Source organism: Occallatibacter savannae (assembly GCF_003131205.1).
Taxonomy (GTDB): Bacteria; Acidobacteriota; Terriglobia; order Terriglobales; family Acidobacteriaceae; genus Telmatobacter; species Telmatobacter savannae.
The window spans coordinates 173,014-230,684 of sequence record NZ_QFFY01000007.1 but is presented as its reverse complement, the minus strand read 5'-3'; the positions used below and the strand labels follow the sequence as shown (position 1 = coordinate 230,684).

40 protein-coding genes (1 of these 40 running past the window's edge) are annotated in these 57,671 nt (G+C 58.7%); 30 read left to right on the top strand and 10 right to left on the bottom strand.

All coding sequences use genetic code 11. The features are described 5' to 3' along the window. Window positions 1–89: 89 nt before the first annotated feature. Both DHV10_RS23480 and pdxH read right to left on the bottom strand, forming a co-directional pair. Window positions 90–2,096, bottom strand: a complete 2,007-nt coding sequence (locus DHV10_RS23480; RefSeq protein WP_239462007.1) for a beta-galactosidase — start codon at window positions 2,094–2,096, stop codon at window positions 90–92. A gap of 299 nt (window positions 2,097–2,395) precedes the next feature. Next, the gene (pdxH, locus tag DHV10_RS23475) at window positions 2,396–3,067 is read right to left on the bottom strand and encodes a pyridoxamine 5'-phosphate oxidase (RefSeq protein ID WP_109488853.1); all 672 of its coding nucleotides are present in this window, start codon (window positions 3,065–3,067) and stop codon (window positions 2,396–2,398) included. A gap of 310 nt (window positions 3,068–3,377) precedes the next feature. Here pdxH and DHV10_RS23470 point away from each other — a divergent pair, with 310 nt between their 5' ends. Both DHV10_RS23470 and DHV10_RS23465 read left to right on the top strand, forming a co-directional pair. Continuing rightward, entirely contained in the window at window positions 3,378–4,835 is a 1,458-nt protein-coding gene (locus DHV10_RS23470) for a serine/threonine protein kinase (RefSeq protein WP_109488852.1), read from the top strand. Continuing rightward, window positions 4,825–6,237 (top strand): tetratricopeptide repeat protein, encoded by a 1,413-nt coding sequence (locus tag DHV10_RS23465; RefSeq protein WP_109488851.1) that lies wholly within the window; start codon window positions 4,825–4,827, stop codon window positions 6,235–6,237. The genes DHV10_RS23470 and DHV10_RS23465 overlap by 11 nt, the downstream gene beginning before the upstream one ends. 27 nt (window positions 6,238–6,264) lie before the next feature. Here the strand turns inward: DHV10_RS23465 and DHV10_RS23460 are convergent, their stop codons facing one another. Further along, window positions 6,265–6,837 (bottom strand): sigma-70 family RNA polymerase sigma factor, encoded by a 573-nt coding sequence (locus DHV10_RS23460; protein WP_204101513.1) that lies wholly within the window; start codon window positions 6,835–6,837, stop codon window positions 6,265–6,267. A 247-nt stretch (window positions 6,838–7,084) separates the two neighbouring features. On the opposite strand from DHV10_RS23460, the gene DHV10_RS23455 reads away from it, so the two are divergent. The 4 genes from DHV10_RS23455 to DHV10_RS23440 all read left to right on the top strand — a co-directional run bounded on the left by DHV10_RS23455 (window position 7,085) and on the right by DHV10_RS23440 (window position 12,806). Then, entirely contained in the window at window positions 7,085–8,731 is a 1,647-nt protein-coding gene (locus DHV10_RS23455) for a hypothetical protein (RefSeq protein ID WP_109488849.1), read from the top strand. Between the two features lie 33 nt (window positions 8,732–8,764). Next, window positions 8,765–10,420: a hypothetical protein gene (locus tag DHV10_RS23450; RefSeq protein WP_109488848.1), complete on the top strand. Its 1,656-nt coding sequence runs from the start codon at window positions 8,765–8,767 to the stop codon at window positions 10,418–10,420. A gap of 1 nt (window position 10,421) precedes the next feature. Then, on the top strand, window positions 10,422–11,291 hold the full coding sequence (locus tag DHV10_RS23445; protein ID WP_162601830.1) for a hypothetical protein: 870 nt from the start codon (window positions 10,422–10,424) through the stop codon (window positions 11,289–11,291). A gap of 138 nt (window positions 11,292–11,429) precedes the next feature. Further along, on the top strand, window positions 11,430–12,806 hold the full coding sequence (locus tag DHV10_RS23440) for a hypothetical protein (RefSeq protein WP_162601829.1): 1,377 nt from the start codon (window positions 11,430–11,432) through the stop codon (window positions 12,804–12,806). Window positions 12,807–12,977: 171 nt separating this feature from the next. Here DHV10_RS23440 and DHV10_RS23435 read toward each other — a convergent pair whose 3' ends face one another. Next, complete coding sequence (locus DHV10_RS23435) at window positions 12,978–16,535, bottom strand: TonB-dependent receptor (protein WP_162601828.1); 3,558 nt, start codon at window positions 16,533–16,535, stop codon at window positions 12,978–12,980. Window positions 16,536–16,914: 379 nt separating this feature from the next. Continuing rightward, window positions 16,915–17,682, bottom strand: a complete 768-nt coding sequence (locus tag DHV10_RS23430; protein WP_109488844.1) for a LytR/AlgR family response regulator transcription factor — start codon at window positions 17,680–17,682, stop codon at window positions 16,915–16,917. A gap of 680 nt (window positions 17,683–18,362) precedes the next feature. On the opposite strand from DHV10_RS23430, the gene DHV10_RS23425 reads away from it, so the two are divergent. The 3 genes from DHV10_RS23425 to DHV10_RS23415 all read left to right on the top strand — a co-directional run bounded on the left by DHV10_RS23425 (window position 18,363) and on the right by DHV10_RS23415 (window position 21,038). Further along, the gene (locus DHV10_RS23425; RefSeq protein ID WP_109488843.1) at window positions 18,363–19,520 is read left to right on the top strand and encodes a tetratricopeptide repeat protein; all 1,158 of its coding nucleotides are present in this window, start codon (window positions 18,363–18,365) and stop codon (window positions 19,518–19,520) included. Window positions 19,521–19,972: 452 nt separating this feature from the next. Beyond that, window positions 19,973–20,374, top strand: coding sequence for an SRPBCC domain-containing protein (locus tag DHV10_RS23420; RefSeq protein WP_162601827.1), 402 nt, complete (start codon window positions 19,973–19,975; stop codon window positions 20,372–20,374). Window positions 20,375–20,537: 163 nt separating this feature from the next. After that, window positions 20,538–21,038 carry a DUF1003 domain-containing protein gene (locus DHV10_RS23415; protein ID WP_109488841.1) on the top strand — a complete coding sequence of 167 codons (501 nt, stop codon included), beginning with the start codon at window positions 20,538–20,540 and terminating at the stop codon, window positions 21,036–21,038. Between the two features lie 24 nt (window positions 21,039–21,062). On the opposite strand, the gene DHV10_RS23410 is transcribed toward DHV10_RS23415, so the two are convergent. After that, window positions 21,063–22,106 carry a GGDEF domain-containing response regulator gene (locus DHV10_RS23410; RefSeq protein ID WP_162601826.1) on the bottom strand — a complete coding sequence of 348 codons (1,044 nt, stop codon included), beginning with the start codon at window positions 22,104–22,106 and terminating at the stop codon, window positions 21,063–21,065. Window positions 22,107–22,338: 232 nt separating this feature from the next. On the opposite strand from DHV10_RS23410, the gene DHV10_RS23405 reads away from it, so the two are divergent. Both DHV10_RS23405 and DHV10_RS23400 read left to right on the top strand, forming a co-directional pair. Further along, window positions 22,339–23,742 carry an APC family permease gene (locus tag DHV10_RS23405; RefSeq protein WP_109488839.1) on the top strand — a complete coding sequence of 468 codons (1,404 nt, stop codon included), beginning with the start codon at window positions 22,339–22,341 and terminating at the stop codon, window positions 23,740–23,742. A 287-nt stretch (window positions 23,743–24,029) separates the two neighbouring features. Next, window positions 24,030–28,019, top strand: a complete 3,990-nt coding sequence (locus DHV10_RS23400) for a carboxypeptidase-like regulatory domain-containing protein (protein WP_109488838.1) — start codon at window positions 24,030–24,032, stop codon at window positions 28,017–28,019. A 108-nt stretch (window positions 28,020–28,127) separates the two neighbouring features. Here the strand turns inward: DHV10_RS23400 and DHV10_RS23395 are convergent, their stop codons facing one another. Continuing rightward, a complete protein-coding gene (locus DHV10_RS23395; RefSeq protein WP_109488837.1) occupies window positions 28,128–31,940 on the bottom strand; it encodes an outer membrane beta-barrel protein in 3,813 nt (1,270 codons plus the stop codon). 567 nt (window positions 31,941–32,507) lie between these two features. Here DHV10_RS23395 and DHV10_RS23390 point away from each other — a divergent pair. From DHV10_RS23390 to DHV10_RS23360, 7 genes are all read left to right on the top strand, one after another. Continuing rightward, on the top strand, window positions 32,508–33,131 hold the full coding sequence (locus DHV10_RS23390; RefSeq protein ID WP_239462002.1) for a cupin: 624 nt from the start codon (window positions 32,508–32,510) through the stop codon (window positions 33,129–33,131). Window positions 33,132–33,161: 30 nt separating this feature from the next. Continuing rightward, complete coding sequence (locus tag DHV10_RS23385) at window positions 33,162–34,880, top strand: lipase maturation factor family protein (RefSeq protein ID WP_109488836.1); 1,719 nt, start codon at window positions 33,162–33,164, stop codon at window positions 34,878–34,880. Window positions 34,881–34,936: 56 nt separating this feature from the next. After that, the gene (locus DHV10_RS23380; RefSeq protein ID WP_109488835.1) at window positions 34,937–36,361 is read left to right on the top strand and encodes a phytoene desaturase family protein; all 1,425 of its coding nucleotides are present in this window, start codon (window positions 34,937–34,939) and stop codon (window positions 36,359–36,361) included. 107 nt (window positions 36,362–36,468) lie between these two features. Next, entirely contained in the window at window positions 36,469–36,891 is a 423-nt protein-coding gene (locus DHV10_RS23375; protein ID WP_109488834.1) for an ArsR/SmtB family transcription factor, read from the top strand. A gap of 88 nt (window positions 36,892–36,979) precedes the next feature. Then, the gene (locus tag DHV10_RS23370) at window positions 36,980–37,540 is read left to right on the top strand and encodes an SRPBCC family protein (RefSeq protein WP_204101512.1); all 561 of its coding nucleotides are present in this window, start codon (window positions 36,980–36,982) and stop codon (window positions 37,538–37,540) included. 49 nt (window positions 37,541–37,589) lie between these two features. Further along, window positions 37,590–38,045, top strand: a complete 456-nt coding sequence (locus DHV10_RS23365; protein ID WP_109488832.1) for a DoxX family protein — start codon at window positions 37,590–37,592, stop codon at window positions 38,043–38,045. A 14-nt stretch (window positions 38,046–38,059) separates the two neighbouring features. After that, a complete protein-coding gene (locus tag DHV10_RS23360; RefSeq protein ID WP_109488831.1) occupies window positions 38,060–38,491 on the top strand; it encodes a DUF1801 domain-containing protein in 432 nt (143 codons plus the stop codon). 144 nt (window positions 38,492–38,635) lie between these two features. Here DHV10_RS23360 and DHV10_RS23355 read toward each other — a convergent pair whose 3' ends face one another. Beyond that, window positions 38,636–39,334 carry an alpha-ketoglutarate-dependent dioxygenase AlkB gene (locus DHV10_RS23355; protein WP_109488906.1) on the bottom strand — a complete coding sequence of 233 codons (699 nt, stop codon included), beginning with the start codon at window positions 39,332–39,334 and terminating at the stop codon, window positions 38,636–38,638. Between the two features lie 1,006 nt (window positions 39,335–40,340). Here DHV10_RS23355 and DHV10_RS23350 point away from each other — a divergent pair. The 3 genes from DHV10_RS23350 to DHV10_RS27605 all read left to right on the top strand — a co-directional run bounded on the left by DHV10_RS23350 (window position 40,341) and on the right by DHV10_RS27605 (window position 41,881). Beyond that, a complete protein-coding gene (locus tag DHV10_RS23350) occupies window positions 40,341–40,730 on the top strand; it encodes a response regulator (RefSeq protein WP_109488830.1) in 390 nt (129 codons plus the stop codon). Window positions 40,731–41,094: 364 nt separating this feature from the next. Further along, complete coding sequence (locus DHV10_RS23345) at window positions 41,095–41,487, top strand: hypothetical protein (protein ID WP_109488829.1); 393 nt, start codon at window positions 41,095–41,097, stop codon at window positions 41,485–41,487. A 247-nt stretch (window positions 41,488–41,734) separates the two neighbouring features. Continuing rightward, a complete protein-coding gene (locus tag DHV10_RS27605) occupies window positions 41,735–41,881 on the top strand; it encodes a hypothetical protein (RefSeq protein WP_204101511.1) in 147 nt (48 codons plus the stop codon). 6 nt (window positions 41,882–41,887) lie between these two features. Here DHV10_RS27605 and DHV10_RS23335 read toward each other — a convergent pair whose 3' ends face one another. Beyond that, complete coding sequence (locus tag DHV10_RS23335) at window positions 41,888–42,538, bottom strand: phosphoribosyltransferase (protein WP_109488827.1); 651 nt, start codon at window positions 42,536–42,538, stop codon at window positions 41,888–41,890. 556 nt (window positions 42,539–43,094) lie between these two features. On the opposite strand from DHV10_RS23335, the gene DHV10_RS23330 reads away from it, so the two are divergent. From DHV10_RS23330 to DHV10_RS23320, 3 genes are all read left to right on the top strand, one after another. Continuing rightward, on the top strand, window positions 43,095–44,201 hold the full coding sequence (locus DHV10_RS23330; RefSeq protein ID WP_109488826.1) for a carboxylate-amine ligase: 1,107 nt from the start codon (window positions 43,095–43,097) through the stop codon (window positions 44,199–44,201). Window positions 44,202–44,333: 132 nt separating this feature from the next. Beyond that, window positions 44,334–45,716 carry a UDP-N-acetylmuramate--L-alanine ligase gene (gene murC / locus DHV10_RS23325; RefSeq protein ID WP_109488825.1) on the top strand — a complete coding sequence of 461 codons (1,383 nt, stop codon included), beginning with the start codon at window positions 44,334–44,336 and terminating at the stop codon, window positions 45,714–45,716. A 439-nt stretch (window positions 45,717–46,155) separates the two neighbouring features. Beyond that, window positions 46,156–47,592 (top strand): glycoside hydrolase family 30 protein, encoded by a 1,437-nt coding sequence (locus tag DHV10_RS23320; RefSeq protein WP_109488824.1) that lies wholly within the window; start codon window positions 46,156–46,158, stop codon window positions 47,590–47,592. Window positions 47,593–47,945: 353 nt separating this feature from the next. Here DHV10_RS23320 and DHV10_RS23315 read toward each other — a convergent pair whose 3' ends face one another. After that, window positions 47,946–48,956 (bottom strand): cyanophycinase, encoded by a 1,011-nt coding sequence (locus DHV10_RS23315; protein WP_109488823.1) that lies wholly within the window; start codon window positions 48,954–48,956, stop codon window positions 47,946–47,948. Between the two features lie 133 nt (window positions 48,957–49,089). Between DHV10_RS23315 and DHV10_RS23310 the strand changes: the two genes are divergently transcribed. The 6 genes from DHV10_RS23310 to DHV10_RS23285 all read left to right on the top strand — a co-directional run. Next, window positions 49,090–50,397, top strand: coding sequence for a cell division protein FtsQ/DivIB (locus DHV10_RS23310; protein ID WP_162601825.1), 1,308 nt, complete (start codon window positions 49,090–49,092; stop codon window positions 50,395–50,397). Window positions 50,398–50,405: 8 nt separating this feature from the next. Then, window positions 50,406–51,614 (top strand): cell division protein FtsA, encoded by a 1,209-nt coding sequence (ftsA, locus tag DHV10_RS23305; protein ID WP_109488905.1) that lies wholly within the window; start codon window positions 50,406–50,408, stop codon window positions 51,612–51,614. A 45-nt stretch (window positions 51,615–51,659) separates the two neighbouring features. After that, window positions 51,660–53,042: a cell division protein FtsZ gene (gene ftsZ / locus DHV10_RS23300; protein ID WP_239462001.1), complete on the top strand. Its 1,383-nt coding sequence runs from the start codon at window positions 51,660–51,662 to the stop codon at window positions 53,040–53,042. 299 nt (window positions 53,043–53,341) lie between these two features. Next, window positions 53,342–54,556: a penicillin-binding transpeptidase domain-containing protein gene (locus DHV10_RS23295; RefSeq protein ID WP_109488821.1), complete on the top strand. Its 1,215-nt coding sequence runs from the start codon at window positions 53,342–53,344 to the stop codon at window positions 54,554–54,556. Window positions 54,557–54,808: 252 nt separating this feature from the next. After that, complete coding sequence (locus tag DHV10_RS23290) at window positions 54,809–56,689, top strand: winged helix-turn-helix domain-containing protein (protein WP_109488820.1); 1,881 nt, start codon at window positions 54,809–54,811, stop codon at window positions 56,687–56,689. Window positions 56,690–57,503: 814 nt separating this feature from the next. Then, on the top strand, window positions 57,504–57,671 hold the beginning of the coding sequence (locus DHV10_RS23285; RefSeq protein WP_162601824.1) for an SDR family oxidoreductase. It continues 642 nt past the right edge of the window; only the first 168 of its 810 coding nucleotides appear in the window; it begins with the start codon at window positions 57,504–57,506; its stop codon lies off the right edge, out of view.

Sequence of the window (57,671 nt, the reverse complement as noted above, 5' to 3'; positions counted from 1 at the left end):
GTGCTGAATTGAAGGTTAATGGAAGGAAGCTTCCTGCTCCGGGTCGGAGGAGGAATGACGTGAGGTTCCTCGTATTAGGGCGAGGCACTTCACTCGATCAGATCGGCTGCAAGTGGGGCGAGAGTTACGGCTCCGGTGTAGACCTGACCGGTCAGGAGGCTTCGTTTGCCTGCGTGGATGGGGACCTTCTTCTGTTCCTGGGTAGTGTTGACATATAACGTGCGGCCCTCGACCACTCTGGCGTAAACGCCGTCGGGTGTGGGAGGGCCGACTTGAATTCCAACAAGCTGAAGAAGGTAAGAGGAAACAGGACCCATTGCGGATGGGTTCGACTCTGTTGCGAGATACAGTGCTTTGCCTTTGCCGAAGGTATTCACAGTCAGGGCTGGCGGATGATCCGCGACTTTGCTGAAGCGGGCGAGGACTTGCGCGGTTGAGGGCTCGAGTACTTCGTATCGATGCACATCGGTCTCGATCGACTTGCCGCCAAGCTCGAACGACAGTGCTGCTGAGTCGTAAAATGCGTTGGTTTTGAATCCAAAGACATCACTGAGTCGACCAGGGAGCGGAGTGTCGAACCATTGACCGTGCTCGTCGACTTTGGCGGAGAGGGCCGTCATCAGCACTGTGCCACCGTCCCGAACGAAGTTTCGAATTGCATCCGCGCTGGACTGATCCATGACGTAGTCGGCTGGTACGACCACCAGCTTGTAAGGCGAGAGGTCGTCATGTCCGACGTTGATGATGGCGGTGTCGAGGTTGGAGCGGAAGAAAGGCTCGAACGCGGCCTGCACCTGATCTGTGTAGGAGGGCTTGAAGTATTGCAGCGTTGTGTTAGAAGGACCGTTTGGATGGGAGTCGATGAAGGAGTCGAAGGAGTATGCAATCGCGACGGAAGGGTGCGTATATCTGGGGAATCCGAATTTCGAGAGCAGCTTAAATTCTGAAGCGATGCGTCCAAACTCGTCGACCTTCCAAGAAGGAGTTCCGTCGTGGTCCACGAGCCCGAATAGGGCCTGCTCTTCGCCGCCGAGATGGCTGTTGAATGTCCAGGCAATAATTCCTTGAGCACCCATCATCAGTCCGAGATAGGCGTACATGCGACTTCGGCCGGGTGTACCGTAGTAGCCTCCTCCGCCGGCGGTAAACTCGTTGAACCATATGGGAGTCTCGAGGGCTCCTTTGGTCATCAGCGCGCCGAACGATCCGCTGATCGGGTCGCCGGGATAGAAGCCTTCGGCGCCATAGGAAACGTAGCCCTTGTAGGTCGAGAGGTAGTCGAAGCCACGCCGTCCCGCTGTGTCCCATAGATTGGAGATCGATGGAACCTCAGGCATGTTTCGCTGCCGGATCGCATCGAGTTCCTTGAGGCGTTCGACCGTTACGTCGGACCAGTAGCGGTGCAGATCTAGATAGCGCTCTGATGGGCCAGGCCCGTCAGCCAAGGGCAGATCAACATCGTCGAAGCTGTTGAGTCGACGCGACCATCTTTGTGTAGCCCACGCTTTGTTCAATTCAGCGATGGTGCCGTACTTCTTCTTGAGCCAAGCGATGAAACGCTGCCGATCGGCTTCAGAGTACGACATGAAACCGTTGCCGATTTCGTTGTCGTATCCGATGGCAATCACTGCAGGATGATGGGCGTAATGGCTGGTGAGCGCCTCTGCCATGATGCCGACCTCGCGGACGTAGTCCGGGTCGCTGATGTTGTCCATGTAGCGCTCGGCGGGAGGAAGGCGCGTGCCGTTCTGCGCCACGATGTCGACGCCCGGATGGGCTCGATGCAGCCAAATCGGCGCCGGCAGCCCGGGTATATCCAGGATGACGCGAATGCCTGCGGCGTGCATCTTGTCCATGATGGTGTCGAAGCGATCGAAGGTGAACTTGCCTTGCTCGGGCTCGAAGGAGTCCCAGGACAAGTCACCGATGCGGACGACGTTGAAGCCCGCACGATGCATGACCTGAATGTCGCGGTCAACCTCTTCGGGAGAGCGATCCACGGGTTGATAGCAGGTTCCGACAAAAAGCTGGCCTGGCCCGGGCCAGTTCGGGTGGGCGGAAGGGGCTTGCGCCTTGGCCTGACCCAAGGCGAGCATCACGCATGATGAGATCACGAGCGGAGGAAGACAAGCCTTGCAAAGGATATTCAGGCGAGAGGTACTGACACGTTTTCTCATCATGGCGTTCCATGGTCGATTGCGAGTGAGCTGTGCAATCCGGTTTGAGTTGATCTTCGCTTTGAGTCTACTCTGAACGGGAGCGTGGCCCCTCGAGTCGGCTGGGAAGAGGTGGAGGTTCAGCCGAGTTCTTGATTTGCCTGACGGTCAGGCGCTTTGAGTTGGTGAGCTCTGGTTACGCTGTGTCTTCGGAGCTTCGAGATAGGGGCTTGACTCGCCTATGGATAGAGGCGAACCTGCTGCCATACCGAAGCTGTCAGCGTAAAAAGAAAACGGTCATGGAGCCGGTCCTCGCCGCTGATCCAGAATTCGATTCGCACTGGATCGACGCGGAAACCGCGCCAGTATGATGGCCGAGGAACTTCAGCGTGGTTAGCCGCGGCGAACGAGCGTACACGCTGTTCAAGTTCCGCCCGGCTGGGGAGAACGCGGCTCTGATTCGAGACGGCTGCGCCGATCTGGCTCCGTCGTGAACGGCTGTGAAAGTATTCGTCAACTACTGGGGAAGGAAGCTCATAGACTTTGCCTTCTACACGTACCTGCCTGCGCAGCGACTTCCAGTGGAAGCCGAGGGCGCACTGGGGATTTGCCAGAAGCTCGCGTCCTTTTTGACTCTCAATATTCGTGAAGAAGCAGAAGCGGTCCATCCGGACACGCTTGACAAGGACCATGCGCACGCTGGGCACGGCGTCAGACGAGGCGGTTGCGAGCGCTGCAGCATTTGGGTCATTCAGCTCGGATCTGTTTGCTTCCGTGAGCCATTCGTCGAAGAGTTCCAGAGGATCTCGGACGCCTATTTCATGATTATTGTCTTCGGGCAAGATGAGCTTTCCTTTGCGATGTGAGTTGATTGCGGCGTGCCTTCCATCGAAACGTATTTGAACGGGCATCTTTGGTCAATTCGAACTTTGATGGCCTGAATAGTGCAGAAGAGGCTCACACCGTCAGGAGCGACGCGCTGGGTTGCAAAACCGAGGACGGGCCGCTTTGGTCGCGTTCTCAGCGTGGACAATTTGACTGGCTCGTGGTGACGCGATATGCTCGACGCACTTTCCGCACTCGATTCCTCTTTTGTCCGTCCTGCTCAAGTGTGTGCGCTGTCTTGAGAAGCTGCTGGGAACAAAGGTTAGTTGGGGATCGAGACTGCTCCGGCATGCCGGAATCGTCCGTCTGCCTCACTCTCAGCCCGTGGTGAACGTTATGACTCCAGAGCGTTGGAATCAGGTCAAGACGGTGCTGGCCGCGGTGCTGGAGCTCGCTCCGGAGGATCGCGGCAAGTATCTCTCGGTGGCTTGTGCAGATGATGCGGAGCTGCGGCGCCAGGTTGAAGGGTTCCTGGATGATGAGCAACAGATAAGCACAGGGTTTCTCGAAAGGGAAGCTCTGGTGGATGCTGCGGCCGACTTTGCCGAGCGGGAAACCAGCTTCTGGATCGGGCGGCGGGTCGGACGCTACCAGATTGTCGAGTCCATTGGCGCCGGGGGAATGGGGGAAGTTTACCGGGCAGTTCGCGCTGATGATCAGTATCGGCAAGAGATTGCGCTGAAGATGGTGCGTGCCGGATCGGATTCAGCACTGGTGGTCAAGCGTTTCAGAAACGAGCGGCAGATCCTGGCTGGGCTGGAGCATCCGAACATCGCACGGCTGCTCGACGGTGGGACGACCGAGACGGGCACTGCGTACTTGGTGATGGAATTGATCCGCGGACGATTGATCACCGATTACTGCCGGCAGCAGGCACTTGGAGTGCCGGAGCGGCTGAATCTCTTTGTCATGGTTTGTTCGGCCGTTCAATACGCTCATCAACACCTGGTGATTCATCGCGACATTAAGCCCGGCAATATTCTGGTGACTTCGGATGGGATACCGAAGCTGCTTGATTTTGGGATTGCCAAGATTTTGAGTCCGGAGGATCAGGACACGCAGGACGCGACAAACACGCTGTTTCGGGCGCTCACGATGCGCTACGCAAGTCCGGAGCAAATCAAGGGCGAGCCGATTACAACGGCTACAGACGTCTATTCTCTCGGGGTTGTGCTTTACGAGTTGCTCACGGGGGAGAGCCCATACGGGAACAATACGAATGCTGGAGAGCAATCCATCAAAGCGATTCTGCACTCTGACCCGCCAAAGCCGAGCACAGTGATACGTGCTGTCCGGAGGGAATCAGAGACGTCGTCCGGAAAGAATCGGCACGGCCGATATTTGAACCGGTCCAGCCAGATTTCGGCGGACCTCGACAATATCGTGATGATGTCCCTGCGAAAGGAGCCGCAGCGGCGTTACGGATCGGTGGAGCAATTTGCGGAGGACATTCGCCGGAGCCTGCATGATCTGCCCGTTGTGGCAAGGAAGGACACGGCTCGATACCGGGCTTCGAAATTCATCGTGCGGCATAAGCCCGGCGTAATCGCGGCCACCCTTGTATCGCTGATGATGATTGCCGGTATCGCTATCACCGCGCAAGAAGCGCGGATAGCCCGGAGGCGGTTCAACGACGTGCGCTCGCTTGCCAACTCCTTGATTTTCGATATTCACGATTCCATTCGCGATCTGCCGGGGTCCACACCTGCGCGAAGGTTGATCGTCGAACGGGCACTTCAATATCTAAACCAGTTGGTCGAGCGAGTCGGCCGGAGATGCCAGCTTGCAGCGTGAACTTGCCGCAGCATACGAGCGCGTCGGATCTGTACAGGGAGACTATCTGGAAAACAATCTTGGTGACGGCCAAGCGACGCTCTCGAGTTATCGAAAGGCACTCGAGTTGCGGAAGCAGGTGCAGTCTTCGTCCAAAGACTGGAACGACCGTCTCTCGCTGGCGCAGAGCTATCGCCTGGTGGCGCATCAGCTGTGGGCAAACGGCGATCCTCGCGGTGCTCGCGAGCCAATCGGAAGGGCTATTGAGATTTCTGAGGCGCTCAACCGGTCCAATCCTCGCACTCCGAAGATCGTTGCTGAACTGGCGTTCGAGTACGAAGTGTCGGGACGGATTGGGTATCCGGGCGATCCCAATGTGAACGAGAAGATGATTCGGGATTATCGCAGGGCACTGGCCGTGGATCAGATCGCTCTGGAGATGAATCCTAAGGATGTTCATACGCTGCATGGATACTCAATGGATCTGAGCGACATCGGGAACATGCTCGAGGCTGTGGATCCGGCCGAGGCTCTGAAGGATTACCAGGAGGGACTGGAGATCAATAAGAAGCTTACGCAGCTCTCGACGGACGTCAGATTCAAACGGAGTGTCGCGGTGGCTTACGGCAATATCGCGAGCGTGTACGACGATATCGGTGACTATGCACATGCAGTGGAGAACAATGCGCGAGATCTTGCGCTGTATAAGGAGCTAGTCAGTTCGGATCCGCAGAATGCCTTGCTCAAGCAGGGTCTTGCGATCGCGTATATGAATACTGCTGGATCCTTGTCCAGAGCCGGGCAAATTTCCCAGGCCCTGGATGACTCGAAGGCGGGATTAGGGATCATGCAGAATCTTGCAGGCTCGGCGTCGGACAACGCTTTCCAGAAGGGGATATTGGCAGCAATGCACGTGGTGCGCGGAACGATTCTAACCGCGGCCGGACAGCCAGAGGCCGCAACCTCCGTGATCGAGCGAGGCAAATCGATCTACGAAACGCTCGCAGCATCGGGCGGAGCGAGTGCCTCGAATATAGCCGCATGTGACGTCAAGTTGGGTGAAGCAGCGCTGCCCGCAAAGAACTATGCGAGCGCAGAAGGGCATTTCAAAGCGGCACTTGCCATTGTGAAACCGCTGACTTTGCGAGAGCCTGCAGAACTCGATGGTCTTTACACCCAGGCGGACGCATTCTCGGGCCTTGGGGATGTCAGTTCTGCGAGGGCAAGAGGCGCGGGCGTGGCGAGGAGCGAAAGAAGTTCAGCATGGAATGAAGCGAGAGCGTCCTATGCTGCAAGTCTCGACGCCTGGCGAAGAATCTCGCACCCGAATCACACGGCTCCGAGCAGCTTCCAGGTCGGAGATCCTTCCGTGGTGAAGAAGAAACTCAAGATCGCAGAGGCAGCAGCGTCCGAAGTGCAATAGAGCGGCTAAAGTCAGGCGCTGTCTGATTCAGCTTCCGGTGTTCATGGCGCGATGAAGCCAGAGGCGGGCCGTGGCCCATTCTCGTTTCGTTGTTGCGGGCGAGATTTTTTCGACTTCGGCAGTTTCATCGATTGACAGGCCGCCGAAGAAGCGCAGTTCGACAATCCGGCACTGGCGCGGATCAAGCTTCGCCAATCGTTCCATGGCATCATCGAGAGCCATGAGATCGAGATTGGGTGCCGTGCTTGAAGCGGGCAAGTCGTCAGCGGCAACGGTGATTGGGTTTGAGCCTCGCTTAAGTGCGGCGTGCTTGCGCGCGTGATCGACCAGGATCTGGCGCATCATCCTAGCGGCCAGCGCAAAGAAATGGGCTCGATTTTGCCACTCGACTGGCTGGTTCTTTGCGAGGCGCAGGTACGCCTCATGCACGAGGGCGGTGGGCTGCAAAGTGTGACCTGCAGACTGGCTCGAGAGGGATCGTCTGGCAATCCTTCGCAACTCCTCATAGACAAGCGGGATCAAGGCTTCTTGGGCATCAGCGTCTCCCTTGCTCCAGCGTGCGAGCAGTTCGGTGACTGGCTGGGGCGGAATCGCTGCCACGAAACTCCCTGTGGATGAAGAGGTTGAGTGCATCTTAGCTGCCCTGAAATCGGGAAGTCAACGTTGCCGGGTGAGGCGGTTAGCAGCGGTTGAGGGAAGAGACGTGCAATTTGCTGAGCCGGTTTTCTGACGGTCTACGTTTCCTAGATTAGAAACCGTTCGCGCAGGCAGTGGGTAGCAGCCGCTCCCCCTTTCACACCGATACCCTGCAATTCGTATGCCTGGCAGCCGAACGACGGAGGTAACCATGGACATCGGTTCATTGCGTCTCTTCTGCCAGGTCTCCTTGCTGTCTTCGATTCCGTTGATCATGCCGGCGCAGGATCTGCACTTCAAAAAGAGCATTTCCATCAACGGCAACACACTGTCTACCTCGGAGACCTGGGTCAGCGGCAAGCGCGAACGTACCGTGACTGCTTCGCCAGCCGGCGACGTTATTACGCTGCACCAGTGCGACCTGAAGCGAACCATCAGCGTGAACGATGCCGCGCAGTCGTATTTCATCCAGAGGGATCCAGAGGATGAGGCTGCGATGCGGGCGGCAGCGCTGGTCACGGGGCAGCCTGCGCCAGGAGCCGGCGGCGCGATTACGCAGACAGTAACGGTGACGGATACTGGCGAGCGGAAGCAGATGTCGGGTTATGCAGCGCGCCACCTCAAGACGAGAGTTATCGTCGAGCCGTCAGCAGATGCATGCACCAAGACGAAACAAGACCTGGAGATTGACGGTTGGTACGCCGACTTATCGAAGGAACCCTTGAGTTGCTCGCAGGGCTCTCCGCCAATCAGACAGGGCGCGGGCTGTAACGATCGCGTCATCGTGCACCGAAAGGGAACCGGCAAGCCCGGATATCCATTGCACGAGACGATCACCATGCGCAACGACGGTGATGAAGCTGCTACGAACATCGAAGTGGTCACCTCAGAGATCTCGAAGCAAGCCTCGAAACCCGAGCTGTTTGATGTTCCGTCGGGATATAAGGAGGTGCATTCCGAAGGCGAAATCTACACAGCAGTTCTGCCGCAGGCGGGCCCGGTGACGACCGCGCAAGCCTCTGCTCCGGTATCCCCTTCGGTCGATAACGCCATGGTTCCACAAGGTTCGGTAGCGCAGGGTGCGGCCGCGGCTATGACCGGTGGGATGGCGGGGAAGGGCGGAATGCCATCTGCGATGTCGATGCTGCAGATGATGGGCGGCAAGTTCGGAGGCCTTCCGCAGCAAGTTCCTCAGCAGAACATGACGGCTGGAACACCGATGCCCATTCCCCAGGCGCTCGGACCAAAGGCGCCGGGTAGAATCCGCATTGGCGTAGCCCCTGCGCAGGCGCAACTAGGCCAGGGAAACAACTCGCAACAGGAATACGGAACGCCCGTACGCAACGCGATCATCTTGATGATGAGCGGCCCGGCGATCGAGATCGCCGCGATCGATGCGCGTATTCCGATCCAAATGCAGGCCGAGGCACAACAAAAGCAATGCGACTACCTGCTGCTCTCGAGTGTGACGGTGAAGCGCAATGCATCCACTGGCTTTGGAAAGTTGATGAAGGCAGGAAGCATGGCTTCCAACTTTACGCCGATCGGGATGATGGCGCACACAATGAGCAGCGTGAACGGAGCTATGGCCGCGGCGCAAACCGCCGGTGCGGTGATGCAGCAAACCGCGGCGATAAGCGCGCAGCAGCAGGCGATGAACCAGCTTTCCGGGTTCAACGGGCAGATCAAGTCGAAGGATGAGGTGACAGTGGAGTATCAGCTCCTTCCCACTGGGCAGGTCCAGCCTAAGCTCGATACGACACTGAAAGGCAAGTCTAAGACAGACGGAGAGGATGTACTGACTCCGCTCATCCAGCAGGCAGCAACCACGGTGTTGACCGAGGTGAGCAAGAAGTAGCGAGCACAAACGGGCTGGAGCGAGGACGTCTCGATGCATGGATCAAGCAAGACACTCCGCAGGTTTGCGATCGGCGCTTTTTGTTTCGCCTGGGTTGGGGCAATCTGTTGCGCTGCACAGAGCCCGATCGCAATACCGGGGCCGGGAGACGGCTATGAGATCAGCAAGAGCGACAGCAGTCAAGCGGCCCCGTCCGGGTACGAGGGGCGGACCGACACGGCGGTGGAAACTGCGGTCGGGAACACAGCGGCAACCGCGGGCAAGCGGATCGTCACGAAGTTCACGCTAGGAAACCAGATAAGAACATGCCCACACGCCGATGGAAGCACGGAGGGAGAAGGGGTGTTCTCGATGTCAGTCGACTACACCAATGCTCAGGAAAGTGGCACCACCTCGATGCACATCGAGATGGGCACCAGAGGACAATACAAGGGACAGGTCGGTGATGATGCTCTGCTGCATGGGCCAGTCGACGGGCAGTTCGATTACACATACACGCAAACGGGCAAATTCCGCGACAAGAGTGGGGCGATCACCAATTCACCACCGAGTAACATCGAGCAGCATATCGCGATACCAATCGTGGTCATGCCGAATATGAATGCTCCGAGCTTCGGGGCATTTTCCGGTGGCGATCCCACGGTGGGGCATTATTCGGACGCGTTCAGCTCAGGTATGGCGCTCGCTTACTGGGCGGGAGTGTACTTCTCAATCGCACAGATGAAGTGGTACGGCGGGGAAACCGGCCCAGGGGGTCAAGCGGTTCGAGCCGGGCAGTGTGTGGTGGTTGCATTCGATCCACCGAGCTTTACGCTGCAGCCGCCACTGGGAGCGACCGCAGATGTAAAGGCGGTGGTAAAGACCAAGGGCGGTGAGATCGTAAATGCCCGCGTCATCGAAGCAAATGCTTTTAACGGGAGCGGGATAACTCCGACGCAAGGGGCGACCAGCACATCGTCGCCGTTGAAGTTCGTATATACGGCTCCGAAGCAGAAGGTTGCACGCGCGGGGTTTTCACTGGGCGCTCTTTCCAGAGCCGGGGCTGCCGTGGGGGAGTGGCATACGGGGCTTGGCACTGACTGGAGCGGACAGATCACCTACGAGATGAGTTTTACAGGCGATGATGGCGGGTCGCCCGGTATTCAGGAATGGTCTTATTCCTCGCATGTCAGCGTGACCGTTACGGTGGAGAATGGCGTGGCCTCATATCGAGGCCACGTGGACAACAAGGGCCACCTGAAGAGTTGGCAGCCAGTGGCGAAATCGAGCCCGAGGATCGACTATAGCGACGACAGTGAGGAGATTGGGGATGGAGAGTTTCCAGCCTCCCTTTCTGTTCAGATCAACGAAGAACGAGGTACCTACGGAATATCCGTTGGGCCATCGACGACTGCTGATGGAAGACCGAAGGCGCCTTGGGGACCTATCGGGAAGTCGCACACGATTTCATGCCAGCGTGTGTACGGATGCAAGACCTACGATCGCGATCTTGGAATGCCCACGATTGGTTTGAGCGGTCCTCTGTCCGGAAACTTGCAGGATCCTAATCATATCCAAGCCTCATATACGTATCAGAAAACAGAACAGGGCCGCTCGCACAAAGGTGTGCATGTCGAGACCACAACGGTTAACCTGGCCCGCTCCGGAACGACGAACCGATCCGGCAGTTCAAAAAAGGGAGGTCTCTAGCGTGAGAGTTCGAAGGAATATTTGTCGCGCATGGTGGTTGCTCTTCGTCGCAGCGCTGGTGCTGCCGACGTGCGCTCAGGAGATTGCCTCGGTCCACAAGAGGTTCACGAACGAAGACGTAATCAGCCTCGTGCGCATGAACCTCGCCGAGGACGTTATCGTCTCGAAGATCCGCGCAATCAGCGAGGCCGATCCATCCTCGGTTCGGTTCGACACCAGCGTTGAGGGTTTGAAAGCTCTTAAAGACGGGAACGTTCCGGACCCCGTGATTCGCGTGATGATCAATCCGACGCCCGCGCAAGCGACCGTGATTACGCAGGCGACGGCGATGACGATCGATCCCAATCTGCCTCCGCCGGAAGTCGGCGTGTACTGGAAGGACCAGAGCCGCTTCGTTCTGATCGAGGGGCAGATGCTGGCCAATGCCAAAGTCGGAGGCAAGGCAGGCAGCATGTTCAGCTATGGATTTCGCGGAATGCACTGGGACGCAACGCTGAAAGGCCCGAATTCCAATCACATTATTCGCGATCGCCGGCCAGTGTTTTACTTCTACGTTCCAGACGGTTCCAGTTCCTCCGATTACGTGCTGTTGAAGCTCAACAAGAAGGGCGATCGCCGGGAGTTCCAGGTGGGGACGATGGCAGGGAAGTTCGGTGGCGGAAAGGCCGGCCTGAAGACGGATAAGGAGATTCCATTTGAAGCGGAGCACGTGGGAATCAGGACTTACAAGGTAACTCTGCAGCAGGATCTGAGCCCAGGTGAATTTGCCTTTTTCATGGCAACAGGGCAGCAGTTGAATGGGACGGACAACAGAAGCGGCACGGGTGGCGCGGCTACAGGGCGAATCTACGATTTTCGATTGCCGGAGTAATCAGGATGAAAGAGGCGCAGCCGCAGCACAGGGAATGAGAGGCGGGAGGTGGGAATCATGTTGTCGGTCCAAAAAAGAAAGCGCGATCGTAACGGCCGCTCGCCTGCCTCTAAAGGCTTACGGATAGCGGTCCTCTCGTTGACTGTTGGAATTGGCTTCGTATCATGCTCGCAAGCGCAGACAGCGGACGCACTATGGTTCGGCGAGGTGCAGTGCACCCTTTCCATGCAGATGCCGGGCTACACGCACCAGGAGACGCAGACGTGGCGGCTGACGGGCGAAGCACCCAAGATGTCTGGCAGCATCGCCGTCTACCCCGCAACGTGGATCGTTACCTCAAGTGGCTCGGGTCAGCGCACGGTGAATGCCCAGTTCACAGCGTCTGATTGGAAGTCGAACGCGACGCCTCTCAGTGCTCCTCTTGCCATGTTCGTTCGCGTGAACGGCGCGCTTGTGATCAAGTCGTACCACTCGCAATTGTCGGCGGCAAAGGCCGTGACGATCACTCGCCAGGTGTCGCTGCCCGGTGCAACGCCAGCGCAATCGAGTACACAATCCGCAGTAGGCGAATGGACGATGCCAGCGATCGAGGTTGCAGCCCCTGGCGGGAACATTGCGGGCACGGGAACCACAGCGATAGGGGGAAGCTCGATCCCCGAGCGACCGGGAGGTTCTCCCCAGACTGCAAACTGTACCTGGCACTTTACGAGGGCAACGAGCGGAACACCGCCCACAGTCACGCTCCCGGTCGCCTCACCAACACACCTGACCCTGAGTAGCTCTTCTTCCTCGACGAGTCCACAGGGATCATCAACCTCAGGAACTGCTAATTCGTCGAGTGCAACCGGTTCTCAAACCACTACTCCAGTTACCAACGGCGCGTTGCAGATGACAGCACCTACGATCGTGCCTTCGGCAGGTGCACTCACGATCTCGTGGGCGGCCCCAGCAAACAATGGCGGCGATGCAGTGGACTCGTATGATCTTGAAGTGAATCTAACGGCGCCGAGCGGAACGGCGACTACCACATCCACAATCGCGGCTCCGAACACTACTTACCGGCTGCAAGCCAGAGCGTGCCCAGATACACCGGCAGCCTGCCAAGCGCCTAACTTTGACACTTATCGATTTCGCATACGCGCGCACAACAGCTCCGGGTATGGAGCGTACACCGATTACACCGGATCTGTTCGGCCGATGCTCTCTTACATGCAGGACGTATACCCGATCTTCACCAGGCTTCAATGTGCTGCGTGCCATAGTCGGCAGAACGGAGGGAACGTCCATCTCTACCTGGACGATCCACCTTCGGTGACCTACCAAAGCGTCAAGGGGCTGGGGAACATTGTGAATGCGGTGCAACCAGCCAACAGCTATCTACTGACCTATCCCTCGCATATTTTGAACACTCACTGCGGCAGCAATCCGCCGTTCGCCAGCCCCAATCCTCCGGCGGGAGCAACACCGGAATACTGGGTGATCTTACAGTGGATTCGGGACGGGGCTCCTTTCTGAACAGGCGAGCGCTCGAGTTTAACCAGGTGCGAGGTGGCCCGGGAAGTGGGGACCCCAGCAGGGAAGACTGCGGCCGCGTGATGCGCTGTTCCAGCAGGAGTGGGTGCGTATAACAAGGAAGCGGCGCAAATCGAGGGGATTTGCGCCGCCGGGATCCGGTCTGCAACGGATCTAGAAGTAAATCTTGCCGGAGAGCTGGGTGGCACGCCCGGGTTGAGGATCGCCCGAAGAGACACCGAAGTTTGCCGGCTGTATCACGTTCTGAATAGTTCCAAATGTTTGCTTGTCGTTGAAGTTTCCGTCAGGCTCAGCAAAGTTGGCGTGATTGAAGACGTTGTAGGACTCGAGGCGGACCTGCAGATACACTCGTCCGTCCTTCACCAGCGGAATGTCTTTGTAGACCTGGAGATTGGTGTAGTTATAGCCGGGACCATTGAAGAAGTTCCGACCCACGTTTCCGAACGTCCCGACCGGCTCGGGCGAAAAGTTTGACGTGTCAAAGTACTGGTGATTCGTGGCTGCGTTGCGCGGATCCATTTTCTTCAGGTGGAAGTTGCTGAGGTTTGGTGTGTCACCACAGCCGTAGTAGGTGTAAGCATCGCACCAACCGGACCGGTAGGAGCCGGATTGGGAGATGGTGACAGGGAAGCCGGTCTGCAGTGCAGTGGTTCCGGCAATATGCCACTTGCCCAAGAGTTCATTCACGATGAATTTGTCGCGCATGGATGCGAGGACTGGGATCTCGTAGGTGTAGAGGGCGACGAAACGGTGACGAGCGTCGTAGTCGGAGTTGCCGTAGTTCAAGTGCTCAAAACCCGGTACGAAGTTAACACCGCGGCCGTTGAGCGAGCCGATACCGTTCGGCGTCCCGTTGCCATACGACGACTCGTAACCCGAAGAGTTGTCGAGAGCGTGCGAATAGGTGTAGGCAAGGGTGAAGTAAAGCCCATGCGAGACCTGCTGCTGCAAGCTTGCCTGAAGAGAGTGGTAGCTTGATGCGCCCGTTGACCCTTGCTGTGCGACGCTCAGATACCACGGAAAGCCACTTGGGGTGACTGCCGGCTGGGCGGTGTATTGAGGGTAGAACAGATGAAGCTGGGCGATGACCGATCTGCAGGCCGCATCCGCAATACATGCGGCGTGGCCCAGGGGAGTGATCGGGTCGCCCTCGTAAGTGCGGGCCAGCTTGCGGCCGAGCGAGCCGACGTATCCGACTTGCGCAACCATCTTGCTGCCGATTGCTCGCTGGACGTTCAAGTTGAAGTTGTACGAGTAGGAGGGCAGGTAGTTCTTCCCCGGCTGGCTGAGGTCTAGCGCGAAGTAGTTGTCAGCCCAATCGAGCGAAGCTCCGGGCCCGGGCCGCTGATACGGGAAGGGGTTCGTGATCGATGCACCGGGTCTGCCGGCGATGTCGGTAAAAGGATCGGCAAGGGAAGGGCTTCCTCCCACGTCTGCAGCGCCGCGCGATGAAAAGAGGAACGGCGGAGAAGAGAGGTTTTGAAGAGCTTCTTCTTCCTGGTCCCGGTTGAAATACATACCGAATCCAGCGCGGATGGCGAGCGCGTGGCCGCCGGAGTTGCCGACGAGCGTGGAGGGGCCGGCGCCTGGAGACCAAACGAAGCCGAGGCGAGGGCCGAAGTGATTCCATTTCACAGTGGCAGAGCCGTAATTCGTGCAGCCTGGATCTCCGGGGTAGAGAAGCCCCGGAGGGCCTCCCGGGAAGACTTTGGATTCCGCGTTGGAGTTCTGCCAGCAGGTGATCGCGATTCCGCCGAACTGGTGATTGGCCCAAGGGGTTTCCGCATCCCAGGAGATTCCGTAATTCATGTTGAAGTCAGGAGTCATCTTCCAGCTGTCCTGGGCGAAGGCATAATACTCGCGTGATGTAGCCGCAATTTGACTGCCGGAGGTCTGAGTGTACGTTCCGGGGATGCCGACGGCGAAGTCTATAGCCGGATCGCCCGAGGAGAATGGTCCACTCGCGTCGATGTTGAAGATTCCGTCGTTGTCGGCGTTGTAGGGGTTGTCGACACCAAACTGTTCAAAGGTTCCACCGAACTTCATGCTGTGGTTTCCGTGGACAAGAGTGAACACATCCTGACCGAGGAGATTGGAATCGAGCCTCGGTTGAGGACCCTCATAGCTGAAGCCGAGGTTGAAATAGCCCAGCACTGCGATTACGGGCAGGCCCGCACCGGCCGACTGCGGCGTGATATTGAAACCGGCAGAACTGGGCTGCATAATCTGCGCGGGCTCAACGGCAGCATAGTTGAAGCGGAAGTAGCCGCCGCGGAGTTCGTTGATCATGTGCGGGTTGAAGATGTGCGTGTAGTCAGCGTTGAAGATTTTGAAGTGCTCCGCATTTGTCATTGCGAATCCCGGAAGCGTTGAACCGCCAAAGGGCAGGTCGCTTGAAAACGGGGTTGACTGGAAGAGCACCGAGGACCACAGAGAGTCGTTCGCGGTGAGGTGATAGTCGAGGCGGATAATTCCCTGATCACTCTTCGTGCTGCCGCCATTGGCGAAGCTGTACAACGTGCCAGAGTTTGGCGCAGGAACATACTTTGTGAAGAGGGAACTTGCGATTGAATTCCATGACGAGGTCGGGACATTCGCCGTCGAAAGACCCGGGCACGCATTCCACGGAGTTCCGGCAGCGCAGCCGGCGAGCGCAAACGGCATCGGGTTGCCCGAGAGCCCGTTCAGTCCGGCACCGGTGCTCTGTGCATTGGGAAGGTCTGTAATGGAGTTGATATCAGCGCTAAAATCTCCAGCGCGCTGAGCATTCGAAAACACTGGGGTCTGAGCGGTTACAGCAAGTCCGCTCTTTGCTCCCTGGTAGGCAGTGAAGAAGAATAGCTTGTTCCTGAAGATCGGCCCGCCGAGTGTTCCGCCATAAACGTGCTGGTGAATGGGCGGCTTTGAGCCTACAGGATCGAAGTAGCTGCGCGTGTTGAGGAAAGTGTCGCGGTAGAACTCGAAGCCGTTCCCGTGAAAGGAATTGGTGCCGGTCTTGAGAGCCTGATTTACGATCGCACCGGAGTTGCGGCTGTATTCGGGGTTGATGGTGCTTGTGACGATCGCCAACTCGCCGACCGCATCAGGATTCACCGCAAGCCCCTCGGTCTGAATGGCAGAGTCGTTGACGTCCGCGCCGTCGAGCAGATAGCTATTCTGCTCGATCTGCGCTCCGTTAGCGGAGAAACCGCCGAAGCGATCGGCCGCTTCAACGACGCCGGGGGCCGATTTCTGAAGCGTCGTAGCATCCCGGCCAAGCAGCGGCATCTGTGTGATGGTGTCGGAGAGGATGTCCGTTTTGAGCTGGGTCTCGGCGGTGTCGACCTGTGCACTTGCAACGCTCACCTCAACGGTTTGAGCAGTTGATCCGACGGTGAGTCTTGCCGGTACTTCGCGGTCGTCGTTCACGCTCAAGCGGATCTCTTTTGCGACGTAGCTGGAGAAGCCTGGAGCTTCGACCGTGACGGTATAGGGGCCGCCGATTTGAAGCTGGTTGAATTTGAAATAGCCGCTGCTATCGGTTTTGGTTCTGCTGCTGATGCCGGTGCTGGTGTTGAGCGCAGTGATCTCGGCATCTGGAATGACGGCGCCAGCCGGGTCCACGACGGTCCCGTGCATGGCAGCGGTCGTTACCTGCGCAAACAAAGTGGGGGCGATGAGTGCGAGTGCCACGCACAGAAACAGCGCGGCCCTGATGGCTCGGAACTTCATGTGGACCTCCTCGAATATGTACAGTTGCATCGAGTCGCAGCCGTACAAGAAAGCGAAACCTGCTAACGATGGTGCGCGTGCATCTACTTGCGGGGAAGCCTCTGCTGCACCAAGTCATCCGATTTGACCACGCATCCAATTGTTCGGTTTCTGGATTGTGACGAAGGCGAAGTTTCGCAGGATGAAATGCGCGACTGCTTGGAGCAGCAGCCATCTACGCTCGATCGCTAAGCGGGAGTCTTGAGTTTGAGATTGGGAGGCAGGGCGAGCTCGAACCTGAGTGATTCGGCAAGGCCAAGCGCCGTGCCTGAACGAAAGGCACGGTATCCCGCATAGGTGTGTAGCGCCGGGCAAGGGCGGCGGGTAGATTGTCCGTGAGCTACGACGAGTAGCTGCGACTCAGCAATTCGCCAATGCGGGCGCGATAACTGCGGCTCATCGCGAGTTTCTGGCCGTTGGTGAGGTGGACCATGAAGTCGCCGCGAGACTCACTGCGCACCTCTTTGACATAGCGAAGATTCACGATCGCAGAACGATGGACTCGAAGGAACAGGTTGGGATCTAGTCGCTGTTCAAGAGAAGTCATGGTTTCACGCAGAAGGTGTGTTTCCGTGCCGGTGCAGATGCGAACGTAGTTTTCTTCCGCACTGATCCAGCGAATGTCTGCGACGGGTAAGAATAGAATCCGACCGCGCGATTTGAAAACGATGCGAGCTGTGTAGGTACCGACTTGGCCGTCTTTGCCATCGACACGATCAGGCTGATGGTCTGAGAGCTTGATCTCGTCGCGGGCCCGCTCGACTGCGGCATGAAGCCGCTCTGCAGTGAACGGCTTGAGCAGGTAGTCGGTCGCATTCAATTCGAATGCGCGCAGGGCGTACTGATCATAGGCGGTGGTGAGAATGACGCGAGGTAGTTTCACCGCGTCGCGCATAGACAGGTCTGCGATCACGTCGAGCCCATCCATGCCTGGCATGCGCACGTCCAGGAAGAGAAGCTGGGGAGAGGCTTCCTGGACCAACTCGTATACTTCCCGCGCTGAAGAAGCTTCACCGGCAATATCGATGTCAGCTTCGGCGCGAAGCAGTTGACGGAGCTTCTGGCGGGCGAGCAGTTCGTCATCGGCGATAACAGTCAGAATAGCCATCTATTCCTCGCAACGTTCGTCCCTGAGACTTTCCGGAAGGGAAGGTGGTGCTGGTTATCAGGCACGTTTAGGGTAATTGTTCGAGAGATTCGTTTGACTGATTTGGCAGGAGTTATCGCTGGGCAGGAGTTCGGCGCACAAAGAAGCGATGTCCGGTTTCGTACTGGCTTGTTCGAATCTGAACAGTTTCATCGATCGGCTGTTGCTCCGCGTGGATCTTGTTTGACTACCGCCAAGCACGAGATCCGAGCAATTGCACCGGCCCCGGATCTTACTGCATGTCATGACGACGCGGAAGGCCGCAGCGCGGGTTCAGAAGGGTTTTCGTTTTGTGACGAAGCGGCTTCTGATCGGGACGAGAGGGATAGTCGCGCGGACCGCTTTCTGCGGAACGGGATAAGAGGCGTGACGCCCGGTGAGGAGAAATCGAGCTGAGAGAAGCCGTGAGTGTCCTGTGGCCGGGATTGTTGGATCGTGCACTTCAATCGTGTCGGCAAAACGCAAACGGCGGGATCTTCCGTTTGGTTCGCCGACGGCAGAAGAATTGCTTTGACGTAAATGGGGCTGCGAAGCTGCGCTCCCGTGACCTAAAAGTGCAGGCTCCGAGCAATCTTCCCGTGCGCAGAGCGCTGCTGTCAGCCTGAGCAGTGCGTAACAAGTTGTCCCGAGATGGAGGTCTTATGAAGCGTGTTCCTATCGATTGCAGAGTCGCACGCGTGCTTGCCTCTGCCGCCACGATGATATGCCTAGGTCTGAATACGACAGCCTACGCGGCACCGGCCGAGCCCGACATTCCGAACATTCAGGCGAATGCGGAGAGGGGCTCGGTTCAGAAAGAGATTGAGCTTGCGGACGCGTATTTCGCGGGAAAGGGTGTGGTGCGAGATGAGAAGCAGGCTGCCTATTGGTACGAGAAAGCAGCAAACTCCGGAGACCCAAATGCCCAATTGCAGATCGGATTTTTCTACGAAGCGGGAATCGGCGTTGTGCGAGATTCCAGCCGCGCCACAGCCTGGTTTCAGCGAGCGGCAGCTGGAGGTTCAGTTCAAGCTAAAGTCAATCTTGGTGTTGCCTATATCTGGGGCGCGGGTGTGCGCAAGGATCCAGTACTGGGCGTGCAATTCCTCCGTGCGGCTGCTGAGCAGGGAAGCGGCCCTGGCGCTTACTACCTGGCTGATTCCTATTATCTCGGGGTCGGTGTAGAGAAGAATCTGGACCAGGCGAAGCATTGGCTCGAGGTTGCTGCCAAGCGACATGACCCGCATGGTGAACTGGGACTTGCCCTGGTGCTGCTGCAGAGGCCCGATCACCGAGATGACGATCGCGCCTTCAGACTGCTGCGCGACGCGTCGAAGAGCGGGTATGTGGCGGCAGAACACGAATTGGGATTGCGCCTTGCGAGAAGGCCCGGGTTTGCGTCAAGACCTGAAGAGGCACTTGAGTTCTTACGCAAGGCTTCGTTAGAGGGTTTCTGGAAGTCGACTGTGGTTCTTGCCGCGCTCTATCGCGATGGTAAGGGAGTAGCGAAGGATCCTGAGACTGCTTATGTCGATTTTCGGGTCGCTGCACTGCAGGGCGGTGAGGCGGCAGAGAAGATGGTGCGGGCGGATCTGCTTTCATTGGGATCCAGTCTCGGCTCTCCTCGCGTGAAGGAACTTGACGATCGAGCCAATGACTGGGTCGCTCACCATGGACGCGGGCTTGAGTTCGCTCCATTCCTCAATGGCGGCAAACAAAGTAGCCTTGCCCTCGCCTATCCCGAGAATGGCGCCCACGCCGGTAGGTTATTTCCATTGTCAGAATCTGATGCGAAGCCAGGAGAGGTCTTCGAACCGTAGCAGATCGGCGAAGGTGTTTGCGGGCCTCTGAATGAACAGGCAAATGACGTGGGTGAACACGCAATGGAATTTGGAGATCCGGGATTGGTTGGAGGCTAGTCACAGAGTGATCAAATCTTGCTCGTCACCGAATACGTTCGTTTCGTGTCATGGGCGTTGCGTGTTGTCACTTGACCCGGAAATCTGAAGTTTCTGAGCGTCAAATTTAGAGAGCCGGATTCAACTTACCTTCCCCGGGCGTCCCATCGCGGCGAGAAGAGTGCAATGAGGCTGCGGCTTGTGGCGCAATGTCGCAAGTCACCACGCAGGCCGGCAAGGAAGGTCGTACCGGCTGGAGACTCGCAACAGCAGAACCAGAGGTCAAAGAGATGAGCACCAGCAACCTTGTTGCCCGATATGAACGACTACCTCTTCACAGGCTGAATTCCGCAAAGGTAGAGGGTAGGACCGTCGTGACAGTCGAGGAAAGTGTGAATGCCGATCGAGACAGGATCTTCCAGGTTCTCACGGTAGCGGAATACATTGACGCGTGGTTCAGTGCGCCTGGCTCGGCTGCGGGCAGCACAGAGATAACCGCCGGGCCGGATTGCTTTCTCGTGAAATACCTGCTGCTCAACGGCCTGGAGGAACGTTTTGTCGGCTCGTACAAGATCGTGAGGAGAAGCAAAATCTACTTCACCTGGAGCCGAGATGGGTTCGGAAATCCATCATCCTCGCTCGTCAAGATCAGGCTTGTAGGCGATTTTGGCCGCACGACGGTTCACTTGATGCATCTCGGGCTACCAAGATCGGAGCAATCTCACTACAAGCTGCTCTGGGAGGCCTCGCTTCGGCGCCTTGCCAGCCTGTTCTAGTCTGGGCGCCGGTTCGGAGGCGGCTCGTTCAGCGAAGCACGGCGACAAGGTTGCTCGAAGGCCCTAAAAGCGATAACAGAGTCAGAGGTGAGCGGAGGTTAGGCCGCGGAGACATCAGGGCGAAGGCGTGGGCGGGATGCAGCATTTCAACATCTAAGCTGAAATGCCCAAGGAATTCGTTCAGGAGCATGTCGACCTTATTGCCAGGCACGAGCAGGAGTTCCTTGACCGTAGAACCACGGGGGAGCGGCTCGGCGATCTAATTGCGGGAACTGCGGGTAGTTTGACCTTCGTTGTGGCGCATCTGGCGGTGTTCGCGCTGTGGATCGCGGTAAATGTCGTGCACGGCATCAGGCATTTCGATCCGCCGCCGTTTTCATTGCTTTCAACGATCGTCGCCCTGGAGGCGATTCTGCTGGCGAGCTTCATCCTGATGCGACAAGCGAGGATCGGACGCAGATCAGAGGAGCGCGAGCACCTGATACTGCAGATCTTGCTGCTGACTGAAAAGGAACTGACGGCGGCGCTGGAGTTGAACAGGGAGATCGCGCGGCAGGTGGGACTGGCGTCAGCGGCGGACCGTCCTCAAGTGGAAGAGCTAAGTCAGCAGACGCCAATTGACGATGTCGCCCAAACGATTCGGGAGAAACTCGCGGGGGAGTGAAGCAGGAGACAAGGATCTGGAGGCTTACTTCACGATGCAGGCTGCAGGCGTGTGTGCTTCACAGTCTCCACATCGTGTTTTCATCAGCTCCGGAGGTACCGATCCCTCACTCCAGCGGTTGGTGCAGTAAACGGTGCAATTGCGGCCGGCAGATTTAGCTCTATAGAGAGCGACGTCCGCGATTGCGACCAGATCCTGGAGTCCTATCCTGCGGTCGGCGATGGATGCTGCACCGATACTCAGGGTAACCGGGATCTGGATGCCCTGGGCGGAGACGGGTTCCTGGCTGATTGCCAAGCGGATCATTTCGGCTCTCTTACCTATGGCGGCGCTAGGACACCCAGGAAGGGCAATGCAGAACTCCTCCCCTCCATAGCGGCCGATGAAGTCGTACGAGCGCAGAGATCTCGATAAGCGCCGAGCAATCTCTTTCAGAACCAGATCTCCGACGAGGTGCCCATGCGCGTCGTTGATGCTCTTGAAGTGATCAAGGTCCAGGAAGAGAAGCCCGAGATCTGACTTCTGCCGGGCGCAGCGGTCCAACTCGCGCGCGAGCAAGTCAAGAAAAGCAGGGCGGCTCCATACATCAGTAAGCCAGTCTCGCGTGGCCAGAATACGAAACTGATCGCGGTCTTCGATCAGCTTGTCCTGCAGGGCGAGAATCCTGCTCGCGACGGTGAGGCGAGCTTCAAGGTCGACCTCTGCAAAGGGCTTTGCAAGGTAATCGTCGGCTCCGGCCTCAAGTGCGCACGCAACGTCCTCGCGCGACTGGCGTCCGGCGATCATGATCACGTAGGTGTAATAGGATGCGGCCTGCGCTCTTAATCGTCGACAGAGCTCGATCCCATCGAGTCCGGGAACTGCCCAATCCAGAAGAATCAGCTTGGGCGGTCTATCCCCGGTCATGGCCGACCACGCCTGGTTCCCGTCGTCAGTGGCCAGCACTTCGTATCCAAGATGCTTAAGCCAGTGCTGCAGGATGAGGCGCGCCGCACGATCGTCTTCAACGATCAGCGCGAAGTTTGTAGCGCTCTTTGCCTGGACGTCTGTCGGTGGGCCGTCTTGCACCGGGAAGGTCCCTCTTTCAGCCCGGATCCCGCGGTCGCTTAGCAATCGTCCGAGAGTGAGAGGACCCGACTGCCACTCAGGATACATCCGCGAATTCACCAAGGGCCTAGGAGCCTGCGTTAATGGATTAGGTTCCTCGCAGGCAGAGCAGTGAGCACTCGGCAAAGTTGACGCGGGTTGCAAATCAACGCAAGATGAGATCATCTTCGAAAACTCAGGAGTGTGCCGCGGATTGGATCGAAATCATTCCAGCGTTGCAGTCGAAGTCTCTGCAGGAGAGCAGGCTGCACAAAGGAGCGGTCTTCATGCGGGTGTGCTCGGTCCGTTTGAGACACTGGCGCAGTCGGTGTCAGCGATGGCGCCGTCGACGTCGCCATCGCTCACCATTCCGATTGTGTTCGCACTGGCGGGCGACGCGACCTGGCTTGTGTATCTGATGGCAACTTGCGCAACACTGATCATCGGGTTTTGCGTGAGCCGGTTCGCGCGGCAGTCGGCCTCGCCGGGATCGCTTTACACCTATACGGCAGACACGCTGCCGCGGGTTTTTGGAGCCACGGCGGGATGGGGCCTGCTGCTGGCGTACATCGCAACGGGAGTGTCAGTGGCAGGCGGCGCGCTCTACTACACCAACCTGCTCGCGCTCGAATTTTTGCATGTCAGTCCATCGGCGCTGATTGCTTTGCTTGTGGTGTGCGGTGCGGGAGGGTACGTCGCCTGGCGTGACGTGAAGCTCTCAGCCGAGCTGATGCTGTGGATAGAGATCTGTTCGTTGAGCCTGATAGTCGTAGTTCTGGCTGTGATGCTGGTGCGAAACGGGCTTCATTTGGATATCGGTCAGTTCCGCCTGAAACGCGTTTCAGTGTCGGCGCTTGGACCGGCTCTTGTGCTTTCGATGTTCAGCTTCGTGGGATTTGAGAGCGCGACTACGTTGGGAGCGGAGGCGCGCAATCCGCTGCAGACAATTCCGCGCGCGGTGATCCAGTGCGCTCTGATTGCGGGAGTGTTCTTTGTGCTCTGCTCGTACTCTGAGGTGCTGGGGTTTCGGGGTACGTCGAGCAATCTGAGCGATACGAATAGCCCTCTCCACCTGCTGGCGGCGAAGGCCGGCATCTCGCCGCTGGGTTCTGGAATCGATTTCGGAGCGTATATCAGCATGATTGCGTGCGTGCTCGCCTGCGTTACAGCGGCATCGCGCGTGCTGATGCGGATGTCTGAGGATGGTCTTGTGTCCGGCGCATTCAAGAGGACAGGGCGGCACGGCACACCGACGGCTGCCATCTGTCTTTGCACGGGACTTGTGTTTGCTGCAGCGGCGGGGATGGCAGGAGGAAGAATCAGCGGATCGGAAATTTACGACCTGGCGGGCTCGCTGGCCGTATTCGGATTTCTCACTGCTTATGCGCTGGTATGCATTGCATTGCCGTTTGCGCGACGCGCGCGCGGGGAGCATTCAACTGTTGTAGCGGGAGTGAGTGTGCTGGCTGTGGCGGTGATAGCACTGATTGCGATTCTTGATCTGCGGTCTACGGCGGATCTGGCCCACGCACGGCTGCCCTGGATATTCGCGGGCTATATTGTGGTGGGGTTGGGCTGGTACGGGTTCAGCAGAACGCGCCCGACGCCGGTTCGGTGACGGCTGCACGGAGCAGGATTGAGGATGCATTCGCGGCGGAGTCATTTGTGGCAAGAGCTGTGGAAAAGCAGGCGATTTCAACGGTCTGTGGGGAATCGCGGGCCAGAATCCTTACAGCATACTTATGACTCGATTGCTAGGCTGGCCTCACGCAGGAAAAACAAACGCGTCATCCTGAATCAAGTGTCTTCATAGCTTCTTTTCAGTTTGAATTGGCTCGCTGATGCGGCGCGCTCTGCGTTCCCGTCGCCGGGCTTGAATTGACTACTTTCTCGAGGCCACAATCAATGCATTCCAAACGCAGCAGCGCTGGGTTGTCCTTTTTCGTTTCTGTATTCTCGGCCGTCCTTCTGCTCAGCGGGCTTTCGGCAATGGCGCAGCAGACTCTCGGCGGAATCACCGGGGAAGTTACGGATGCATCGGGGGGCGTGATCCCGAACGTCATGGTGACCGCTGTGGATGAGCAGACCTCTTTGACACGAACCGCTGCAACCAATGCCTCCGGCACATACCTGTTTGTGAATCTTCCGATCGGCTCGTACACGCTCACCTACAAGGCAGAGGGATACGATGTGCAGAAGACACAGCACATCGGGGTGCAGGCAAATCGGACTGCAACCGTGAACGCCTCCCTCAAGGTGGGGCAGACGACGACCACTGTTGAGGTGGAAGCCTCGCCGCTAATGAACGCGGTGGACACGACGGTTGGTTATGTGCTGGATACTTCGCAGATTGATGCGGTGCCGCTGTCGACAGGGAGTTTCACGGGTGTTGCGATTCTTTCGCCTGGCGTAAACGCTGAGCTTCCAGGAGGAACGGGTTCAAATAGCGGCTTGGGCAATGCGCCGATCTGGGCTAACGGGCAGCGGGATACAAGTAACAGCTTCTCGCTGAATGGCGTGGACGCGAGCAATCTGTTCAACGGGAAAAGCACCAGCCAGGTTCCGTCAGCGCGCGTCATCAACAGTACCGGAGTTTCAAGCAGCATCGGCGCTGGCGGAGTGATCCCTTCGACCGCGTCCATTTATCTCTCGATTGGGAATGCGATTCCGACACCGGCTCCTGAGACGCTGGAAGAGGTCCGCGTGAATTCGTCGATGTACGACGCACAGCAAGGCTCGACCTCGGGAGCGCACATCGACCTGAGCACAAAAGCCGGGACTAACGCCTACCATGGCAGTGCCTATATCCGCCGCGGCACAGACTGGCTGAATGCCGCGCCGTTCTTCTTCAACCAGGACCCAAGCATTCCGGCGAACCTGAAGGTGCCGCAACTGCACCGGTACACGGCAGGGGGCACGTTTGGGGGGCCAATTCTGAAGGACAAGCTTTTTGGGTTCGTGTCGTATCAGCACCTGCACGTTTCAGATCAGGAGGCTGGAGACGACTTCCTCGATGTGCCTGTCGGCTTGAACGACAACAACCGGGATCCAGCAGGGCTGGCCGAACTTGCCAACGAGTCTTTTTCTGAACTGAACGGAAACACGATCACATCCGGTCAGATCGACCACCTGGCGCTGGTGCTGTTCAATGCGCCCGCGCTGCCGGGCGAGCCGGGCAAGTGGTTGATCCCGAACGACGGCGGCATTTTGCCGACAGCCGCGCATATCGACAATGCATTTCTTCCCGGGACTGGCTTCTTCAAGGGGGATCTTGCGGTCGCCGACCTCGACTACAACGCGACGAAGAAGGATACGCTTTCGGCCAAGTACTACTACCAGCACGATCCGACGCTCGCGCCGTACTCGTACTCGAGCGTTCCTGGTTTCACTGAGCACCTTGACTCGGGCGCGCAGGTCTTCTCGCTAACCAATAGCTACATTGTGACGCCAAACCTCAGCACCACGCAGACGCTCGGAGTGCTGCGCGAAAAGAACTGGGGCGACAACGTGCAGGCGTTCGGTCCTGACAAGATTCCAGGCGGAAATTACGGGACTGGTTCGATCAACGTATTCGGATCGAGCTATTTTCCGGGAATCTCGATCTATAACGTGCTGGGGATTCATCAGCCTGTTGGCCAGCCGTCGCAGGCGATCCTCAATATCGGACCGAATGCGGAAGGCCAATCGGCGAACACGGGTGTGTTTCAGAATCGGCTTGCTCCGTCTGGAAGCGCGATCTGGACGAAGGGGCGGCACACGGTCAACTTCGGAGCCAACTACACCTACACTCAGCTCAACACGATTGACAAGCGCACCGGAACAGGCACGGTTGCAACTGATGACTTCAGCCAGATGGTGCAGGGCTATGTGACGCCAGGCGGATCGGTGAGCGGCTTCTACGTGACGTCGTTCCTTCAAGGCGACGCGAACCGCTACTATCGCGCAAACCAGCTCGGCTCGTACGTGCAGGATAAGTTCCAGGTCACACTTGGTCTGTCTCTGACGCTTGGCGTTCGCTACGACTGGGATGGAGGGCTGACGGAGAAGTACGGCCGACTCTTCAACTTCGATCCGAAGCGCTACAAGTATGACGTTAACGGCGATGCGATCGTCGACTCAGGACTCATCATCGCCGGCAACAACAAAAACGGAACCTCCGGAGTGAGTCCGACGACTTTGACAGGGCGGCAGTGGGGAATTGCTCCGCGCATTGGACTTGCATGGCAGCCGGGATTTCTTCATAACAAGGTGGTTGTGCGCACGGGCGGCGGAATTTACTACGACCGCGGGGAACTTTTCAGCTACTTCTCGCCAGGGTACGCGATCGGCACTGTCACGGGCGGCCCATTTGGCGTGAATCAGCAGCTGCCGTTCGTCAATGTGTCGACGTGTCCCACGAGTTCGCAGTCGTTCTACGAGTTCTACCTGCCCACTTGCGGAGGGAATGGCGGGTTCGAGCCTCCCCAAGGTCCACCGACTGCGGAGGCCGGGAATCTTGAGAATCCGTACGGCACGACTCTTCAGCATGTGGCGCCGAGCAATCCAAAGGCGTCCGACCTGTCGAGTTATCTGCCGAACGCCTACAGCATTGTGAACTACAACAGCGGTCTTGAAGGGGTGATCAACAACGGACAGCCAATTTCGCTGGGCGTGTACGATCGCACGAACAAGCTGCCGTACACCTACAATTACACTCTCGACATTCAGTGGCAGCCGCGAAGCGACGTTGCGGTCGAGGTCGGATACGTCGGGAATCTCGGTCGTCATCAGGTTATTCCGGTGCCCTTCAACCAGCCGGGAATTGCCTCTCCCGGGCATCCACTGCTTGCGGGCACTCCGTATCAGCAGAATTACACGTACGGCTACAACGTCGGGTTTGGAGCGCTCGACGACGGAAGCTACTATCTTGCGAACTATGAAGGCGGCAACGTAGATCTTCGCGTCCCCTACATCGGATATGCGGCTGAGTCGATCACGTACAAGGCGGCCGGCATTGATGCATATAACGCGTTGCAGGCACATTTTGAAAAGCGCATGAGCCGTGGTTTCCAAGTCGGTGCGTCCTATACCTACTCGCACGCGCTGGACGAGCAAAGCGGACTTGGCTTGTTCTACAACGGTAATAATCCGCTCAATCTGCGCAGTGGCTACGGTTCGGCGGACTTCGACCGTACACACGTGATCAACTTCAACTACGTTCTGCGCGTGCCAAACCGTGCCCGCAAAGATTCGCTCGCTGCTTACGCCATCAATGGATGGTCGCTGGTGGGTCTAACCGTATTGCAGAGCGGACAGCCTTACAGTGTCATCGACTTTTCGGGCGCAATCGGCAGTATCTACTACTCCACTGCTGACGGGATCACGAATCCCATCGTTCCCCTGGCGAAGGGATGCACGCCGAAATCCGCAAAGACCGGGGCGACCGGGGCGTGGTTCTACGCGGGGGGTAAGGCAGCGTTAAATCCCGCATGCTTCACGCTGCCCATTCTTCCGGCGGGCGGACTTGATGGTGCGATTCCTTCATCGGATCCGTTCGAAACAGGATTTACAACAGGACAACGCAACATCTTCCGGCAGGCATTTCAAAAGCGTGCAGACGCTTCGATCGAGAAAGTGATGAGCTTCAGGGAACGGTACAACCTGAAGTTCACATTCGACGTCTACAACCTGACGAACACCAGCAGCTTCGATGTGCCGGGCAACGAGGTTTCGCAGAACCAGTATTACAACGCGTTCCCCTCGTCATCAGACGTTGCGCCCTTGCCTACGGGTTGTGACGCCGGCGGCAACCAGACCAACGTCAGCTTCTACAACTGCCCATCGAGTCTTGGTATCGTCACCCATACGATCGGCAGCCCACGCCAGATCCAGATGTCACTGCACCTCGACTTCTAATCTGTTCAACGGCAACTGCGAGACAAAAAAGCTCCCCATCTCGAAACGGATCGAATTCGATCGGTTCGGGATGGGGAGTCCATGACCAACCCAGGTTACGGAATGGAGTTAGAAGTTGTACCGCAGGCCAAGCTCCACGATGCGGCGACCCTCTTTCAGCGGAGCATAGCCGAATTGCGGATTTGCTGCTGCACTGGCAGCCTGCAATGCCTGGTTCACGTCTGTGCTACCCGAGTTCTGGCTGAAGTTCATCGTGTAGTTCTGGGTGTTCACGGATGTGAAGCTGTTGTTTGCATGATTGATGAAGTTGAACGCTGCCAGTCGGAACTGAACGTTGTTGCGGTCGCTGATGCGGAAGGTCTTGGCTGCGGTCAGATCCGTATCAAAGAACGCTGGACCGGTCACGTGTCCGTAGCGGTATGCGCCGTTCGTTCCCAGCGCAGGCAGCGTGAACGCATTTCCGTTGATGTACTGATGCGGACCGTAGTGAGCCGCCGGATTTGCAATGACGCGCGGCTGCAGATTCACATCCGGCGTACCGAGGATGTTGGTGTTGCTGATCGACAGCGTGCAAGTTCCGGTTCCGGAGGTCGTTGCGCAGGTGCTGGTGTTCGCGCCGTTGACTGATGCGACGGCTCCTGCAGGGACAGCGATCGATCCGCTGAGCCCGAAGTTGGAATTGACTGTGGAAGGAAGATTCGGGCCACTCTGGAACTGCACGACGCCGGAAAGCTGCCAGCCATTTGTCACTCCGCCGACGAACCTCTTCTTGACAATGTTGCCGAAGTCGTAGGACCACGCTGCGTTGAAAATGTGCGAGCGATCGAACGGCATGTAGGTGTAGTCGTTGCGATAGTCGAACGGATCGGCGGGGTAGCTGTAGGTGGACGAACCGCCGATGCCCATGATGCCCAGCGCCTTGGACCATGTGTAGTTGACGTTGTAAGTAGCCTTGCCGGTCTGGCGCGTAATGCCGACCTGGAGGCCGTTGTAGTTGGAGTACGCGTTGTGATGAGGAACGTAAACGTGGTTGTACAGCGGGAACCGCTTGAAGCTGTCGATGTGGGCCTGGTCGAGCGAACTTACGCTTACGTTGTTTCCACCAGAGGCCGGGCCAAATACGGGGTAGATGGTGCCGGCGCTGCCCGCGGTGTCGGGACGCGTGCCGGGCTGAGGTCTGAACAGCGAACCCACCGGTAGCGCGTTCAGGTCGTCGAGAGTTGTGTTCTGTGTCGAGCCGTCGTTGATCAACTTGTCGCTGGTGTTCCCCACGTAGGAGATTTCCATCAGCGTGTTGTAGGGCAGCTTCTGATCGAGGGACAGGTTGTAGGTGCGGACTCGCGGCTCTTCGTCATCGGTTCGATCGAATGCGTACACGCTGGTGTCGGGCGTGAAGCCTGCAGCGGTGTTTACTTTCGACTGGAAGGATGAGATCGACGAGAGAAGCACCGGCCCGTTCACGGTGTAGGTACGCGATCCGATCACTGTCTGGCTCTGGTTCGACGAGTCGTTGTACGCGTCATGCGTGCGATAGATACCGAAGCCTCCGCGCAGCATGCTGTTGCCGTTTCCGTAAAGGTCAAGTGCGAATCCGACGCGAGGCTCGATGAAGGCCCATCGTGTGGGTCTGCCCGCCATCGGGACGGAACTGTTGGTTCCGTGCCATTGAACACCAGGCAAAGACGGGTTGGCACCGGCATCGTAATCTGCCGGTGAGAACGTGGCAATGCCGACGCCGTGCGAATCGCTCCAGGGCGTGATGTGCTCCATGCGTACGCCGTAATCGAGGCTCAAACGGGGGCTGACGCGCCAGTGGTCTTGAACGTACCCGGAGAGATTCCAGAAGTACAGGTTCGGTTCCGGCATGATGTTGGTCTGGTTGTACTGGAAGACGATGCCTTCAGCGAAGTTGGCGAGGTAGTTGCCGCCGTTTCCGCTGCCCACGGGACCTGTGGAGTGGATGGTTCCGGCAACCGGGTCGGTGAAAGTCTCTGGGTTGTAGTACTGGTTGATGGTGCCGTTGGTGTTGATGAAAGGCGCAACCTGCGGATTGCTGTCCCACTGGTAGAAGAGGCCGGTGCGGAGCGTGTGCTGTCCGAGAACCTTGGTCACATTGTCGCCAGCGATGCGGATCTGCTTCTTCGCGAAGATGCCACCATAGGTCGCGTCCGGCGTACGCAGGAGGGGCAGGCCGTCATTGCCATAGTCTTCAAGTGTGGGCTGAACGTGGCTGCCGTTCTGGAATACGCCCTGGTATGGGTTGTTGTTGAGCGCGGAGGGAGTCTTGGGAAGGAAGTTGGTGTCGACGTAGCCGCCGCCCGCGAAGAACTCGTTTGTTAGAGACGGGCTGAAGATGTGCGTGTAGTTCAGGCTTGCAACGTGTGAGCCGTACTTGCTGGTCAGGCCGCCTCCGGGGACGTTGATGCCGCCGAGGTTGCCGCGGGCAGAGTAGTACTCATTCTGCGGGACGTAGGACAGGCCCTGCTCCGTGGAATACGTTGCGAACAGCTTGTCTTTGTCGCTGATGGCGAAGTCCACGCGGCCCTTTGCCTGCCAAAGGTTGTTGTTGACGAGGTTGGTGGTGATCCAGTTGTACGTGCCGTTGCTCTGGGTGTTGGGCAGCGGCATTTCGTTCATCACGACTTTGCCCAGCGGATCCAGATAGGGTGCAATGTTTCCGTTCGCAAGTGCAGTGCCGTTCGGCGCAGTCTGCGGCACGCGGCAGATGTTGGCGTCAGGGATGTATCCGGAGCTTGAACCGTTGTAAGTGCAGGCTCCACCGTTCGGATCGATTCCGTAGGCAGGTCCAAGGTACTGCTGAATTTGCGCCTGGCTGAAATCGCCGTTGCGCATTCCTGCAGTTGGAACGAGCGCGGTGAGCGTTGCGCCGGAAGCGCTGCCGTATGCGTAGGTGTTGCGCTGCGCGTAATCTTCGGCACCGACAAAGAAGGTGAGCTTCTTGTTCTTATTGAAGCCGGTTTTCGGAATGAGCACGGGGCCGCCGAACGTAAAGCCGGGATAGACGTAGCGGTCTGGCGGTTTGCCCTGGCCGCTGTAGCCTGCGAGCCAGTCGGTGGAGTTGAGCTGCGTGGTGCGTGCAAATGTGTACAGATTGCCGTGGAACTTATCGCCACCGGATTTTCCAACCGTGTTGATCACGATGGGGCCGTGCGCCTGATCGGCGGTGAAGCTGGAGGTCTGTACCTTCACTTCGGCAACCTGCTCGTAGTTCACGTTCTGCATGGCGCCGTTCATATTGCCGGGGTCGGTGATGTCCATGCCATCTGAGAGGAGGGCCTGGCCATTGGCCGGAGTGCCGTTTGCCGCGTACTGGCCAAGAGCGCCGCCGGGATTGACCTGCGCCGGATCATACTGGCGGTTATCAACGTTGCCGCTTCCGCCGTTGGAGATGGCGAAGCCGGGCAGAATCTTCAGGAGTTCGGTGACATCGCGGCCTTCAACCGACAGATGCTCGATCTCCTGGGATGAGATCAATGCGCTCTGTTCACCGGAATCCTGGCTGATGGTGCTTTCAGCGGACGTGACTTCGACGGTCTGACTTGCGGCGCCCGGCATCATGGCGATTCCGCGGACATTGCGCTGATCACCCGGGTCGAGATGAATCGCCTTCTGCTGGAACTGCTGGAATCCCTGCGCCGTGATCGTCACGTCGTAATTCCCGGTGGGGACGGCGGAGAACGAAAAGACGCCCGCTCCATTTGAAACGGATGTGCGAGTGTCACCGGTAGCTTCGTTCTTCAAGAGCACCGTCGCGTTTGGAATCACCGCGCCGGTCGGGTCTGTTACGACGCCGCCGAGCGTAGCGGTCGTAGTCTGCGCCCCGGCGGTATAGATAAGCATGATGGCTGTGAACGCACACGCAAGAATACGCATGCTGGCTCGAATACTGCGGATAATCATCTGGACCTCAACTGCGGATGAATGTTGAATGACAGCATCTCCGTTCCGCGCACAAATGGGCTCGTACGTCTGCTGGAAGCTCAGACATGGAGACAATCTATGGACTTGTGCGGGAAGGGGATTAGAGAGTGAAAACTACGAATCCGACTCCAAGTGAAAGTGTGCGGACCCGTTTTGTGGCCCGACTTTCGAAGCTTGCAGAATTGTAATAAACCACGCAGAAAACGCCTGTCAAATCGCTTTACTAGAGGGTTTTTGCGTGTGCTCGAACCTGAGGAGATAAGTCTTTGCGATAGGTGCGATTACGTACCCACAAGCAACCCGGATGAAAAAGGGGCTGGAGAGAACCTGTACGTGTGGTCGTTCTGAGCGAGAGGGTCTTTTGTCTCACCATCTGAATTTGTAAGTAGAAGCTAGAAAGTTTTGGGGAGGTATTGTGCCGTCGCACCGCCTCCTTCGCATACTTGGAGACCGCTGTGCGATCAGATTTGTGAAACCAAACTTTCTCCGCGCCCGAGCATCCCACCAGCGTTGAAATTCTCCTCTCGCACCGGAGGGCTCAGCATCGTGCCGGAAGAAAGTCGATTGCTCGTGGACCGAAGGCAGTTCACAACATTGCTAGCCGCAGCAGGGTTGTCCGCTTCCAAAGCTTTGCCGGCGAATTCCCGCTTGGAGGACGCCGAAGTTATCCAACTCTCTCGCAACGCCTGGGTCCCGAACAACGATCGGCTTCCAGTAATTCTCTATCGAAGCGCACTCGATCTCTCCGGCTCCGATCCGGCGGCAAGGTTCGAACAGAGGTTTCTTCGGAACGGGTGGCCTCCACAGTGGCGTAATGGGATCTACGACTTTCATCACTATCACTCGACTGCACATGAAGTTCTCGGGATAGCTGCGGGCAGCGCGCACGTCATCCTCGGCGGTCCGGGAGGTCACGAACTCACTTTAAACGGCGGGGATGTTGTTGTGCTGCCGGCCGGTACAGGCCACTGCCGCGTGCAGGCCTCGGCCGACTTCCTTGTCGTGGGCGCTTACCCTCCCCTGCAGTCGTGGGATATCTGCCGCAGCGCTCCGTCGCAAGCTGAACGCGATCGCATGCGCGATCTTCCGTTTCCTTCGTCGGATCCGTTACACGGCTCCGGTGGACCGCTGACTCGCTTGTGGCAGGGTCGGGCGCAACCCAAAGTATGACGCCCGCGCGATAGGCGGCTATCCTTTTTTATGCCTGATCGAGCCTTCGAGTTCATTCCGACGGGCCACGATGACCGCAGTCGAAATTCTCGGAACATAGTTCGCTCGCTATTCGACTCGACGTATGGTGCGCCGGGGCGACTGGCGCCGCGCTGGATCTTCTTGCGAGCGCTTGCTGCCATCTACTTCTCAGCCTTCTACTCGCTGCTGTTTCAGATTAAGGGTCTCATCGGGCCGGAAGGCATTCTGCCTGCGCACGACTACCTGCCTGCGGTAGCTCGAGCATATCCAGTGGTGAAGTATTGGTTCGCGCCGACGCTCTTCTGGATCTCGTCCGATTCGGACGCACTGATGGTCGTGACCTGGATCGGTCTGCTTGCCTCCATTGCCGCCTTCGCCAATCTGTGGCCGCGCCTAAACTTCTTCATCTGCTTCGTCTGCTTTCTCTCGTTCGTCTCTGCGGCGCAAGACTTCTCCAACTATCAGTCTGATGGGATGCTGCTCGAAGCTGGATTCATTGCTCTATTCTTTTCGCCGCGCGGGCTTCGCCCTAGACTTGGGGAGGCTTCGCCGCCGTCACGTGCGAGCATATTTCTTCTCCAGTGGGAGTGGTTCCGCATCTACTTCGAATCGGGGCTGGTCAAGATTGTCAGCGGGGATCGCCAATGGCGCACACTCACGGCGATGGACCACTATTACGAGACAGGCCCGCTGCCAACGTGGATCGGCTGGTACACGCAGCACCTGCCGCATCGGTTTCACGCGGCGAGCGCGGCGGGCACGCTGATCCTCGAACTCGGCCTGGTCTGGATGCTGTTCTTGCCGCGACGGTTTCGTATCGTGTGCTTCTTTATCGTGACGCCGTGGGAGATCGGCGTTATCCTGACCGCCAATTACACATTTCTCAACTACCTTGTTCTCTCGCTGGGCTTTCTACTACTCGATGATGGCATTGTTCAGCGTTTCATTTCCAAACTCAGCGAGTCGAGACTCGGTGTCGGTTTTGTGCGGTTCAGCCAGTCGCTTGCATCATCGGCAAGACTTGCGGCTGATGAATCCGGGGTCCGGGATGAGTCGGAGTCGCTGACAGGGGCTGGCACTCGGGCGACGGGATCCAGAATGCATCGTCCTTTGCGCGCTGCGGGGTTCGCCATCTCAGTCGTCATGCTCACGTGGATCTGCTACAACACTACGGCAGAGCTGATCATGATTCCATTTCGCAGTTTGCCTCTGCCTACCAAGCCTATCGCCCTGCTCGAACCATTCCGCATTGCAAACCAGTATGGCCTTTTCGCGGTGATGACCAATGGTCGCTACGAGATTGAATTTCAGGGCTCTGATGACGGTCAGAATTGGAAACCATATTTCTTCCGGTACAAGCCACAGATGCTGAACGAAGCTCCGCGCATCTTTGCACCTTATCAGCCGCGTTTTGACTGGAATCTCTGGTTCGCGTCGCTGGGCGACTGGCGTCAGAATGAGATCGTGCCGATCACCGAGGAGCGTCTGCTCGACAACGACCCGGATGTCGTTGGCCTATTCCGCATCAACCCGTTTCCGCAATCGCCGCCTCGTTACATCCGGGCTATCCTGTGGCAATACTGGTTCACGTCACGCGAGGAGAGACGGGCAACGGGGAACTGGTGGCGACGCGAACTGCTTGGCATGTACGCGCCTGAACTCACCAGAACTCCGGAGGGGCAACCCGCCATTGTTCAGCTGCCCGAGGATCTCCCGGTTCATAACTGATTTCGTATGCTCGAAACACCTGCTCCATCAGGTCGCACATCTGGAAGAATGAACTCATGAGGCGCGCACGCATTATCGGTTCCGGACCTAATGGCCTTTCGGCGGCCATAGCGCTCGCACAGGCAGGCGTCGCCGTTGAAGTGTTCGAAGCCAAGAACATAGCCGGAGGAGGAGCGCGGACGCTTCCACTCACCCTTCCCGGTTTCATGCATGACTTCGGTTCGGCTGTGCATCCGATGGCCGCGGCTTCGCCCTTCTTTGACACACTGCCGCTTGCCGAACACGGTCTGGAGTGGATTCACGGAGACTTCCCGCTCGCGCATCCGCTGGACGATGGGTCAGCCGTTCTGCTTCATCGGGAACTCGCTGATCAGGACAGGGAACTGGGGCCAGACGCAAAGGCCTGGCGCGGCCTCATCCAAGATCTGGTTGACAACTGGGACAACTTCGCGCAGGAGGCACTCGGACCTGCTATTCGCATTCCGCGTCATCCCTGGCTGATGGCCCGCTTCGGTGCCGCCGCCTTCCAGCCTGCACGGCGCCTCGCTACACGCCATTTCAGATCGCCAAGGACTCGCGCTCTTTTTGCCGGACTCGCAGCTCACTCGTTCCTCAGTCTTGATGACGTACTCACTTCCGCAATTGCTCTCGTTTTCGCCGCTGTCACTCCCAAAGCTGGCTGGCCGATTCCGCGCGGCGGCTCGCAGTCAATCACGCGGGCGTTGCAGGGTGTGTTCGAGGGCCTCGGGGGAAAACTTTACACCGGGGTACGGATCGATGCTGCTGCTTTTCGCGCGTGGAACTCGCCTGAATGTCTCACGTTGTTTGATACATCGCCGCGGCAGCTTGTCGATATCGCGGGTGAATGTCTTACGCCGGGATTCAGAGAATTGATGACGCGCTTCAAACGAGGTCCCGGAGCCTTCAAGATTGATTACGCGCTATCGCGCCCTGTTCCGTGGCGTGCACGCGAATGCCGCCGCGCCATTACTCTGCATCTCGGTGGAACGCTGGAAGAGATTGCCGAGTCAGAGCGACTGGTGGGCGAAGGCCGATGTCCAGATCGGCCATTTGTTCTCGCGGCTCAGCCGTCGCTGTTCGATGCGACGCGCGCGCCGGAAGGCAAGCATACACTGTGGGCCTACTGCCATGTGCCGAATGGCTCGACCGTTGATATGACGGATCGCATTGAAGCGCAGATCGAGCGTTTCGCGCCCGGATTTCGCGACTGCATTATGACCCGGTATGTCTCGACGCCCGCGATTCTCGAACGTATGGACGCGAACCTGATCGGGGGCGACATCAGCGGCGGTGCGATGACGATGAAGCAGTTTCTTCTGCGCCCGAGCGCGCTCACGTACGAAACCAGCGCGGCCAACCTGTTTCTGTGCTCCTCATCGACGCCTCCGGGCGGTGGTGTTCACGGCATGTGCGGCTACCGTGCGGCGAAGGTTGCCCTGAGCCGCAGCGGGCACCGCTAGCTGAAAACAATCCACAACGCCTGGGTCTCGAAAAGCCTTGACATGCGGATGTGTTCGCGCCTAAATTAATCCAATCGGTTAAATAACCAGAAAGTAAAATTACCAAAATGCAGGATCATCTCAGCACTACCTTTGCCGCTCTTGCCGACCCGACGCGGCGAGCCATTCTGGGTCGCCTCATGCAAGGCGAAACCTCGGTGTCGGAACTAGCAGAGCCATTCGCGATGACGATGCCTGCTGTCTCGAAACACCTGAAAGTGCTGGAGCGGGCTGGTCTGATCGCGCGCGGGCGCGAGGCGCAGTGGCGACCGTGCCGGCTGAACGCGTCGCCTCTCAAAGAGGCGGCGAACTGGATAGAAGATTACCGCCGGTTTTGGGGACGCCACATCGATGCGCTCGAGCGTCACCTGGACCGGATGAAGCTTGCTGAGTCGGCGAGCAAGACACCGGGAGTCAAGCGAGCAAAGAAGACCAGGGCCGGGGCCTTCAAAGCGCGGGCTCCGAAGCCTCGCAAAGGCAGGTCACGATGAGGAACAAGTTCGCTGGGTCCCTCTGCAGTTCAAATGCAGACATTTGTAAGTCTCACAATTCGTTGTTTGCGGATCACAGGAGCAGGTGATGGCAGGACAGTATGTTCCGGGGCACGCCGGCGGCGCGCAAGTCATCAAGGACGGGGAGAGGTGGACGCTGGTTCTCGTGAGGGAACTGAACCACCCACGGGAGCGGGTATGGGAGGCGCTGACCGATCCCAAACATCTGCGCGAGTGGGCGCCTTTCGACGTTGACGGAGATCTGGGCCATGCGGGAGCGACGGTGCACTTGTCGGTGGCGAATGCGCCGCGGCCGATGATTTCGGAGACTGTAGTGACCAGGGCCGATCGGCCCAGCGTGCTTGAGTACAACTGGGGCGACAAGAATCTTCGCTGGGAACTGGAGTCTCTGGGCGATGGTACGCGGCTGACGCTCTGGCATAACATCGACCGCGGCTTCATTGCCTGGGGCGCAGCGGGCTGGCACATCTGCTTCGATGTACTCGATCGGCTGCTTGCGGGAGATCCGATCGGGCGGGCGGTTGGCCCGGACGCGCTGAGGTACGACTGGCAGAGGCTGGTCGATGAGTACGCAAAGGAGTTCGGCGTGACTGCGCCAAAGTTTCCAGGCACAGATGTCGGCAAATGAGGTGCCGGAGTTCGTTGTTTTTCAGATTAGGCAGAGGAGGTCAGAAGCGATGGAATCGGCTCTTGAGAATCCAACACGCGCGGCTGTGATCGCTCAGTTACGAGGCCGCATTATCGTCTACTGGATCATGACGATCCTTGTGGTCATGCCGATTGGCAGCGGAGGGATCGCGCAGATGATGCAGTACTTTGCCAGTCCTCATGGCGTAGTTCCGGTGCTCGGCTATCCGATGTACTTCTTCCTGATTCTTGGGTTCTGGAAGTTTTTCGGAGCGCTCACAATTCTGGTGCCGCGGTTTCCGCGCCTGAAGGAGTGGGCATACGCGGGAATCTTCTTTGATCTGACGGGAGCGGCAGCGTCGAATGCGCTGAGCGGCGGCTACGGCGCTTACGGATTCCACATCATCGCTCCGCTGATCATCACCGGATTCATGTTCGCATCGTGGGCGCTGCGTCCAGCGAGCCGGACGCTCGGAGTTATCTCGGCGAGGATAGCCACCGCCTGATTAAGGAGGCGCAGATGAAGAATGCGGTTTCACCAAAGACATCAGCCGAACTCGACAGGAAAATCGAAGAACTCGAGAAGCAGGGCGACTGGCGAGGCAAGACGCTCGCACATGTTCGCACAGTTATTCACGAGGCGGATCCCGAAATCGTCGAAGAACAGAAGTGGGCGAAGGCCTCGAATCCATCTGGTGTGCCGGTTTTCTACCACGAGGGAATCGTTTGCACGCTGGAGATATACAAGACTGCGGTGAAGCTAACGTTCGCGAAGGGCGCGTCTATCGAGGATCCATCTCACCTGTTCAATGCGAGCCTCGATGGAAATGCGCGCCGCGCGATCGACATTCAGCAAGGTGACAAGTTGAACGAGAAGGCATTCAAAGAACTGATCCGCTCGGCGGTAGCTCTGAACGTGGACGCGAAGCCGAGAGCGCGTAAGGCAGAATAGTCTGTAGCATAAGTAGAAATCCGCGGCCAAAGCCGCATTTGATACTCCGCGATGTATTCAGCAGCCTGAAGGCTGCTGCTCCCTCCGTGATTATTCAGAGGCTGTGTTGAGTGTCCTTTCAGAGGTTCATTTCCGGAACATGATCTAGGCGATTTTGCGGAATGTAAGGTTGTAGCGATACGGTCCGGTGATCGGGTGATGTCCGGGCTTGACGGGCAAGACTCCGTGGAAGCGCATGCGCGATGGGCCACCCCAGACGATGACGTCGCCGTGTTCGAGCAGGATGCGGCGCGTGGGATCGGTTCGCTGGAAGCCGCCGAGGAGGAAGATGCACTCGAGGCCGAGCGAGACGGAGACGATCGGCGCGAACAGGTCGAACTCTGAGCGATCCTGGTGGATGCCCAGTTTCGTTCCGGCCTGGTAGCGGTTGATGTGGCAGGCGTCGGGGCGGAACTGCGGAAACCCGGCGCGGACGGCGGAGCGGATGGCGAAGTCTGCAAGCACCCGCGGAATGGGAGGCCAGATCCTCCTGTCGGCTGGTGCTTGTGGTGCTGGGGGAGAGGGCATTTGCGGGTTGGGAAATTCTTCGCCGCGGGTGTAGATCTGCTGGCGCGCGCTCCATCGGCGACGGAAAGCTTCCGGAGTGCCGCAGTCTGAAACCATGACCTGCATGGGCAGACCGCTGGGGGTTGTGGCGTGGCGCAGAGGCGCCGCTGCCAGGATTCGCTCGACCGCCGCAAAGAACTCGACATCCTGCTCCAGTGCCAGTCCTCGCATGAGGACCGCTCCAGGGTAGATCTCCTCGTGCGTTGGTTCGGCCGCAAGCTGGGAAAAGAGATTCATCGCACCCATGCGTGCATGTTAGCTCATGGGCGAACAAAAGGCGAATAAAAGTTTTCCTCAGCGAAAGCAGGCATTCAATTGAGCGTGACTACCCCCTCCCCCTCCCCTATTGTTTGTGACGAAAAGGTCTACTTTCAATGACTTAGAGATGATCGAGGGCGCTATGTGTGTCTAGTCATTGGAGTTAGCCTCAAGGTGTTTGATAGCAAAGCAGTTAGACGAGGGACGGGCGCGCAAGGGGCTGGGGGAGGGCGGACAGCGGAAAGAGGGACAGAGGAACAGGGCGACAAAGGGGCGGGGCTGAGTTTCCTATCAGTCGGGTTTGCGTGGGTGGATGCCATATGAATCAAGTATGACGATTTCAGCGGAATAAACTGCAAAGTGATCGGAAGTTTTTGCCTTTTAGAATCAGACGGTTAGGGCCTGGATGACGGATGCGGGGTTGACCAGATGGAGGGGTGGGGGCGCGGAGGGGTTGGTTTGATCGACTTTGGTGGTGTTTGCGCGATTGCGCCGCGGAGCGGCTGCTGCCGGAGTAAACCTCTTGCGCCTCACCGGGCGGGATTGGAAGAGGGTTCTGTCGCCCCCGGGGCTGGATCAGAATGGGTCGGGCTTTACCCAGCAGTGCGCCGCTGGTGCGGCTTCTCCTGGGCAAACGTCTAGCGCCCCTGCGGGCTGGTTCGGAGGAGACGCGGAAAGCCGGGAAGATCGTAGGTCCCGGACGTTCCAGACTGCGTGGCAAGCTTCAATTGAGTTGAGGGCCAGCTCATCCCTCAATCACCGGAGCGGGGACCCCGGACGGGCAAAGGGGCTAACAAGAGTCGACGAGGGGACAGAAGGACAAAGGAACGAGGGAACGGGGGGACAAGACAAAGGATAAAGGGACGAGGTTGAACGCTGTGTTGTGAACAGCCTGCCTGACGGATACCTAGGTACTTTCCGGGGTATCGCGGTATTTGCACGGTCATATAAGGTGAGAGGGCGCGGGGTCTGGGGCCCTGTACGGATGACGAAACAAAGAGTTCTGGTGCTGGACGACGAAGCGCTGATTGCCGACTCGCTGGTGCAAATTCTGGAGATGTTCGGCTTCGACGCCGCGGCCTGCTACGATCCGGCGGATGCGGTGGCGTGGCTGAGCGCGAATCCCTGCGACATTCTGGTTTCTGATGTGGTGTTCAACGGGCAGATGTCCGGTGTAGATCTCGCGATCCAGATGTGCAAGACGATGCCGCGTTGCAAGGTTCTGCTGATGTCGGGCAACAACTCGACGGGCGAGCTGCTTGCGGCCGCGCAGGAGCAGGGGCACACGTTCGATATTCTCGCCAAGCCGGTGCATCCCAGCGTGATTCTCGAAAGGCTGAGAGCGATATCGAATGTTCACGGACCTGTCGCCTGAGGGGGCGAGGTGATCAGGCGGTCCGGGTGAGTTGAGAATGAGCGGCTGCAGGGAGTTGCGGCAGTTGCGCATTATTCCGCCTGGTGATGCGGTATGCGAATCCGCCTTTCATTGTTGTTGCATCCAAGCTGGTGAGGTGACATAGTTGCCTCAGCAAGGTTTTCGACTGCTGCTGAATCGAGGAATCGGGTGACTTGGTCCCGGTGTCCAGCAGCCTATCGTGCCACCGCCGCGCCACACTGTTTGGTTGAGTCATCGAGTTCAGTTCGGCCTCAGGAACTCGAGCCTTCCCTGAGCGGTCTGCCAAACTCCGACCCCGTGCTAAGTTGACACTCGCTTGGAGCGCAAGTCTCCGGAGCCCGATATGCATTTTCCCCGCGTTGGTGAACGCGTGTGGGTGCGCGGCTGCGCGCATCATTTTGTTGTGGTGCGCATCGATTACTGCACACAAGTGGCGACGCTTGCGCCGGTTGAGATTCTGGCAAATCTGAGGCGCTGCCCCATCGCCGCAATTTTTGCCCTACACGATTTTGATCTTGCGCAGAGCTCGATGTCGCCGGCCGAGGCGACAAGGGGTTTGTTGGAGACTACGCATCACTGCATCCACTCCGCAAGCAGCGCCCTCCGTTACCTGCGGCAGACGGCGAGCCGAACCTTCGACCTTGTGGCGGAATCGAACGAGATGATCAAGCGCACCGATCAGACGATTGCGCGCTGGAATCTGCTCGGCTGCGATCCGGGAGAGGTCAGGGGATAGAGTTAGTTGCCAGTTGCCAGTTGCCAGTTGCCAGTTGCCAGTTGTCAGTTGTCAGTTGTCAATGGCCAGTTGTCAGTGGTCAGCGGTCAGCTCGTAGTTCTTAGTCCAACGCTGTTCCTCAGCCTTGCGGCAACATCAAGAGATCTTGCGATTGGCATCTGGCGCCCAGCCTTTCGAGACAGAGTCCGTTCATCGTGAACTGCTCAAGAACGTGTCGACCGCTGTGGTTAAATCTGAGCCAGAGGGTTTGAAAGTCGTGGAAGTGCTGGTGATCCTGCTCCCGCTTTTCATGATCTTTCCCGCGATCTTCGTCGTTCTCGCTGCTGCATCTGCGCGGGCCAAAAGACGGGAAGCGGGAGAGGCGAAGGCGTCTGCCGAAGCAGGGGAACGGTGATTCCTCTCAGTTTCTCCCCGTTCCTTCACTCAGCAACTTGCGCACCTCTTCATCTGAAGTAGCCTCGAAGTTGCGATAGAACTGGCCGACGGACTCGAGTGGTTCGGGGACGAGGGCGCACACGACTTCGTCGGCGAGGGTGTAGAGGTCGTCGCAGGTACTGCGGGCGCCGACGGGTACGGCGACGATGACGCGGCGAGCGTCTGGTTTGACGGCGCGGATGGCGACCTTCATGCTGGCTCCGGTGGCAAGGCCATCGTCGACGAGGATGACGGTGCGGGAGTTGATGGGAACGGCGGGATGACCCTGGCGGTAGAGGGCTTCGCGGCGGTGGAGCTCGGTGCGCTCCTGCTGGATGACTTTGTCGAGCTGCGGGCCGGAGATGCGGCATGAGCGGAGGAGGTCCTCATTGAGGACGATGACGCCGCCGCCGGCAATGGCGCCCATGGCGAGTTCGGGTTGCGAGGGAACGCCGAGCTTGCGGACGACGAGGATGTCGAGGGGGAGCGAGCAGGCCTTTGCGACTTCGTAGGCGACGGGGACGCCGCCGCGGACGAGGCCGAGGACGACGGCGTCGGCGATGTCAGGCAGCCTGGCGACGAGTGCACCGAGGATGCGGCCGGCTTCGCGGCGGTTGGCGAAGGTGGGGCGTTCCATCACGGGGAGAATTGTAGGGCAGTTGCCAGTTCCCAGTAGCCAGTAGCCAGTTGCCAGTAGCCAGTTGCCAGTTGTCAGTTCCGGCCCTTGCGACAAAACAAAAGCGTCGCAAGGACGGGACCCGGCGTTGGGCTTGAGGTGCTCGACTGCCGTTCTTCTTTTTTATGACAAAAGCAGCGAGTTAGCGCCGCTTTGCGGCGTTAGCGAGTTAGCAAGTTAGCGGGGTGGTTGAGGAGCGGAGTGCACAGCCGGGCGCACGGCTATGCTGTCCTGGCGATTTCCCCGGTCCCCAAGTGCGAGGGACCGGGGGCGCCCAGCGAGTTAGCAAGTTAGCGGGGAGGTTGAGGGAGCGGAGTGTAGAGATGTGGCGCACGGCTATGCCGTCCCGGCGATGTCCCGGTCCCCAAGTGCGAGGGACCGGGGGCACCCAGCGAGTTAGCAAGTTAGCGGGGTGGTTGAGGGAGCGGGCCCCGGACGTCCTTCCGATGGACTGGTTTTAGGTTGCGCATACGAGTGCTCGTCTACAATGTGCGCAAGCTTCACCGAGGTCAATCCTATGCGGCCATCCTTCTCCCTGGGTATCGAAGAGGAATATCAGACGATCGATCCGGTAACGCGCGATCTGCGCTCGCACATCCAGACGGAGATGCTGGCGCAGGGAAAGATGCGGCTGCAGGAGCGTGTGAAGGCGGAGATGCACACGTCGGTGGTGGAGGTGGGCACGCGGATCTGCCGCAACATCGACGAGGCGCGCGAAGATGTGTACGAGCTGCGGCGCGAGATGATCAAGCTCGCGCGGGAGCACGACCTGGAACTGGTGGCGGGGGCTACGCATCCTTTTGCGGACTGGAGGACGCAGGAGATCTATCCCGATCCGCGGTATCACCAGGTGGTGAAGGATCTGCAGCTTGTGGCGCGGTCGAATCTGATCTTCGGGCTGCACGTGCATGTGGGGATCGAGGATCGGGAAGAGGCGATTCGCGTGATGAATGCGATGCGCTACTTTTTGCCGCACATCATGGCGCTGTCGACGAATTCGCCGTTCTGGCTGGGGCTGAATACGGGATATAAGGGATATCGCGCGAAGGTGTTTGAGAATTTTCCGCGGACGGGGATTCCGGATGCGTTCTCGAGCTACTCGGAGTTTGAAAACTATGTGAGCCTGCTGGTGCGGACGAACTGCATCGATAACGCGAAGAAGATCTGGTGGGATATCCGGCCGCATCCTTTCTTCAACACGGTGGAGGTGAGGGCGTGCGATATTCCGTTGCGGGCGGAGGAGACGATTGCGATTGCGGCGCTGATTCAGGCGACGGCCTTTTATCTATGCAAGCTGCACGAGAGGAACCAGGACTTCAGGCACTATGCACGGCCGCTGCTGATGGAGAACAAATTTCGTGCGGTGCGTTACGGGCTGGATGGGTGTCTGATTGATTTCGGCAAACAGCAGGAGGTTCCGGAACGCGACCTGATCGAGGAGTACCTGGCGATGATCGATCCGGCGGTGGATGAGCTTGGAAGCAGAGAAGCGATCGAGGGGATTCGGAAGATCATGAAGACGGGCACGGGGGCTGACCGGCAGCTGAAGGTGTTTGAGGAATCGAAAGGCGATTTGAAGGCGGTGGTGGATTATATGGCGGAGGAGACGCGGGCGGGGTTGTAGAACAGCCAGCTTTTAGCTCTCAGCTTTTAGCTCCTAGCTTCAATTGCGACAAAGCCCGAAGCATTCGCAAGGAGGTGCCCCGCTGCAGAACGAATGCGAGCCTTCGGGTGCTAAGCTGAACCTTCGTTAGCCATGTTTGTCACTTCACAGCACGCGCACTTCATTGGGATTGGCGGGATCGGCATGAGCGGGATTGCCGAGATCCTGGTCAACATGGGTTTCAAGGTGTCGGGGTCCGATTTGCGGCGCGGCCCGGTGACGGATCGGTTGGCGCAGCTCGGCGCGACTATCTATGCGGGGCACCGCGCGGAGAATGTGGCCGGTGCGACTGTGGTGGTGACGAGCTCTGCGGTGCTGGCGACGAACCCTGAGGTGGTGGAGGCGCGGGCGCAGAAGATTCCGGTGATTCAGCGGGCGGAGATGCTGGCTGAGCTGATGCGGCTGAAGTACGGGATCGCGATCGCGGGCATGCACGGCAAGACGACCACGACATCGATGGTGGCGACGGTGCTGGCTGCGGGCGGGCTCGATCCGACGGTGGTAGTGGGCGGGCGTGTGGATTCGCTGGGGTCGAACGCGAAGCTCGGGACGACGCAGTATCTGGTGGCGGAAGCGGATGAGAGCGACCGGTCGTTTTTGAAGCTGCCGCCGATATTGGCAGTGGTGACGAATCTGGATCGCGAGCACATGGATTGCTATCGCGACATGGCGGATGTGGAGAACGCGTACCTCCAGTTCATGGACAAGGTGCCGTTTTATGGGGCGGTGACGGCTTGTGCGGATAATGCGGCGCTGGCGGCGATACTGCCGCGGGCACATCGGCGTGTGTTCCGGTATGGCGTGGATGCTGAGGCGGAGTATCGGCTCGAGTTTCTGGATCGGGAAAAGATGAAGGCCGGGTTGGGATCGTTCTCGTGCTTTCAGGTTCATGCGCCGGGCGGGGTGCTGGGGCCGTTTGAGCTGCACGTTCCGGGGCGGCACAATGCGCTGAACGCGACGGCGGCGGTGGCGATTGCGCATCAGCTGGAAGTGAAGCCGGAGCAGATTGCGGCGGGCATCTCGAGTTTTCGCGGCGTGGATCGGCGGTTTCAGATTCGGGGAAAGGCGCGGGGCGTAACGGTGGTCGATGATTACGGGCACCATCCGACGGAGATTCGTGCAACGCTGGCGGCCGCGCGGGAGTACTGTCGGGACGGGCGGATTCACGTGATCTTCCAGCCGCACCGGTATACGCGGACACGAGATCTGCTGGATGAGTTTGGCGGTGCCTTTGGGGATGCGAACCGGGTGTTTGTGCTGCCGATTTACGCTGCGAGTGAGGAACCGCTGCCGGGGATTACCGCGGAGCTGCTGACTGCGAAGATTAGGGAGTCGCAGGCGGAGTTTGTGGCGGATTTTCCGTCGGCGATCGCGGCGGCGGCGGGCGCGGCGCGCGAAGGCGACGTGATTATGACGCTGGGGGCGGGGAGCGTGAGCCAGTTGGGGCCGTTGATTCTGGCGGAGCTTGGGAAGTAGACAGCTGCCAGTTGCCAGTTACCAGTTACCAGTTGTCAGTTCTCAGTTACCAGTCAGTTCGTGCGGACCCCGGAGTCCAATTCTTCGAACCTCTTTTCCAGCGCCCCCACGGGGCTCAGGCACATTTTGGCGGCTGCTGTCCCAGGACCGCGCTCCGCTTGTCCTGGGCTAACCTCCTGCGCTCCCTGCGGGAGCTGAGCTCGCTTTCCTCCCCGGTCCCCAAATGCGAGGGACCGGGGACACCCGCTTTTCTAGGCAACCGAACTTTGTCGCTCCCATGTCTCCAACAACGGGAGACATGGGGCACCCAGCTTCTTCGCTTCTCGCTGATCGCGGGTGAAGCTGTGGGGCACAGCTGGGACTTGTAGAACGGCCTCGCTCTGACACTGTCCTGCTATGATTCCGGCGGATCATCGTCAGACATTGTCAGGAGCACGAAATGAAAGCAAGATCGCGCAGAGATTTTTTGAAGGCTGCGTCGGCATCTGCCGCCGCGGTGGCACTTTCAGGAAGCGCCGGTGTGGCTCATGCATTTCAGGGCCGCGGAGAGGTGAAGGTGTGGGGCAGCTATCGCGATAAGCGCCATGCTGCGCTGGCGCCATTGGAATGGAAGAGGCCTGCTGAAGTTGCCGCAGACGCGATTCAACTGGACACGGGTGCGCTGAAGCAGGAGATTCTGGGTTTCGGCGCGGCGATCACGGAGGCTTCGGCGTATGTGCTGAGCCGGTTGAGCGACACGGAGAGAGCACCGGTGATGCACGATCTGTTTGCGCCGGATGCGATGAATCTGAATGTTTGCCGGACCTGCATTGGCGCGAGCGACTACGCTACCAAGGTTTATAGTCTCGACGAGAGCGCGGAGCCTGATCCTGAGCTGAAGAAGTTCTCGCTGGATCACGACAAGCAGTACTATCTGCCGATGCTGCGCGAGGCGCGAAAGGCGAATCCGGAGCTGTTTCTGTTTTCGTCGCCGTGGAGTCCGCCGGGGTGGATGAAGCCGAACAACTCGATGCTGGGCGGGGCGATGCGGGTGCAGAGCTTCGATCCGTATGCGCGGTACTTCGTGAAGTTCCTGGAGGGGTACAAGGCCGATGGTGTCGAGATCAATGCAGTGACGGTCCAGAACGAGACGGACGCTGAGCAGGGTGGGCGCATGCCTGCTTGCCTGTGGGCGCAGGAACAGGAGATGGAGTTCGCGGCGAAGTTTCTGTCACCTGCGATCAAGAAGGCGGGGCTGAACGCGAAGATATGGATACTCGATCACAACTACAGTTTGTGGGGACGGGCGATCGATGAGCTGAGCGATCCGGATGTTTATGACGCGGTGGATGGCGTGGCGTGGCACGGATATGTGGGCGGAGCTTCGGCAATGACGCGCGTGCACGATGCGTTTCCGAAGAAGAACGCGTACTGGACGGAGGGGGGGCCGGATATCACGCAGCCCGATTATCAGACGGATTTTGCGAAGTGGGCGGATCAGTTCAATGGGATTCTGAATAACTGGGCGCGGTCGATTACGGCGTGGAATGTTGCGCTGGATGAGAAAGGGAAGCCGAACATCGGGCCGTTCCCGTGCGGCGGCGTGATCACGATTGAGAACGGTTCACATAAGATCACGCGGAGCGGTCAGTATTGGGCGTTTGCGCATTACTCGCAGCATGTGAAGCGCGGGGCGCATGTGTTTGCGACGAATGCGCTGGGGGAAACGGGTGCGGGATCGGCGGTGTCGCATGTGGGTGTGCGGAATCCGGATGGGAGCTACGTTGTGGTGTTGGCAAATCGGGGCGCGGAGCGGCGGGTTCAGTTGTTGATGGGGGATCAGGCTCTGACGGTGGATGTGCCGGCGGAGTCGGTGCAGACGCTGGGGTGGTCTTGAGAACGGCAGTCTTCAGTTGTCAGTTGTCAGTGGACGAGTTAGCAATCAGCGAGTGGTTGAGAGCGGAGTGCAGAGATGGGGCGGAACTCGGCACAGGGCTTGAGGTGCTCGACTACCATCCCTCTTTTTATTGACAAGAGCAGCAAGTTAGCGCCGCTTCGCGGAGTTAGCGAGTTAGCAAGTTAGCGGGTGGTTGCGAGTGCAGAAGGGTCAGGTCTTAGTCGGAAGTCAAGTTGTAGTCGTCCGATGAGACTTTAGGTTTGCGGCTTCCCATGTCTCCAAAAGAGGGAGACCCTTCGGCGGGCTCAGGGCGGGCTATGGGGCACCCGGCTGTGGGGCGAACGAGGCTACGGCTAGTAGATTTCGTTGGCGGTTTGGGAGGAGTGGATCTTGCCTGATTCGACGGTGAGTTTGTAGCTGATGGCGTCGCCGGCCCAGGACTTGATGTAGAAGTCGGCTCCCGGGGAGACTTTCTGGACGATGAAGGGGCCGTAGGTTAGGGGCTTGCCCTTCTGTAGTGCTCCGGAGGCGCGGTTGGTATCGATGAAGTATGCGGGGCCGTAGCCGACGACATGGGCTTTTCCGTCGGGTTCGAGCAGGACGGCGGCGCGCTCCTGGACTCCGATGCCATGGATGCGGCTGGTGGAATCAGTTTTCGAAGTTTCGTTGAGGCGGGCGAGGAATGTGAGCAGACGGCCCATACGATCTCGGCGGGCGAAGTGCGTGTCAGTGATGATGCCTTTGAGGATCGGGATGTCGAGAAAACCGCGGGCGAGGTTGATTCGCGGACCGAAGGGGTCGGCGAGCGCGGTTTTGCTGTCGAGATTGGGGTCGTCGGGCTCGTCGCCTTCCGCGGAGTAGGCGTACTCGCCGAGGACGGCGAGGCCGGCGCTGGTTCCACCGATTGGCACTCCGCGCTTTATCGCTTCGTTGAGCGCGGTTTGCACCGGAGTGTTCATCCAGAAGTTAATGTAGTTGGCCTGGTCGCCTCCGGCGATGAAGATGGCGGCGGCATGCTTGATGGTGTCGGCCACGAACGGATCGGCTGCTGCTTTGCGATCGGGGATGATGAGGGTGGCGACGGAGTTAAGGCGGCAGATGCCGCGCAAGTAAGCGTTGTACTCGTCGTCGCCGCGCGCGCGGAGGACGAGCATGTCTCCGCCGTTCGCCCGATCGCAGAGGAACTGGAATGCCTGATCGAGGTCGGTGCCGCCGCCCATCAGGGCAAAACCGGGATGCGGATGCGCGGCGATATTCGCCGCTTCACCGGCGCGGAGATAGGTGTACGAGGAGGCCTGCGCGGACGCGAGATAAGCAGCTGCGAGCAGCAGCAGGGAAGCGAAGAAGCGGCGCAGGCGGCTCATCTCCGTAGCTTATTCCAAATGGCTTAACAAGGCCGTAACGGTACGGGTTCCCCTTACCTTCGGTGCGGAAAAAAGCTGGTGTTTCGCGGTCTATAGTTGACCTTGGCGACTCTCCCGATCTTCGACTGACGGCGTGGCACAACGCGAAAAAACAACCCGGCCCATGGTGTGGGAGGACGAAGTTCCCGCGGAACCGCGCTTCCGGCGAGCCCAGGCTAGTGTTCCTGTCGCGAGCCGCGGATTGCCCGGTATGCCGGTGGAGATGGACGATGATGACGAGGACGACCGGGGTCCCGTCCGATCGCGTCCGCGACGTTTTGGGGAAGAGATCAAAAGGCCATGGTGGCGTCCGGCTACGCGGTTGGGACGAATCCTTCTAGCATCGGGCGCTGTGGGTGTGCTCTCCGTCGTGACTGTGTGCGCATACGCGCTGACGAATTTTCTGGAGCACGATGCGCGCTTCCGAATCGCGGGCACTACGAACATACAGGCAGCTGGTCTGGCCGAGGTGAGCCGTGCCGATATGCTTCCCGTGTTTGGGGAAGACATCGGGCGGAATATCTTCTTTGTGCCGCTGAAAGAGCGGCGCAAGCAGCTTGAACAGATTCCGTGGATCGAGCATGCGACGGTCGAGCGCCTTCTGCCGGACCAGATTCGCATCACTGTGGTGGAGCGGAAGCCGATCGCTTTTGTGCGCCAGGGTTCGCAGGTGGAGTTGATCGACGCCAATGGTGTGCTGCTCGCGGAGCCGCCGGCCATGATGTCGCAGCACCATTACTCGTTTCCCGTGGTCACGGGGATCGAGCCGAGGGATCCGGTGACGGGACGGCGGGCGCGGATGGAAGTCTACCAGCGGCTCGTGAGCGAACTGGATTCGAACGGACAGCACCTGTCGGACCAGGTGTCGGAGATCGATCTGCACGATCCGGAAGATGCGCGGGTGCTGATGCCGGAGCAGGGAACGGACATCCTGGCGCATTTCGGCGAGGATCATTTTCTCGAACGCTTCCAACGGTACAAGGCACACATCGCGGAGTGGCGCTCGCAGTATCCCAAGCTGGCCGAAGTCGATCTGCGCTACGACCAGCAGGTGGTGTTGCAGATGACGGATGGCGCACATTCGCTGCCGGGACAGACGGCGAGACTGCAGGAGCCGACTGCGGAGGCGGAGCAGGCAAAACCAAGTCCGGCGAAGACCGAGGCAAGGACGGAGTTGCCACGAGCGCTGGAGTCGAAGCCGGTACAAGCGAGGCCGGTGGTTCAGGCGCGTCCGGCAGAAGCTAAGCACGTTCAGGCGAAGAAGTCTGCTGTTAAGGCGCATGCTGCGGCGAAGACGACGAAAGGGAAGACAGCGAAGAGCAAGGCCGCAGCAAAGAAGCAGGCAAAGCACACATCGACGAAGAAGATTACGAAACCGCACCGCACTACGACCACAGGTTGACGGAAGAGATGAACGAGACACAGGACAACCTGATCGTTGTGCTCGACGTGGGCAGCGCGTGGACGCGGGTGCTGGCGGCGGACGTGAATGAAGGCGCGCTGCGGTATCGGGGGCACGGAGTCGTTGAATCTGCCGGAATGCGCAAAGGGCTGATTTCGGATTTGGGTCCGGCGGCGAAAGCAGTGAAAGCTGCGAACGAAGCGGCGGAGTGGGCGGCTCGGGCCAACATCGATGAGATCGTCGTGGGCATCGGCGGCCCGCATATCCGGGGACTGAATACGAATGGTGGGTTGGATCTCGGTAGCCGCATGCGCGAGATTACGCGCGAAGATGTACGCGCGGCGGTGGAGCGTGCACGCGCAGTGGAGCGGCCGCCGGATCGCGAGATTCTGCACCTGCTGCCAAGACAGTTCATCCTGGACGATCAGCCGGGGATTTTCGATCCGGTGGGGATGGTTGGGGCGAGACTCGAAGTCGACTTGCATATTGCGACGTGCTCCGGCAGTGCGCTGCAGAGTGTAGTGACGTGTGCGAACCGAGCGGGGCTCGAAGTTTCTGAGGCTGTACTGGAGTCGATTGCAGCGGCGGAGTCTACGCTGTCGGCGGACGAGCGGGAGCTTGGCGTGTGCCTGCTGGATATTGGCGCGCACTCGAGCGACCTGGTTGTCTTCTTCGAAGGCGCGGTAGCGCATACGGCTTCGGTGCCTGTGGGGGGAAATCACTTCACCAACGATCTTGCGGTGGGACTGCAGATGCCGACGGCACAGGCGGAAGAGCTGAAACGCCAGTACGGGCATGCGGTGGTCACGGCTGTTCCGATTGAAGCGGAGATCGAGATCAACAATCCTGAGCCGCAACGTCTCGCATTACGCACGCTTGCAGAGATCCTGGAGCCGCGCGCGCGCGAACTTTTGTATTTTGTAAAAGAGAGTCTTCGCAGCGGAGGCGTGCTTGAAGCGCTCGGCGCCGGCTGTGTTCTCACGGGCGGCGGAGCGATGCTGCCGGGGCTGCTGGACGTGACCGAGAGCCAGCTTCGCGTTCCGGCGCGGACCGGGAATCCTGTGCGGCTCTCGAACATGCCCGGCGAGCTAGTTACGCCCAGCTTTTCCACTGCCATCGGAATGCTACTGTATGCACATCGCACCCGTGTGACCCGTGCGGCAGAAAACAACGGCCTGCGCGCGAAACTGCGCGCCATCTTCGCAGCGAGCTTTTAGGGGCAGAGCATCATGTCAATCATCGAGGGGGAGGCACCAGCACCCATGGATCACGAGAACATCGACTCCGAGATTCGCATCCAGTTCCACGAAGAGGGTCCGCGCGGAGCGAAGATCAAGGTAATCGGCGTGGGTGGCGGCGGCGGGAATGCCGTGAACCGCATGATCCAGGCAGGTCTGGAAGGCGTCGAGTTCATCGCGGCGAACACGGATGTGCAGGCGCTGAAGCTATCGCTGGCCCCGGTGAAGCTGCAGCTCGGGGTGAGGTTGACAGCCGGGCTGGGGGCGGGCGCGAATCCGGACGTGGGGCGCCGCGCGGCGCTTGAAGACTCGGAGAAGATTATCGAAGCGCTCGAAGGCGCGGACATGGTGTTCGTGACTGCAGGGCTGGGCGGAGGCACGGGAACGGGCGCTGCGCCTGTGATTGCGTCGCTGGCGAGCGAGATGGGGATTTTGACGGTTGCGGTGATCACGCGGCCGTTTGCGTTTGAAGGCAAGCGCCGTCTGCAGCAGGCCGAGCGCGGGCTGCGGGAACTGCTCGACTCCGTGGACACGATGATTGTGATCCCAAACGAGAAGCTACTGGCCGTGGCGAAGGACGCGGGATTTTTTGAGAGCTTCCGCATTGCGGATGACGTGCTGCGACAGGGTGTGCAGGGGATTTCGGACATCATCATCATTCCGGGCATCATCAATCGAGACTTTGCGGACGTGAAGACGACGATGGCCGGGATGGGGCACGCGGTGATGGGAACGGCGGTGCGGTCGGGCGCGAACAGGGCGATTGAGGCTGCGCAGGCTGCGATGGCTTCGCCGCTGCTGGATGCGGGAGCGATCGACGGGGCGCGGGGAATCCTGATCAACATCACCGGGTCAAGCAATCTGAAGCTGTCTGAGGTGAATGAAGCTTCGACGCTGATTCAGAGTTCGGCGCACGAGGATGCGAACATTATTTTCGGCGCGGTGCTGGATGAGCGGATGGGCGACGAGGTGAAGATTACGGTGATCGCGACGGGGTTTCGCGACCAGATGCCGGAGCGCCGCGCTCGCATGCTGAATGTGGAGGAGATGCCCGTGCTGTCAGTGCCGGTGATGGCTTCGGACAGCTGGATGCGCGAGAAAGCGCCAGCGGTGCCGGCTGCTCCGCCAACTCCGCGCTTTATGAGCGAGGATGACGCGGACGACCAGGAACCAGAGCCAGAGCTGGTGGGGGCCGCTACGCGGTCGAGCCGCGTGGAGATGGCGGAGGAGCCGACATTCACGCCGCTGCCGAGGGACTATGCCTCAGACTTTGGTAACGGTGTCCGGACGCCATCCATTACGGAGGATCATGCTCCGCAGCAGGCGGTAAGTCCTTTAGCTAGCGCCCCGCAGGAAGAAGATCGTGATCTCGACGTTCCCACCTTTATGCGTCGGATGAAGTTCTAACGGACCCTGACCCAAACAGGGGCTTGTCTTCGAAACCGGGAGCTGTATAGTTCATACAAGCTCCCGGTTTTTCTATCAGTTGAAACAGAAGCAGTTTTGATTTCCCCCAGAGATCGAACTCGATCGGTGTCGATCGATTTTTCGATGTGAGCGGTCGGGGCGTTTGAGCCCATTGGGTGACTTTGCTCACAGGCTACGGCCAACGCGTGTGGCATAAGTAAGTTGAACACTTGAAATCAATGCGCCGCCCGAGGGCAGACGCACCGCACGCATTCCATTGTTGAGGGGATTTGCAGGGAATGAGACTGTCTTGCGTTTTTGCCTTGGGACTGGCAGCCACCACTCTGAGCCTTGGCGCCGATGCAGCCGCGGCTCTGGATGTGCAGCATCATAGCCTGCACCACGTCAGCCGCCGTTTGCATGGAGCTGCGCGCACGTCTACCAGCACCTCAGCACACCGCGTTCATGCGGCGACTCCGGCGTTTCATCATGCGACCCTGACGCACCGCAGACACCGTTTCTACGAACGGTTCACTGCGAGCTCGTTCGCGAAGGGCGACATCTTTGGCGGCGACATCACGGCGGGTGAAGATCCGATCGTTCGCCAGGCGGCGATCCATGCGCTCGACGGCATGAATGGCACGGCTGTGGTGATCGATCCATCGAATGGCCGCATTCTCGCGATGGTCAACCAGAAGCTGGCGCTCTCGCCGGGCGCGGAACCCTGCTCGACGATCAAGCTTTCTGTTGCGCTGGCCGCGTTGCATGAAGGGATCGTGACGCGCGATACGCCGGTTCACCTGGCGGGCTTCCGGATGAACCTGACGGATGCGCTGGCGAAGAGCAACAATCTGTATTTTGAAGAGCTCGGCCGCGAGCTTGGGTTTGAGCGCGTGCACCACTACGCGACGGAGTTCGGGCTGGGCGAGCTCGCCGGGTGGAATATCGATGGCGAGCAGCTCGGTGTTTATCCGAGCGAGGCGATTCCGCAGTCGGAAGGCGGCGTGGCCAGGATGTGCAGCTTCGGGCAGGGCGTGTCGATGACGCCGCTGCAGCTCGGGGCGTTTGTAGCGGCGATTGCGAACGGGGGCACGCTCTATTATCTGCAGCACCCGACATCGCCGGAGGAGGTTCTGGCATTCGAGCCGAAGGTGAAGCGCAATCTCGAGATTGCGGGCGATATTCCGAGCCTGCAGAACGGTATGGCTGGTGCGGTGCAATACGGCACGGCGCGGCGGCTGCGCGGCAACTTCCAGGAACTGCCGGTCTTCGGCAAAACCGGGACGTGCTCTGACAAGGGAACGCGGTTTGGGTGGTTCGCGTCGTATTCGACTACGCCGATGGGGAACCTGGTGACGGTGTTCTTCCTCGAGGGAGGACGGCCGACATTCGGTCCAAGAGCGGCGGAGCTGACGGGGGCGTTCTACCGCAATCTTTGGGATCGGAACTATTTCGCGGATAAGAACGTGGAGGCGAGCGCGGGAGCGCAGGCGGAAACGCTGCTGGCTCGGTAGGACTTGGATGGTTGGTTTGGACAAGAGCCGCCTGCTGGCGGCTTTTGTGTTTGGCGCTCCTGGTTTGTGGAGGGGCTGCTTCGCAACGTTGACTTTCGATGAGGGTGCCGTACGACGGCTGCATGGATTCAAGCTGGTGTTGTCAAGGCCGTAGCCGCCCGTCGTAACAGCACCACGCCGTAAGTTCTTCCAAGTCGCCGGTGTTTCTGACACACTGTTCACATTCCCGAACAGCAGGATTGCCCGATCTTTATGTCCGGTTCCGGTTATCGCTTCGGCGATTTTCGACTCAACTGCGACGCCTTCCAACTTCTCCGCAATGGGAGTGAGTTGCGCGTCGAGCGGAAGCCGATGGAATTGCTGATCCTCCTCGTTTCGAATGCGGGGCGGGTGGTCACACGGGCTGAAATAGCGCAACGTCTCTGGTCGAGCGAAGTCTTCGTTGATACCGAGCACGGCATCAATACGGCGATCAGGAAGCTGCGCTACGTGTTACGGGAAGATTCGAATCAGCCGCAATTTATTCAGACGGTGACCGGCGTTGGATACCGGTTCATGGGTCAAGTCGCGCTTGCGGAGGGTTCATCGCAGATCGCTTCGGCTTCCGAAACACCGGAATTGAGTGGCGAAAAAACAGTGGCCGCAGCGAGGTCGGGAAAGCCGCGAACATGGCTGATCTTCAGCACCATGGCGGGTGTGGTGGTAGCAATTCTAGCGTTCGTGATCGGACCGCGTCCGCTCACGGGTCGGATTTTCGGCCGCACTCCGAGTTCGCCCATCCACTCGATGGCAGTGCTTCCGCTGGATAATTTTTCGGGCAATCCTGGCCAGGAGTACCTGGCGGACGGCATGACCGATGAGTTGATCACCATGCTGGCGAAAAACTCCACGCTGAGGATCACCTCGCGTACCTCTGTAATGCAGTTCAAAAGTGCGCGTCAGCCTCTGCCAGAGATAGCGCGTGCCCTTGGTGTGGAAGGAATTCTCGAAGGCTCAGTCTCGCGCTCCAATGGCCGCGTTCACCTGACATTGCAGCTAATTCGAGCGGACGACGACAGTCATATCTGGGCGGAGAGCTATGACCGCGATGCGGGCGAAGCGGTGCATCTGCCGGCTGAGGCGTCACGAGCGATCGCCACATCCCTTCACAGCTATGTTTCTCCGGCAGCGGAGGCAGCCAAAACCATCAACCCCGCTGCGCACGATGCCTACCTACGCGGCCGCTATCTCTGGTGGTCCGGGCAAGCGGACCGTGGCTTTTCTGAGTTCAAGAGAGCGATCGAAATACAGCCGGACTACTCGTCAGGCTGGGCGTGGCTCGCGAACTACTATGGGGCTGGAATGAGTACAGGCGCCCTGAACCCCAAGGAGGTAGGAAGCAGCGAACTGGATGCCGCAACGAAGGCGGTGCAGCTCGACGATGCAGAGCCCGAAGCCCATCTAGCGTTGTGCGCAGCCCTCTTCCTGTCGGAATGGAAGATGGAGCGTGCGGACGCAGAGTGCATGCGGGCGATTCAGCTCGACCCCAAATACGCTGAGGCATACCATTTTCATTCGCGCATACTCAGCTCGCTCGGCCGGCACGATGAGGCTGTTGAGGCACAGAGGAAAGCAACCGAGCTGGACCCCACTGCCCGCCCGGGCGCGATGCCGATGGCTCTGTTGCGAGCCCGGCGGTTCGATGCTGCGATCGAGGACGCGCGGCAAAGACTGGAAGCCTACCCGAATAACGAATCTCTTCTCTGGGATCTATTCGACGCCTACAGAGACAAGGGGATGGAAGAACAGGCGGAGGAGACACTCGAGAGACTGTACCAGCGGTCCGGGGATGAAGAGTCTGCCCAAACCTTACATCAGTTGTACCTAGAGGGCGGTTCTAAAGCTGTGTTGCGCTGGAGAATCCGGGAACTCGAGGATCAGGCAAGGGATCGATACATCTCGCCGGTTGCGATTGCGCTTCTTTATGCACAATTGGGTGACCGCGACAAGACTCTGGCGCTTCTGGAAGAGGGAGTTCGAGGGCACTCTCCGTTCCTTCTCACGTTGCAACTGGATCCTGCGTACGACTTCCTTCACAAAGATGCCCGATACCGTGCGGTTGTGGAGCACGTCGGGCTGTCGGGCGCGAACTAGCCTAAAGCGCCCAGTTCAGCGCTTTGGCCCGGGAGCTGCGAGCACCTTGCCCCGAATTCTGCTGATGAAGGACGGGCTGGCAGAGGGTCTGGTGCGCGCAAAGGGTTGCTAAAGCTTGGCTGGGGCGAGTGACCGAGAAATGCGGAGTAACGAAGGGCAACTGCAGATTCTTCGACTCCGCTACGCTGCGCTCAGAATGACAGTGCGTCGAGGGCGAATCGGAAGTACTGGCACCCGAGGGGACGTTATTTCAAAAAGTGCTCAGGGGCTGAAGCCCACGTCGTTTGGCACGGCTTTCCGTACGACCAAAGTCGTGCCCTGATACGAAGCTTCTCAATGCTGAATTTTCAGCAAGCTGCGAAGTCTTGCCCTATACACCGTCCTTACAGGACTAATTGTCTTCTATCTACGAACCCCGCGCTGAAGGCGCGGGGCTAACTACCTTGGCGCCTGGCGGCGCGTTCCGGCACGACTGATCAGGTTGCTGAAAAATGCGCCGGTCTTGTTAGGACTTATCGAAACCGTCCCGCAGCGGCTAAAGCCGCGCTTTATTTGCACCCCTTATCGGCACAGATAAATCTGTGCCCTTTCAAAACCCAGCCGTTTCGGACTTCTGCAGCAAGCTGTGAAGTCGTGCCCTGATACAAAACTCGCCGAGGCGGGTGAATTGCCGTCGATGCTTGCTTGCTGAACTTTTGGCCCAGCAGTTCTGGATACACGAGCAAAACTTCCTTTGGAGGACAATGCTCCCGCGAGGGGTAAACTTGGCGAACGAACCGTAGACACCGACTATGACAAGCAAGAGGGCTTCGGAATGTCAAAGACGTTGAGAGTTTTGATTACGGGTGCAGCACGCGGCATAGGAATGGCAACCGCTCAGGTACTTGCCGAGCGAGGGCATTTTGTCGTTGCCACTGACGTGGATGCGCTGAGTGAAAGGCAGGGGGGCAGGTCGGAAACTATCGAGGCGCGTGTGCTGGAT

Coding starts and splice junctions, on each gene's coding strand:
- DHV10_RS23375 (WP_109488834.1), top strand. CDS start 36,469: ATGCAGGATCATCTCAGCACTACCTTTGCCGCTCTTGCCGACCCGACG.
- DHV10_RS23430 (WP_109488844.1), bottom strand. CDS start 17,682: ATGGCTATTCTGACTGTTATCGCCGATGACGAACTGCTCGCCCGCCAG.
- pdxH (WP_109488853.1), bottom strand. CDS start 3,067: ATGCCCGTTCAAATACGTTTCGATGGAAGGCACGCCGCAATCAACTCA.
- DHV10_RS23395 (WP_109488837.1), bottom strand. CDS start 31,940: ATGATTATCCGCAGTATTCGAGCCAGCATGCGTATTCTTGCGTGTGCG.
- DHV10_RS23350 (WP_109488830.1), top strand. CDS start 40,341: ATGACGAAACAAAGAGTTCTGGTGCTGGACGACGAAGCGCTGATTGCC.
- DHV10_RS23455 (WP_109488849.1), top strand. CDS start 7,085: ATGGACATCGGTTCATTGCGTCTCTTCTGCCAGGTCTCCTTGCTGTCT.
- DHV10_RS23480 (WP_239462007.1), bottom strand. CDS start 2,096: ATGCTCGCCTTGGGTCAGGCCAAGGCGCAAGCCCCTTCCGCCCACCCG.
- DHV10_RS23425 (WP_109488843.1), top strand. CDS start 18,363: ATGAAGCGTGTTCCTATCGATTGCAGAGTCGCACGCGTGCTTGCCTCT.
- DHV10_RS23295 (WP_109488821.1), top strand. CDS start 53,342: ATGAGACTGTCTTGCGTTTTTGCCTTGGGACTGGCAGCCACCACTCTG.
- DHV10_RS23400 (WP_109488838.1), top strand. CDS start 24,030: ATGCATTCCAAACGCAGCAGCGCTGGGTTGTCCTTTTTCGTTTCTGTA.
- DHV10_RS23435 (WP_162601828.1), bottom strand. CDS start 16,535: ATGAAGTTCCGAGCCATCAGGGCCGCGCTGTTTCTGTGCGTGGCACTC.
- DHV10_RS23380 (WP_109488835.1), top strand. CDS start 34,937: ATGAGGCGCGCACGCATTATCGGTTCCGGACCTAATGGCCTTTCGGCG.
- DHV10_RS23385 (WP_109488836.1), top strand. CDS start 33,162: ATGCCTGATCGAGCCTTCGAGTTCATTCCGACGGGCCACGATGACCGC.
- ftsA (WP_109488905.1), top strand. CDS start 50,406: ATGAACGAGACACAGGACAACCTGATCGTTGTGCTCGACGTGGGCAGC.
- DHV10_RS23290 (WP_109488820.1), top strand. CDS start 54,809: ATGTCCGGTTCCGGTTATCGCTTCGGCGATTTTCGACTCAACTGCGAC.
- DHV10_RS23470 (WP_109488852.1), top strand. CDS start 3,378: ATGACTCCAGAGCGTTGGAATCAGGTCAAGACGGTGCTGGCCGCGGTG.
- DHV10_RS23315 (WP_109488823.1), bottom strand. CDS start 48,956: ATGAGCCGCCTGCGCCGCTTCTTCGCTTCCCTGCTGCTGCTCGCAGCT.
- DHV10_RS23355 (WP_109488906.1), bottom strand. CDS start 39,334: ATGAATCTCTTTTCCCAGCTTGCGGCCGAACCAACGCACGAGGAGATC.
- DHV10_RS23360 (WP_109488831.1), top strand. CDS start 38,060: ATGAAGAATGCGGTTTCACCAAAGACATCAGCCGAACTCGACAGGAAA.
- DHV10_RS23415 (WP_109488841.1), top strand. CDS start 20,538: ATGCCCAAGGAATTCGTTCAGGAGCATGTCGACCTTATTGCCAGGCAC.
- ftsZ (WP_239462001.1), top strand. CDS start 51,660: ATGGATCACGAGAACATCGACTCCGAGATTCGCATCCAGTTCCACGAA.
- DHV10_RS23450 (WP_109488848.1), top strand. CDS start 8,765: ATGCATGGATCAAGCAAGACACTCCGCAGGTTTGCGATCGGCGCTTTT.
- DHV10_RS23320 (WP_109488824.1), top strand. CDS start 46,156: ATGAAAGCAAGATCGCGCAGAGATTTTTTGAAGGCTGCGTCGGCATCT.
- DHV10_RS23365 (WP_109488832.1), top strand. CDS start 37,590: ATGGAATCGGCTCTTGAGAATCCAACACGCGCGGCTGTGATCGCTCAG.
- murC (WP_109488825.1), top strand. CDS start 44,334: ATGTTTGTCACTTCACAGCACGCGCACTTCATTGGGATTGGCGGGATC.
- DHV10_RS23330 (WP_109488826.1), top strand. CDS start 43,095: ATGCGGCCATCCTTCTCCCTGGGTATCGAAGAGGAATATCAGACGATC.
- DHV10_RS23370 (WP_204101512.1), top strand. CDS start 36,980: ATGGCAGGACAGTATGTTCCGGGGCACGCCGGCGGCGCGCAAGTCATC.
- DHV10_RS23345 (WP_109488829.1), top strand. CDS start 41,095: ATGCATTTTCCCCGCGTTGGTGAACGCGTGTGGGTGCGCGGCTGCGCG.
- DHV10_RS23335 (WP_109488827.1), bottom strand. CDS start 42,538: ATGGAACGCCCCACCTTCGCCAACCGCCGCGAAGCCGGCCGCATCCTC.